The organism is Pseudomonas sp. UBT (assembly GCF_050915955.1).
Classification (GTDB): domain Bacteria; phylum Pseudomonadota; class Gammaproteobacteria; order Pseudomonadales; family Pseudomonadaceae; genus Aquipseudomonas; species Aquipseudomonas antarctica_A.
In genome coordinates, this window is record NZ_CP168079.1 from 4,628,390 (window position 1) to 4,686,060 (window position 57,671).

52 protein-coding genes (2 of these 52 running past the window's edge) are annotated in these 57,671 nt (G+C 60.9%); 35 read left to right on the forward strand and 17 right to left on the reverse strand.

Features of this window, described 5'->3' with window-relative positions; translation table 11 throughout:
- The 4 genes from ACDZ94_RS21335 to ACDZ94_RS21350 form a co-directional block, all read left to right on the forward strand.
- Positions 1-2,597, forward strand: partial view of an efflux RND transporter permease subunit gene (locus ACDZ94_RS21335; RefSeq protein ID WP_432750770.1) — the 3' portion only. It extends 625 nt beyond the left edge of the window; only the last 2,597 of its 3,222 coding nucleotides appear in the window; its start codon lies off the left edge, out of view; it ends in the stop codon at positions 2,595-2,597.
- Positions 2,587-3,753 (forward strand): efflux RND transporter periplasmic adaptor subunit, encoded by a 1,167-nt coding sequence (locus tag ACDZ94_RS21340; RefSeq protein WP_407016695.1) that lies wholly within the window; start codon positions 2,587-2,589, stop codon positions 3,751-3,753. Before ACDZ94_RS21335 ends, ACDZ94_RS21340 begins: the two co-directional genes overlap by 11 nt.
- Entirely contained in the window at positions 3,737-5,155 is a 1,419-nt protein-coding gene (locus ACDZ94_RS21345; protein WP_432750771.1) for an efflux transporter outer membrane subunit, read from the forward strand. Before ACDZ94_RS21340 ends, ACDZ94_RS21345 begins: the two co-directional genes overlap by 17 nt.
- A 194-nt stretch (positions 5,156-5,349) precedes the next feature.
- Positions 5,350-5,808, forward strand: coding sequence for an REP-associated tyrosine transposase (locus tag ACDZ94_RS21350; RefSeq protein WP_064453014.1), 459 nt, complete (start codon positions 5,350-5,352; stop codon positions 5,806-5,808).
- A 248-nt stretch (positions 5,809-6,056) separates the two neighbouring features.
- Here the strand turns inward: ACDZ94_RS21350 and ACDZ94_RS21355 are convergent, their stop codons facing one another.
- Positions 6,057-7,340, reverse strand: a complete 1,284-nt coding sequence (locus ACDZ94_RS21355; RefSeq protein ID WP_432750772.1) for a Zn-dependent hydrolase — start codon at positions 7,338-7,340, stop codon at positions 6,057-6,059.
- A 176-nt stretch (positions 7,341-7,516) separates the two neighbouring features.
- On the reverse strand, positions 7,517-9,004 hold the full coding sequence (locus tag ACDZ94_RS21360; protein ID WP_432750773.1) for an NCS1 family nucleobase:cation symporter-1: 1,488 nt from the start codon (positions 9,002-9,004) through the stop codon (positions 7,517-7,519).
- A gap of 601 nt (positions 9,005-9,605) precedes the next feature.
- On the opposite strand from ACDZ94_RS21360, the gene hydA reads away from it, so the two are divergent.
- From hydA to preA, 3 genes are all read left to right on the forward strand, one after another.
- Entirely contained in the window at positions 9,606-11,045 is a 1,440-nt protein-coding gene (hydA, locus tag ACDZ94_RS21365; protein WP_221295145.1) for a dihydropyrimidinase, read from the forward strand.
- A gap of 147 nt (positions 11,046-11,192) precedes the next feature.
- Positions 11,193-12,560 carry an NAD(P)-dependent oxidoreductase gene (locus ACDZ94_RS21370; RefSeq protein WP_432750774.1) on the forward strand — a complete coding sequence of 456 codons (1,368 nt, stop codon included), beginning with the start codon at positions 11,193-11,195 and terminating at the stop codon, positions 12,558-12,560.
- Positions 12,560-13,834, forward strand: a complete 1,275-nt coding sequence (gene preA / locus ACDZ94_RS21375; RefSeq protein WP_432750775.1) for an NAD-dependent dihydropyrimidine dehydrogenase subunit PreA — start codon at positions 12,560-12,562, stop codon at positions 13,832-13,834. The genes ACDZ94_RS21370 and preA overlap by 1 nt, the downstream gene beginning before the upstream one ends.
- Before the next feature lie 121 nt (positions 13,835-13,955).
- Here the strand turns inward: preA and ACDZ94_RS21380 are convergent, their stop codons facing one another.
- Complete coding sequence (locus tag ACDZ94_RS21380) at positions 13,956-14,576, reverse strand: TetR/AcrR family transcriptional regulator (RefSeq protein WP_432750776.1); 621 nt, start codon at positions 14,574-14,576, stop codon at positions 13,956-13,958.
- A gap of 348 nt (positions 14,577-14,924) precedes the next feature.
- Between ACDZ94_RS21380 and ACDZ94_RS21385 the strand changes: the two genes are divergently transcribed.
- The 8 genes from ACDZ94_RS21385 to ACDZ94_RS21420 all read left to right on the forward strand — a co-directional run bounded on the left by ACDZ94_RS21385 (position 14,925) and on the right by ACDZ94_RS21420 (position 21,916).
- Positions 14,925-15,788 (forward strand): sensor domain-containing diguanylate cyclase, encoded by an 864-nt coding sequence (locus ACDZ94_RS21385; protein WP_064453021.1) that lies wholly within the window; start codon positions 14,925-14,927, stop codon positions 15,786-15,788.
- A gap of 157 nt (positions 15,789-15,945) precedes the next feature.
- Positions 15,946-16,413, forward strand: coding sequence for a GNAT family N-acetyltransferase (locus ACDZ94_RS21390; protein ID WP_064453022.1), 468 nt, complete (start codon positions 15,946-15,948; stop codon positions 16,411-16,413).
- A complete protein-coding gene (gene copC / locus ACDZ94_RS21395; protein WP_407016690.1) occupies positions 16,407-16,772 on the forward strand; it encodes a copper homeostasis periplasmic binding protein CopC in 366 nt (121 codons plus the stop codon). Before ACDZ94_RS21390 ends, copC begins: the two co-directional genes overlap by 7 nt.
- A gap of 3 nt (positions 16,773-16,775) precedes the next feature.
- The gene (gene copD / locus ACDZ94_RS21400) at positions 16,776-17,633 is read left to right on the forward strand and encodes a copper homeostasis membrane protein CopD (RefSeq protein WP_221295149.1); all 858 of its coding nucleotides are present in this window, start codon (positions 16,776-16,778) and stop codon (positions 17,631-17,633) included.
- A gap of 184 nt (positions 17,634-17,817) precedes the next feature.
- Complete coding sequence (locus tag ACDZ94_RS21405) at positions 17,818-19,080, forward strand: OprD family porin (protein ID WP_221295150.1); 1,263 nt, start codon at positions 17,818-17,820, stop codon at positions 19,078-19,080.
- A 194-nt stretch (positions 19,081-19,274) separates the two neighbouring features.
- The gene (locus ACDZ94_RS21410) at positions 19,275-20,099 is read left to right on the forward strand and encodes an NAD-dependent epimerase/dehydratase family protein (protein ID WP_407016687.1); all 825 of its coding nucleotides are present in this window, start codon (positions 19,275-19,277) and stop codon (positions 20,097-20,099) included.
- 30 nt (positions 20,100-20,129) lie between these two features.
- The gene (locus ACDZ94_RS21415; protein ID WP_432750777.1) at positions 20,130-21,005 is read left to right on the forward strand and encodes an SMP-30/gluconolactonase/LRE family protein; all 876 of its coding nucleotides are present in this window, start codon (positions 20,130-20,132) and stop codon (positions 21,003-21,005) included.
- Between the two features lie 14 nt (positions 21,006-21,019).
- Positions 21,020-21,916: an aldose 1-epimerase gene (locus ACDZ94_RS21420; RefSeq protein WP_432750778.1), complete on the forward strand. Its 897-nt coding sequence runs from the start codon at positions 21,020-21,022 to the stop codon at positions 21,914-21,916.
- A gap of 54 nt (positions 21,917-21,970) precedes the next feature.
- Here ACDZ94_RS21420 and ACDZ94_RS21425 read toward each other — a convergent pair whose 3' ends face one another.
- The 5 genes from ACDZ94_RS21425 to ACDZ94_RS21445 form a co-directional block, all read right to left on the reverse strand.
- Positions 21,971-23,125: an HlyD family secretion protein gene (locus ACDZ94_RS21425; protein WP_064453028.1), complete on the reverse strand. Its 1,155-nt coding sequence runs from the start codon at positions 23,123-23,125 to the stop codon at positions 21,971-21,973.
- On the reverse strand, positions 23,122-24,768 hold the full coding sequence (locus ACDZ94_RS21430; RefSeq protein ID WP_432750779.1) for an MFS transporter: 1,647 nt from the start codon (positions 24,766-24,768) through the stop codon (positions 23,122-23,124). The genes ACDZ94_RS21425 and ACDZ94_RS21430 overlap by 4 nt, the downstream gene beginning before the upstream one ends.
- A gap of 198 nt (positions 24,769-24,966) precedes the next feature.
- Positions 24,967-25,779 carry a sulfite exporter TauE/SafE family protein gene (locus ACDZ94_RS21435; protein WP_432750780.1) on the reverse strand — a complete coding sequence of 271 codons (813 nt, stop codon included), beginning with the start codon at positions 25,777-25,779 and terminating at the stop codon, positions 24,967-24,969.
- The gene (locus ACDZ94_RS21440; protein WP_432750781.1) at positions 25,780-27,024 is read right to left on the reverse strand and encodes an FAD-dependent oxidoreductase; all 1,245 of its coding nucleotides are present in this window, start codon (positions 27,022-27,024) and stop codon (positions 25,780-25,782) included. It lies immediately after the preceding gene.
- A 51-nt stretch (positions 27,025-27,075) separates the two neighbouring features.
- Positions 27,076-27,411, reverse strand: a complete 336-nt coding sequence (locus ACDZ94_RS21445; RefSeq protein ID WP_053256978.1) for an ArsR/SmtB family transcription factor — start codon at positions 27,409-27,411, stop codon at positions 27,076-27,078.
- Positions 27,412-27,520: 109 nt separating this feature from the next.
- Between ACDZ94_RS21445 and ACDZ94_RS21450 the strand changes: the two genes are divergently transcribed.
- Positions 27,521-28,384: an MBL fold metallo-hydrolase gene (locus ACDZ94_RS21450; protein WP_432750782.1), complete on the forward strand. Its 864-nt coding sequence runs from the start codon at positions 27,521-27,523 to the stop codon at positions 28,382-28,384.
- Between the two features lie 4 nt (positions 28,385-28,388).
- On the opposite strand, the gene ACDZ94_RS21455 is transcribed toward ACDZ94_RS21450, so the two are convergent.
- The 4 genes from ACDZ94_RS21455 to ACDZ94_RS21470 form a co-directional block, all read right to left on the reverse strand.
- Positions 28,389-29,603, reverse strand: coding sequence for an HD-GYP domain-containing protein (locus ACDZ94_RS21455; RefSeq protein ID WP_432750783.1), 1,215 nt, complete (start codon positions 29,601-29,603; stop codon positions 28,389-28,391).
- 25 nt (positions 29,604-29,628) lie between these two features.
- The gene (locus tag ACDZ94_RS21460; protein WP_432750784.1) at positions 29,629-31,254 is read right to left on the reverse strand and encodes a methyl-accepting chemotaxis protein; all 1,626 of its coding nucleotides are present in this window, start codon (positions 31,252-31,254) and stop codon (positions 29,629-29,631) included.
- A 184-nt stretch (positions 31,255-31,438) separates the two neighbouring features.
- Entirely contained in the window at positions 31,439-31,666 is a 228-nt protein-coding gene (locus ACDZ94_RS21465; protein ID WP_084375795.1) for a hypothetical protein, read from the reverse strand.
- 162 nt (positions 31,667-31,828) lie between these two features.
- A complete protein-coding gene (locus ACDZ94_RS21470; RefSeq protein ID WP_017847498.1) occupies positions 31,829-32,311 on the reverse strand; it encodes an Lrp/AsnC family transcriptional regulator in 483 nt (160 codons plus the stop codon).
- A gap of 194 nt (positions 32,312-32,505) precedes the next feature.
- Here ACDZ94_RS21470 and ACDZ94_RS21475 point away from each other — a divergent pair, with 194 nt between their 5' ends.
- The 5 genes from ACDZ94_RS21475 (at position 32,506) to ACDZ94_RS21495 (ending at position 38,689) form a co-directional block, all read left to right on the forward strand.
- Positions 32,506-33,741 (forward strand): 3-methyl-2-oxobutanoate dehydrogenase (2-methylpropanoyl-transferring) subunit alpha, encoded by a 1,236-nt coding sequence (locus tag ACDZ94_RS21475; protein ID WP_221295159.1) that lies wholly within the window; start codon positions 32,506-32,508, stop codon positions 33,739-33,741.
- 1 nt (position 33,742) lies between these two features.
- On the forward strand, positions 33,743-34,801 hold the full coding sequence (locus tag ACDZ94_RS21480; RefSeq protein ID WP_432750785.1) for an alpha-ketoacid dehydrogenase subunit beta: 1,059 nt from the start codon (positions 33,743-33,745) through the stop codon (positions 34,799-34,801).
- Positions 34,802-36,061 carry a dihydrolipoamide acetyltransferase family protein gene (locus ACDZ94_RS21485; RefSeq protein ID WP_432750786.1) on the forward strand — a complete coding sequence of 420 codons (1,260 nt, stop codon included), beginning with the start codon at positions 34,802-34,804 and terminating at the stop codon, positions 36,059-36,061.
- A 3-nt stretch (positions 36,062-36,064) separates the two neighbouring features.
- On the forward strand, positions 36,065-37,444 hold the full coding sequence (gene lpdA, locus ACDZ94_RS21490) for a dihydrolipoyl dehydrogenase (protein WP_432750787.1): 1,380 nt from the start codon (positions 36,065-36,067) through the stop codon (positions 37,442-37,444).
- 225 nt (positions 37,445-37,669) lie between these two features.
- Positions 37,670-38,689 carry a branched-chain amino acid aminotransferase gene (locus tag ACDZ94_RS21495; RefSeq protein ID WP_064453040.1) on the forward strand — a complete coding sequence of 340 codons (1,020 nt, stop codon included), beginning with the start codon at positions 37,670-37,672 and terminating at the stop codon, positions 38,687-38,689.
- 127 nt (positions 38,690-38,816) lie between these two features.
- On the opposite strand, the gene ACDZ94_RS21500 is transcribed toward ACDZ94_RS21495, so the two are convergent.
- A complete protein-coding gene (locus ACDZ94_RS21500) occupies positions 38,817-39,710 on the reverse strand; it encodes a GNAT family acetyltransferase (protein ID WP_082895916.1) in 894 nt (297 codons plus the stop codon).
- Between the two features lie 287 nt (positions 39,711-39,997).
- Here ACDZ94_RS21500 and ctlX point away from each other — a divergent pair, with 287 nt between their 5' ends.
- The 8 genes from ctlX (at position 39,998) to ACDZ94_RS21540 (ending at position 46,435) form a co-directional block, all read left to right on the forward strand.
- Entirely contained in the window at positions 39,998-40,924 is a 927-nt protein-coding gene (gene ctlX, locus ACDZ94_RS21505; RefSeq protein ID WP_432750788.1) for a citrulline utilization hydrolase CtlX, read from the forward strand.
- 11 nt (positions 40,925-40,935) lie between these two features.
- A complete protein-coding gene (locus ACDZ94_RS21510) occupies positions 40,936-41,982 on the forward strand; it encodes an ornithine cyclodeaminase (RefSeq protein ID WP_432750789.1) in 1,047 nt (348 codons plus the stop codon).
- Positions 41,983-42,237: 255 nt separating this feature from the next.
- The gene (locus ACDZ94_RS21515; RefSeq protein ID WP_064453043.1) at positions 42,238-43,017 is read left to right on the forward strand and encodes an ABC transporter substrate-binding protein; all 780 of its coding nucleotides are present in this window, start codon (positions 42,238-42,240) and stop codon (positions 43,015-43,017) included.
- Between the two features lie 112 nt (positions 43,018-43,129).
- Positions 43,130-43,831: an ABC transporter permease gene (locus ACDZ94_RS21520; RefSeq protein ID WP_064453044.1), complete on the forward strand. Its 702-nt coding sequence runs from the start codon at positions 43,130-43,132 to the stop codon at positions 43,829-43,831.
- The gene (locus tag ACDZ94_RS21525; RefSeq protein ID WP_064453045.1) at positions 43,828-44,541 is read left to right on the forward strand and encodes an ABC transporter permease; all 714 of its coding nucleotides are present in this window, start codon (positions 43,828-43,830) and stop codon (positions 44,539-44,541) included. Before ACDZ94_RS21520 ends, ACDZ94_RS21525 begins: the two co-directional genes overlap by 4 nt.
- A gap of 3 nt (positions 44,542-44,544) precedes the next feature.
- Positions 44,545-45,384, forward strand: a complete 840-nt coding sequence (locus ACDZ94_RS21530; RefSeq protein ID WP_197627573.1) for an ABC transporter ATP-binding protein — start codon at positions 44,545-44,547, stop codon at positions 45,382-45,384.
- Positions 45,385-45,388: 4 nt separating this feature from the next.
- Entirely contained in the window at positions 45,389-45,886 is a 498-nt protein-coding gene (locus ACDZ94_RS21535) for an Lrp/AsnC family transcriptional regulator (protein WP_064453046.1), read from the forward strand.
- Positions 45,887-45,994: 108 nt separating this feature from the next.
- A complete protein-coding gene (locus ACDZ94_RS21540) occupies positions 45,995-46,435 on the forward strand; it encodes a hypothetical protein (RefSeq protein WP_262665393.1) in 441 nt (146 codons plus the stop codon).
- A 52-nt stretch (positions 46,436-46,487) separates the two neighbouring features.
- Here ACDZ94_RS21540 and ACDZ94_RS21545 read toward each other — a convergent pair whose 3' ends face one another.
- From ACDZ94_RS21545 to ACDZ94_RS21560, 4 genes are all read right to left on the reverse strand, one after another.
- Entirely contained in the window at positions 46,488-47,369 is an 882-nt protein-coding gene (locus tag ACDZ94_RS21545; RefSeq protein WP_432750790.1) for a TIGR03915 family putative DNA repair protein, read from the reverse strand.
- The gene (locus ACDZ94_RS21550; RefSeq protein ID WP_064453048.1) at positions 47,366-48,586 is read right to left on the reverse strand and encodes a putative DNA modification/repair radical SAM protein; all 1,221 of its coding nucleotides are present in this window, start codon (positions 48,584-48,586) and stop codon (positions 47,366-47,368) included. Before ACDZ94_RS21550 ends, ACDZ94_RS21545 begins: the two co-directional genes overlap by 4 nt.
- A gap of 66 nt (positions 48,587-48,652) precedes the next feature.
- Positions 48,653-49,990 carry a lysine N(6)-hydroxylase/L-ornithine N(5)-oxygenase family protein gene (locus ACDZ94_RS21555; RefSeq protein ID WP_432750791.1) on the reverse strand — a complete coding sequence of 446 codons (1,338 nt, stop codon included), beginning with the start codon at positions 49,988-49,990 and terminating at the stop codon, positions 48,653-48,655.
- Between the two features lie 120 nt (positions 49,991-50,110).
- A complete protein-coding gene (locus ACDZ94_RS21560; protein ID WP_432750792.1) occupies positions 50,111-50,593 on the reverse strand; it encodes a sigma-70 family RNA polymerase sigma factor in 483 nt (160 codons plus the stop codon).
- Positions 50,594-50,849: 256 nt separating this feature from the next.
- Between ACDZ94_RS21560 and ACDZ94_RS21565 the strand changes: the two genes are divergently transcribed.
- The 6 genes from ACDZ94_RS21565 to ACDZ94_RS21590 form a co-directional block, all read left to right on the forward strand.
- Entirely contained in the window at positions 50,850-52,022 is a 1,173-nt protein-coding gene (locus ACDZ94_RS21565; protein WP_064453051.1) for an efflux RND transporter periplasmic adaptor subunit, read from the forward strand.
- Between the two features lies 1 nt (position 52,023).
- Positions 52,024-53,997, forward strand: coding sequence for a MacB family efflux pump subunit (locus tag ACDZ94_RS21570; RefSeq protein WP_432751529.1), 1,974 nt, complete (start codon positions 52,024-52,026; stop codon positions 53,995-53,997).
- A complete protein-coding gene (locus ACDZ94_RS21575) occupies positions 53,990-55,405 on the forward strand; it encodes an efflux transporter outer membrane subunit (protein ID WP_221295165.1) in 1,416 nt (471 codons plus the stop codon). Before ACDZ94_RS21570 ends, ACDZ94_RS21575 begins: the two co-directional genes overlap by 8 nt.
- Before the next feature lie 103 nt (positions 55,406-55,508).
- Positions 55,509-56,264, forward strand: coding sequence for an alpha/beta fold hydrolase (locus ACDZ94_RS21580; RefSeq protein ID WP_064453053.1), 756 nt, complete (start codon positions 55,509-55,511; stop codon positions 56,262-56,264).
- 109 nt (positions 56,265-56,373) lie between these two features.
- Positions 56,374-57,144 carry a FadR/GntR family transcriptional regulator gene (locus ACDZ94_RS21585; protein ID WP_432750793.1) on the forward strand — a complete coding sequence of 257 codons (771 nt, stop codon included), beginning with the start codon at positions 56,374-56,376 and terminating at the stop codon, positions 57,142-57,144.
- Between the two features lie 242 nt (positions 57,145-57,386).
- Positions 57,387-57,671, forward strand: partial view of an ABC transporter substrate-binding protein gene (locus ACDZ94_RS21590; protein WP_221295167.1) — the 5' end (the start) only. Its footprint extends 918 nt past the window's final position; only the first 285 of its 1,203 coding nucleotides appear in the window; its start codon is at positions 57,387-57,389; the stop codon falls past the right edge of the window.

The window sequence follows — 57,671 nt, forward strand, 5'->3', positions numbered from 1 at the left end:
TGGCATTGCAGGACCAAATCATCCCGGTGGGCACCGCCAAACTCGGCCCCAACGAATACACGATCCTGCTCAACAACAGCCCCAAAGCGATTGACGAGCTGAACGACCTGCCGATCAAGACCGTCGACGGCGCCATCATCACCATTGGCCAAGTGGCCCACGTGCGTGACGGCTCGCCGCCACAGACCAACATCGTGCGCGTCGACGGTCACCGCGCAGTACTCATGCCGGCCTTGAAAAACGGCAGCATCTCGACCCTGTCGATCATCGACGGCATCCGCCAGATGCTGCCGCGTATCAACGAAACCCTGCCGCCGTCGCTGAAAACTTCGCTGTTGGGTGACGCCTCGGTGTTCGTTAAGCAGTCGGTAGGCAGCGTGGCTCAGGAAGGCATCATCGCCGCGCTGCTGACCAGTGCGATGATCCTGCTCTTTCTCGGCAGCTGGCGCTCGACGCTGATCATCGCCGCGTCGATTCCCCTCGCGGTGCTGTCGGCCATCGCGCTGCTGGCCGTCACCGGGCAAACCCTCAACGTGATGACCCTAGGCGGGCTGGCGTTGGCGGTGGGGATTCTGGTGGACGACGCCACAGTGACCATCGAAAACATCAACTGGCACCTGGAGCAAGGCAAGGCGGTGAAGACCGCGATCCTCGACGGCGCCGCGCAAATTGTCGGCCCGGCATTCGTCTCGCTGCTGTGCATCTGCATCGTGTTTGTGCCGATGTTCCTGCTGCAAGGCATCGCCGGTTACTTGTTCCGGCCGATGGCACTCGCGGTGATCTTTGCCATGGCCAGCTCGTTCATCCTTTCGCGCACCCTGGTGCCGACCCTGGCGATGTTTCTGCTCAAGCCGCATACGCCTGAGCAAGGCGCTGGGCATCACCCGGAAGATCAATTCATCAACCACCACGAGGGTGAGCAACACAAGAAACCCCGCAATCGCGCGCTGCAATCGGTGCTGAATTTCCAGCAAGGGTTCGAGCGGCACTTCTCGAATATCCGCGATACCTACCTCGGTCTATTGACGCTGGCCTTGGGCGCCCGCAAGCGCTTTATCGTCGGTTTCCTGGCCTGCGTGCTGGCGTCGTTCCTGCTGCTACCGAGCCTGGGCCAGGACTTCTTCCCGGCCACCGACGCCGGCGCCCTCGCCCTCCACGTACGCTTGCCGCTGGGCACACGTATTGAGGAAAGCGCCGCGGCCTTCGACCGGATTGAAGCGCGGATTCGCGAAGTGATCCCGGCCGAAGAACTGGACACCATCGTCGACAACATCGGCATTCCGCTCAGCGGCATCGACATGGCCTACAGCAGCAGCGGCACCATCGGCCCGCAGGATGGCGACATTCAGGTCACCCTGAAAAAGGACCACGCACCGACTGCCGACTACGTAAAAAAACTGCGTGAAGCCTTGCCGGAAAGTTTCCCCGGCAGCCACTTCGCATTCCTGCCTGCGGATATCAGCAGCCAGATCCTCAACTTCGGTGCACCCGCGCCGCTGGACGTGAAAATCTCCGGGCGCAGCGATGAAGAAAACCGCGCCTACGCCGTGGAACTTGAACGTCGCCTGCAACACGTGCCGGGCATTGCCGACCTGCGCATCCAGCAGTCCACCGGCTACCCGTCGCTGCAAGTTAACGTCGACCGCATGCGCGCCAATGGCCTGGGCATCACCGAGCGTGACGTGACCAACAGCATGGTCGCCTCCCTCGCCGGCAGCTCGCAAACCGCGCCGACCTTTTGGCTCAACCCGGCCAACGGCGTGTCGTACTCGATCGTGGCCGCCACCCCGCAATACCGTCTCGACAGCCTGCCGTCACTGGAAGCCTTGCCGGTGACCGGCGCCGATGGCAAATCACAAATCCTCGGCGGCGTGGCTACCATCTCCCGCGTGCAAAGCCCGGCGGTGGTGACCCACTACAACATCGAACCGACCCTGGACCTGTACGCCAACGTGCAAGGCCGCGACCTCGGCGGCGTGGCCCGCGACGTGCAAAAAGTGCTGGATGACACCGCTTCCATGCGCCCCAAAGGCGCGGTGATCAGCCTGCATGGGCAGATCGATGCGCTGCATGAAGCCTTCAGTGGTTTGAGCTTCGGCCTGCTCGGCGCCGTGGTGCTGATCTACCTGCTGATCGTGGTCAACTTCCAGTCGTGGGCCGACCCGTTTGTGATCATCACCGCGCTGCCCGCAGCGTTGGCGGGGATCGTGTGGATGCTGTTTCTCAGCGGTACCTCGCTGTCGGTGCCCGCCCTCACCGGCGCCATCCTGTGCATGGGCGTGGCCACCGCCAACTCGATCCTGGTGGTGAGCTTCTGCCGTGAACGCCTGGCCGAACATGGCGATGCACTGAAGGCCGCCATGGAGGCCGGTTACACGCGCTTCCGGCCGGTGTGCATGACCGCCCTGGCGATGATCATCGGCATGCTGCCGCTGGCGATTTCCGAGGAGCAGAACGCCCCGCTTGGCCGTGCCGTTATCGGTGGCTTGATCTTCGCCACCGTCGCCACTTTGTTGTTTGTTCCCGTGGTCTTCAGCCTGGTCCACGGTCGTCACCCTACTCGCGCAGCTGCTGGAGAAACCCCACATGTCGTCTGATCACAAACCCTCGCGCAAGCGTCTGATGCTCATGGGTGTCGGCGGCCTGACACTGGCCGCCCTGTTGGTCGCCAACGGCCTGCACGCCCGCACGATGCACGAACAGTCGGTCACCGCCTGGACCGAAACCGCCGCCATCCCGCAAGTGATGGTGTTCCAACCGAAACAGAACGTGGCCGGTGACACCTTGCGCCTGCCCGCACACCTCGAGGCCTGGAGCAAGGCGCCGATTCACGCGCGGGTCAGCGGCTACTTGAAAGACTGGAAAGCCGACATCGGTACCCAAGTCAAAGCCGGGCAAGTGCTCGCCGAAATCGACAGCCCGGACCTCGACCAGCAACTGGCGCAAACCCACGCCCGCCTGGTGCAGGAACAGGCCAATGCACGCCTGGCCGAAACCACCGCCACGCGCTGGCAAAACCTGTTGGCCAGCCACTCGGTGTCGCGTCAGGAGGCTGATGAAAAAACTTCCAACGCCGCCGCAGCCAAGGCCAACGCCGAGGCGGCGGCTGCCGACTATGCGCGGCTGTCCGCCCTGGAAAGCTACAAGACCATTCGCGCACCGTTCGCCGGTACCATCACCGCGCGCAACACCGATATTGGCCAGTTGATCAAGGCCGACACCGACAGTGATCCCGAGCTGTTCAACATCGCCGACACTCATCAGTTGCGCCTCTACGTGCCGGTGCCGCAGAACTACGCGGCGGTCATCCACCCCGGCCTCGAAGCCGAACTGACCGTGCCCGAGCACCCCGGCGAGCACTTCAAGGCGCACCTGATCGGCGACTCCACCGCCATCGACCGCCGCTCCGGCACCTTGCTCGCCCAGTTCGTGGCCGACAACCCCAACGGCGAATTGCTGCCCGGCGATTACGCCGAAGCCACCTTGCCGATTCCAGCGGACACCCATGGCGTGAGCATCCCGGCCAGCGCCCTGATCTTCCGCGCCCAGGGCACCCAGGTCGCGGTGCTGGATGCGCAGAATCATGTGCACTTGCAAGACATCCACATCGGCCTGGACCTCGGCGAGCGCCTGGTAATCGACCAAGGCCTGAAACCCGCCGACCGCGTCGTCGACAACCCGCCCGACGCCCTGCGCGAAGGCGACCCCGTGCAGTTGGCCGACGCCGGAGGTGCGCATGCGCCCAAGGCTTAAACCCCTCGCGGCGTTAGTGCTGCTGGCCTTGCAGGGTTGCTCGCTGGCGCCCACTTACACGGTGCCATCGGTCAACCTGCCGGCCGGCTACCGCGAACAGACCAGCGATGGCCCGTGGCACAGTGCGCAACCGTCCGACCAACTGGCGCCCGAATGGTGGAAGCTCTACAACGATTCGCGCCTCAACGACCTGCAACAACAACTGCTCAAGGCCAACCCGGACCTGGCGGCAGCGCTGGCGCACTTCGATGCGTCCCAGGCCTATGCCAGCCAGTTACATGCCGGGTTATTCCCACAGATTACCGCCAGCGCGCAGCCGTTGCGCCAGCGTCAATCGGATTCGCGGCCGCTGCGAGGTGATACGCAGCCGTCGGTCTACAACAGCAATACGGCGGGCTTTTCGTTGAGCTATGACCTGGACCTGTGGGGCAAAATCCGCAACCAGGTCGCGGACGGTGATGCCCAGGCGCAAGCCTCCGGGGATGACCTGGCGGTGGCGCGCCTGAGCCTGCAGCATCAATTGGCAACGCTGTATGTGCAGCTCAATGGGCTGGATGCACAGAGCCGGATTCTGAACAGCTCGCTGGATGATTTCAGCCAGGCGTTGCAACTGACGCGTAGTCGTTATGAGGGCCAGATTGCCTCGGAGCTGGACCTGACCCGCGCGCAAAATCAACTGGCCGAAGCCAAGGCGCAACTGGACGAGGTGCGCGGCCAGCGCAACCTGACCGAGCATGCGATTGGTGAACTGGTGGGTGTCGCAGCCAGTCAGTTCAGCGTGCCGCCCAGCCAACAACTGATTGCGTTACCGGGGATTCCTTCGCAATTGCCGAGCCACCTGCTGCAACGTCGTCCGGACATTGCCGCGGCGGAACGCCGGGTGTTCGCAGCCAACGCGAATATCGGCGTGGCGAAAGCCGCGTGGTATCCGGATTTCAGTTTGACCGGATTGATTGGCGGCCAGACACAAGGGGTTGGCAATCTGCTGTCCGCCGGTAATCGTTATTGGGCGCTGGGGCCGCTGGTTAATTTGCCGATCTTTGACGGTGGACGCTTGAGTGCCAATGAGCGTCAGGCCAAGGCCGAGTTTGAAGAGGCTTCGGCGCAGTACCGCAGCCATGTACTGAAAGCCGTGCGCGAGGTGGAAGATAACCTCGCGCAACTGCGCGACTTGCAGCAGGAAGCGCAAGATGAACAAGCGGCGGCGGATGCGGCGGAGCACACGCAGTCACTGGCGATGAACAGCTATCAGGCGGGAGCGGTGAGTTACCTGGATGTGGTGACGGCGCAGACGGCGGCGTTGCAGGCACAGAGGACGTTGCAGGCGGTGCAGACCCGGCAACTGCAAGCGAGTGTAGGGTTGGTGACGGCACTTGGCGGCGGCTGGCAACCCGGCGCCTGATAAATGTGGGAGGGACTTGCTCCCTCCCACATCAATACTGCGTTAGACACACAATGTATGAACACCGCTGCCCCCTGTGGGAGGGGGCTTGCTCCCGTTAGCGACCTCTGAGACACATCCTGCCAAAAACCTGTCGACCATCCTCGCAACACCAGATCTAGCCTCTCAACACACCCCCTGAGAGAGGCCAAGGAATGCCTGAACTACCCGCTTCACACCGTTTGCGCATCGGTCGATTCAGCGAACCAAACCGTACCTACCTGATCACCACCAACACTCACGAACGCACACCGATATTCAGCGACTTCCACCTCGGTCGCTTGGTTGTCTGGCAATTGCGGGTCGCCCAGCACCAAGGGCTGGCAAACTCCCTGGCATGGGTAATCATGCCGGACCATTTCCATTGGCTGCTGGAACTGCAAAAAGGCTCGCTGGCGGACCTGATGTGTCAGGTGAAGTCTAAAAGCACGCGAAACGTTAACGGCGTCACTGGGCGCAAAGGACGGATTTGGCAGGAAAGCTTCCATGACCGGGCGCTACGCAAGGAAGACGACTTGGTGAAAATGGCCAGGTATGTGGTGGCCAATCCATTGCGGGCGGGATTAGTGAAGAAGATTGGCGACTATCCGTTGTGGGATGCGATTTGGGTATAGGTCGAGACCGAGTCGCCCCTATCGGGAGCAAGCCCCCTCCCACATTTTCCTACGGCATTTCAGGCAGACCGTTTGCCGCTGGCGATCATTGGGCAAGCCCGCTCCCACATTTTGATTAATATTCGACAGGACAATGTGGTCAATTGTGGGAGGGGGCTTGCTCCCGATGGCGATGGTTCAGTCAGCTTATCTGTAGCTGATACTCCGCTATCGGGAGCAAGCCCCCTCCCACATTTTCCTACAGCATTTCAGGCTGCCAGTTTACCGCTGGCGATTGCCGCCGAAGCAGCCACCATTGCCCTTAACAACACCGCACACCCTGCCGCCAGGTCATCCGGTGTGGCGTTCTCGATTTCGTTGTGGCTGATGCCGCCTTCACAGGGCACAAAGATCATCCCGGCCGGGCCGAGTTCGGCGAGGAAGATCGCGTCGTGCCCTGCCCCGCTGACGATGTCCATGTTCGACAGCCCCAACCCATTCGCCGCGTCACGCACAGCGTCCACGCAGCCTTTGTCGAAATACAGCGGCGGGAAGTCGGCGGTGGGTTCCATTTCAAAACTCAAGCCGTGCTTGGCGCAGGTGTCGTCAATCACCTTGCGCACCTCGGCAATCATCGAGTCCAGCCGCGTCGGTTCCAGATGACGAAAGTCCAGGGTCATGCGCACTTCACCCGGGATCACATTGCGCGAGCCAGGATAGGCCTGCAAACAACCCACGGTGCCGCACGCATGCGGCTGATGCCCCAACGCCGCCGCATTCACGGCAGCCACCACTGCTGCCGCGCCCACCAGAGCATCCTTGCGCAGGTGCATCGGCGTCGGCCCCGCATGGGCTTCAACGCCGCGCAGTTTGAGGTCGAACCACTTCTGCCCCAAGGCCCCCAACACCACGCCGATGGTTTTCTTCTCATCCTCAAGAATCGGGCCTTGTTCGATATGGGCCTCGAAATAGGCGCCGACCTTGTGCCCGCTCTCCGGCCGCGTGCCCGCATAGCCAATCGCATTCAATGCATCGCCCACGCTGACGCCGTCCACGTCGACTTTGGCCAGTGTATCGGCCAGGGTGAATTTCTCGGCGAATACGCCCGAGCCCATCATGCACGGCGGGAAGCGCGAGCCTTCCTCGTTGGTCCACACCACCACTTCCAGCGGCGCCTCGGTTTCGACGTTGAGGTCGTTGAGGGTGCGCAGCACCTCGACACCTGCCAACACGCCGAAGCACCCATCGAATTTACCGCCCGTGGGCTGAGTATCGATATGGCTGCCGGTCATCACCGGTGGCAGGTCGGGATTGCGTCCCGGGCGGCGCGCGAAGATGTTGCCGATGCCGTCAACGGTCACGGTGCAACCGGCCTCCTCACACCACTGCACGAACAGATCGCGAGCCTTGCGATCAAGGTCGGTGAGGGCCAGGCGGCATACGCCGCCCTTGGGCGTTGCGCCGAGCTTGGCCAGGTCCATCAGGGATTGCCACAAGCGGTCGCGGTTGATGTGCTGATGGGTGGATTGCAGAACGTCCAGGGCAGCGTTCATGGGGATCTCCTCAGGCTACATTTCTTATAAATTGACTCGATTCCAGCACTGGAATGAGGTCATCCATGTGGGAGCGGGCTTGCTCGCGAATGCAGTCTGTCAGCGACTGATGTGCTGACTGACTCATTGCTTTCGCGAGCAAGCCCACTCCCACATTTGGCTTGCATTTCAACCTTTTACAGCGGTGTTTTCAGCGCCACCGCGCTGGCTCTGCGCTTGGCATTCAGCCCGTAGTACAACAAACCGCCCAACGCCGAACCGGTGAACCAGCCGTAGCTGTAGAACCAGCTGAAGGCATCGCTGCCCAACGACAACAGGGTCAGCACCACCGGCACGCCGAAGGCGACAAAGCCACTCCAGTTCCACGCCGGGTACACGTCATCGCGGTACAGGCCGGCCAGGTCCAACTGCTGTTTGCGGGTGATGAAGTAGTCCACCACCATGATCCCGGCAATCGGCCCCAAGAGGCTTGAGTAACCCAGCAACCAGTTGGAATAGACGGTCTCCAGGCTGACATTCGAAACGATCAGCCCGAGTTTTTTCAGCAGCTCATGCCCCATCAGCGCCAGACCGACCAGACCGGTAAGGATCACCGCCGTGGTGCGATTGATCAGCTTGGGCGCGATGTTCTGGAAGTCGTTGGTGGGCGAGACGATGTTGGCTGCGGTGTTGGTGGACAACGTGGCGATGATGATCAGCAGCATGGCAATGGCCACCCACACCGGGCTCTGGATATGCCCGATCAGCGTCACCGGATCAGAGACGCTGACACCCACCAGTTTCACCGACGCGGCGGTCATGATCACGCCGAGGGCGGCGAACAGGAACATGGTCAGCGGCAGGCCGAAAATCTGCCCGAGGATCTGGTCTTTCTGGCTTTTGGCGTAGCGGCTGAAGTCTGGAATATTCAGCGACAAGGTGGCCCAGAAGCCCACCATCGCAGTCAGCCCCGCCATGAAGTAGCCGGTGAGACTCGCGCCTTCGGGGCGCTTGGGTGGAATCGCCATCAACTCGCTGAGCGATACATTCGGCATCGCCCAAACCAGCAGGCCAATCCCCACCGCCACCAACAACGGCGCCGACAGGGTTTCCAGGCGCTTGATCGACTCGGCGCCGCACAGCACCACCCACAAATTCAGGGTCCAGAAAATCATGAAGCCGATCACTTCACCGGTGCCGCCGAGGGCTTTCCAACCCTCGAAAATCGAGCCCAGAAACAGGTGAATCGCCAACCCGCCAAACATCGTCTGGATGCCAAACCAGCCACACGCCACCAGCGCCCGAATCAGACACGGCACGTTGGAACCGAGAATGCCAAAGGAGGAACGCAGCAATACCGGAAACGGAATGCCGTACTTGGTGCCGGGAAACGCGTTAAGGGTCAGCGGAATCAGCACCACGATATTGGCCAGCAGGATCGCCATCAGTGCCTCGCCCACCGACAACCCGAAGTAGGCGGTGAGCACCCCACCCAACGTATAGGTGGGCACGCAAATCGACATCCCGACCCACAGCGCGGTGATGTGCCATCTGTTCCAGGTGCGTTCGTGCACCTTGGTCGGTGCCATGTCGTGGTTGTAGCGAGGGCTGTCGAGGACGTCGGGGCCGGCGTCGAGTTCGTACAGGCCGTTGCGCTCAATGACTTGCGATCTGTTCTGTTGCATGGCCGCTCCACGGTTTTTTCGAATTATTTTTGCTCACCCCACGCTAAGTGCGGGGTGGCCGGAGTACCTCGTAAACAACATGACATCACGGGTCCGGCCAGCCGCCACTGCACTCAATAACCGTGCCGACAACCGCCCCTGAACCCGCACCGCTTATATAACCTGCTGATGTTTATCAGCTTTATTCCCTTACCCGATTGCCCCCTCGGTACTGTCCGCACGACTCAGGCTAAATAACGCAGACGTTGTCCGACGCCTCAGGGCTCAATCTGGTGCAACACAATTATTTTTATTTCCCGCCCTCGTCAAGGGGCATGTCTCAAGCGTCTGATTTGCAATAAGAAATGTTGCTCAAATTGATAACCTGTCAAGTGCGTCAAAATGGTGAGAGGCCGCTACATTTTGGTGAATTATGTTTTTTATTCTTATTAATCAATAGCTTATATTCGATATAAGCTTATAAAAAATGTTCTTGCTCATTATAAAAACTCGGGCTAGTTTCTATTCCTGTCACCGATGACAGGTTTTAACCGACCATCGGCAAGCAGCACTACAACACTTAGAACTGGCACAAGCCGGTCAAGCCTGTGAGGAACTCGACATGTCGCTGTTGATCCGTGGCGCCACCGTTATTACCCATGATGAAAGTTACTGCGCCGATGTTTTATGCGCAGGCGGTCTCATTCGCGCTATTGGCACGGGGCTGGATGTTCCCGCCGGCACTGAGGTACTCGACGGCAGCGGCCAATACCTGATGCCCGGCGGCATCGACCCCCACACCCATATGCAATTGCCCTTCATGGGCACCGTGGCCAGTGAGGACTTTTTCAGCGGCACGGCGGCAGGCCTTGCAGGGGGCACCACGTCGATCATCGATTTCGTGATCCCCAACCCGCAGCAGTCCTTGATGGAAGCCTTTCACCAGTGGCGCGGCTGGGCGGAAAAATCCGCTTCCGACTACGGCTTCCACGTGGCGATCACGTGGTGGAGCGAGCAAGTGCGCGAGGAAATGGCCGAGCTGGTCAGCCACCATGGCATCAACAGCTTCAAGCATTTCATGGCCTACAAGAACGCGATCATGGCGGCTGACGACACCCTGGTCGCGAGCTTTGAACGTTGCCTGGAATTGGGCGCAGTGCCCACCGTGCATGCGGAAAACGGCGAGTTGGTATACCACCTGCAACGCAAGTTGATGGCCCAGGGCATCACCGGGCCGGAAGCGCACCCGCTGTCGCGCCCGTCCCAGGTGGAAGGTGAAGCGGCCAGCCGCGCGATCCGCATCGCCGAGACGATCGGTACGCCGCTGTACCTGGTGCATGTATCAACCAAGGAAGCACTGGACGAAATCACCTACGCCCGTGGCAAGGGCCAGCCGGTGTACGGCGAAGTGCTCGCCGGCCACTTGCTGCTGGACGACAGCGTCTACCAGCACCCCGACTGGCAAACCGCTGCGGGCTACGTGATGAGCCCGCCTTTCCGCCCGCGCGGGCACCAGGAAGCGCTGTGGCACGGCCTGCAGTCGGGCAACCTGCACACCACCGCCACCGATCACTGCTGCTTCTGCGCCGAGCAAAAAGCGGCCGGTCGCGACGATTTCAGCAAGATCCCCAACGGCACTGCCGGTATCGAAGACCGCATGGCGCTGCTGTGGGATGAAGGCGTGAACACCGGGCGCTTGTCGATGCAGGAGTTTGTCGCGCTGACGTCGACCAATACCGCAAAAATCTTCAACCTCTACCCGCGTAAAGGTGCGATCCGCGTGGGAGCCGATGCGGATCTGGTGCTGTGGGACCCCCAGGGCACGCGCACGATTTCCGCCAAGACCCACCACCAGAACGTCGACTTCAACATCTTCGAAGGCAAGACCGTGCGCGGCGTGCCGAGCCACACCATCAGCCAGGGCAAGCTGGTCTGGGCCGATGGCGATTTGCGCGCCGAACGCGGTGCCGGCCGCTATGTGGAACGACCCGCGTACCCGTCGGTGTTTGAGCAGTTGAGCAAGCGGGCGGAGCATTCCAGGCCCACTGCCGTGAAACGCTGAGACCGCCAATCGCGGGCAAGCCCGCTCCCACATTTGATCGGGTTCACACATTCCAAATGTGGGAGCTGGCTTGCCTGCGATGGCGCCAGCACAGGCAACAAAGATGCCCGCTAGAGGCAATCCAAAAAAAACCGTGAGGCCAAAACCGTGATCCAGACCCTGACCCACCTCCCCCATCCCCACGAAGATAGGGCGACTCTCGCCAGCCATTTCACCGACCTGGCGCCGCCGCTCAACGCCCGCCAGGCCCAATTGGAAGCCTCGCGCTGCCTGTATTGCTACGACGCGCCCTGCGTGAATGCGTGCCCCAGCGAGATCGATATACCGTCGTTCATCCGCAATATCCACACCGAAAACGTACAGGGCGCGGCGCAGAAAATCCTCTCGGCGAATATCCTCGGCGGCAGTTGCGCGCGGGTGTGTCCCACCGAGATCCTGTGCCAGCAAGCCTGCGTGCGTAACAACACCGAAGAATGCGCGCCGGTGCTGATCGGCCTGCTGCAACGCTACGCCATCGACAACGCGCACTTTAGCGAACACCCGTTCCAACGCGCGGCACCGACCGGCAAACGCATCGCCGTGGTCGGCGCCGGGCCGGCGGGTTTGGCGTGTGCCCATCGCGCCGCCTTGCACGGCCACGACGTGGTGATTTTCGAAGCCAGGGAAAAAGCCGGTGGCCTGAATGAATACGGGATCGCCAAATACAAACTGGTCGATGACTTCGCCCAGAAGGAACTGGATTTCCTCCTGCAGATCGGCGGCATCGAGATCCGCCACGGCCAACGCCTGGGCGACAACCTGACCTTGAGCGAACTGCACCAGCAATTCGATTCGGTGTTCCTCGGCCTGGGCCTCGCCGCCAGCAAACAGCTCGGCTTACCCCACGAGGACGCCCCCGGCCTGCTCGCCGCCACCGACTATATTCGCGAACTGCGCCAGGCCGATGACCTCTCGCAACTGCCTCTGGCCGACCGCTGTATCGTGCTCGGTGCGGGCAATACCGCCATCGACATGGCCGTGCAAATGGCCCGTCTCGGGGCCCGCGACGTGAACCTGGTGTACCGGCGTGGCCTTGCCGACATGGGCGCCACCCAGCATGAACAGGACATTGCCAAAGCCAATCAGGTGCGGCTGCTGACCTGGGCCCAGCCCGATGAGGTCTTGCTCGATGATCAGGGCCACGTACGCGGCATGCGCTTTGCCCGTACACGCATGGAAAACGGGCGACTGCAGCGCACTGGCGAGACCTTCGAGCTGGCCGCCGACGCGATCTTCAAAGCCATCGGGCAAGGTTTCGATAACGAGGCGCTGCACGACCCACTGGCCCAGCAACTGCACCGCGTGGGCGAAAGAATTTTCGTCGACGAACACCTGCGCACCAGCATTCCCGGGGTATACGCCGGCGGCGATTGCGTCAGCCTCGGCCAGGACCTCACGGTACAAGCGGTGCAACACGGCAAACTGGCCGCCGAAGCCATGCACGCCCAACTCATGCTGAATGTGGAGGCTGCGTAATGGCCGATCTCTCGATTGTGTTCGCCGGTATCAAAGCCCCCAACCCGTTCTGGCTGGCCTCCGCGCCGCCCACCGACAAGGCCTACAACGTGGTCCGCGCTTTCGAAGCGGGCTGGGGCGGCGTGGTGTGGAAAACCCTCGGTGAAGACCCGGCGGCGGTCAACGTGTCGTCACGCTACTCGGCGCATTACGGCGCCAACCGTGAAGTGCTGGGCATCAATAATATCGAGCTGATCACAGACCGTTCCCTGGAGATCAACCTGCGGGAAATCACCCAGGTCAAAAAGGACTGGCCCGACCGCGCGCTGATCGTGTCGTTGATGGTGCCCTGCGTTGAAGAATCCTGGAAAAACATCCTGCCGTTGGTGGAGGCCACCGGCTGCGACGGCATCGAGCTGAACTTCGGCTGCCCCCACGGTATGCCCGAACGTGGCATGGGCGCGGCGGTGGGCCAAGTGCCGGAGTATGTGGAACAGGTGACGCGCTGGTGCAAGACGTATTGCTCGCTGCCGGTGATCGTCAAGCTCACGCCGAATATCACCGACATTCGCGTGGCCGCGCGCGCTGCATATCGCGGGGGTGCGGATGCGGTGTCGTTGATCAACACCATAAACTCCATCACCAGCGTGGACCTTGAACGCATGGTCGCCCTGCCGATAGTCGGCACCCAAAGTACCCATGGCGGTTATTGCGGCTCGGCGGTGAAGCCGATCGCCTTGAACATGGTCGCGGAAATCGCTCGCGACCCACAGACCCAGGGCCTGCCCATCTGCGGGATTGGCGGCATCGGCAACTGGCGCGACGCGGCGGAATTCGTCGCCCTGGGTTGCGGCGCAGTGCAGGTGTGCACGGCGGCAATGCTGCATGGGTTTCGAATTGTCGAGGAGATGAAGGATGGGCTGTCGCGGTGGATGGACAGCCAAGGCTACAAAAGCTTGCAGGAATTTTCCGGGCGGGCGGTGGGCAATACCACGGACTGGAAGTACCTGGACATCAACTATCAGGTGATCGCCAAGATTGATCAGGCCGCGTGTATTGGCTGCGGACGTTGCCATATTGCCTGTGAGGACACGTCGCACCAGGCCATCGCCAGCTTGAAACAGGCGGATGGCACGCACAAATACGAAGTGATTGACGATGAGTGCGTGGGCTGCAATTTGTGCCAGATCACCTGCCCGGTGGCCGATTGCATTGAGATGGTGCCGATAGAGACGGGTAAACCGTTTTTGAATTGGACGCAAGACCCGCGTAATCCTTACCGGGAGGCGGTGTAGCTTCTTGGACCGCCTTCGCGAGCAAGCCCGCTCCCACATTCGACTGCACTGCTTCAAACAAAACGCGGTCAACTGTGGGAGCGGGCTTGCTCGCGAAGGGCCCTAAGCCTCACCACACCTCTTAAGGCTCCAACCCAATCCCCCGCAGAATCACCCCCGTCACCGTCTGGATCGCTTTCTCAAACTGCATATCCGACAACGGCTGGTGATCATTCAGAATTTTCACCTGGTGATCAAAGTCCGCATAGTGTTGGGTCGACGCCCAAATCATATACAGCAAGCTCGACGGCTCCACTGGCAGGATGCGTTTGTCCTCGACCCACTGGCGAATTTTCGCTTCCTTCATCTTGGCCCAGTCATACAGGCTTTCGTCCAGCGCCTCACCCAGTGTCGGCGCGCCGTGGATGATTTCATTGGCCCAGACTTTCGAGCCATACGGCCGCGTACGCGAGCGCTGCATCTTGGCGCGGATGTAGCTGCTGAGCACCACCCGTGGGTCATCGAAGGTTTCAAAGCTCAGGGCATCCTGCTTCCACAGCTCCAGCAGGTCGAACAGCACCGCGCTGTACAGCTCGCTTTTGGTGGTGAAGTAGTAATGCAGGTTGGAGCGCGGCAGTTGCACTTCTTCGGCGATGTCAGCCATGGCGGCGCTGCCATAGCCTTTCTCAGCGAAGATTTTCTCCGCCGCCAGCAGGATTTTTTCGACGTTGACCCGACGAATGCTGATCTTGTGATTGCCCATAGATACTGGAAGCCCACTCACTGTTATATGCAATTTACCTTCGACACATCAAACCCCTACCGCTCTTGCTCTGCGCGTTCCCACGAACGTGTGCGCCGCGAGCGTTATAAGCGTGCTGTAAAGGCATCGCGTGATGAATGCCCTCCATCACATCACGAACCGCCTCATTAGGCTACACGCCATCATGAGGTGCCGAGCAGATTGCTCGACTGCGCAACGGTGGTGCTGGCCTTTGAACGCCGTTGATCGACAGATCGGGCTTGGCGCCTGAAAGTCTGCAGGATTCCTCGGCAACGTCCTTCGCGATCGGGCTATGATCGGCGAATCTGAACCGGACGCCCCTGACCTATGGCCGTTGACCTGCAAGCCCTCTATCCAAAGTTGATACACCTGATGCTGGACACGGTGTTCGTGGTCGACAGCGATAACCTGATCGTCTTTGTGAGTGATGCCTGTGAAGCGCTGCTCGGTTACCGTGCCGACGAACTGACCGGCACACTCATTACCGACTACATGCACCCAGAGGAACTGCCGCGCACCCGGGCCTCGATCGTGCGGGTCATGAACGGCCAGCCTCACGTCGACTTCCGCAACCGCTATATCCGCAAGAACGGCAGTGTCGTGCATATCCTGTGGGCGGCATTCTGGTCCGAAGAAGTCGGTGCGCGGATCGGTGTTGCGAGGGACGTAACGGCCCTCACACAGGCTGAGGAAGAGTTACGGTTCCTTGCCCATCATGATCCGCTGACGGCCCTCACCAACCGCTCGCTGTTCAATGATGGGCTGGCGTCGGCCCTGCAAGCAGCACAGCGCCACACCACCACGTTTGCGTTGCTGTTTCTGGACGTCAATGACTTTAAGGGCATCAACGACGTGCATGGCCATGCCGTGGGCGATCGGGTGCTCTGTGTGATCGCACGACGGCTGGAACGCTGCGTACGCGAGAGCGACCTGGTGGCCCGGATGGGCGGGGATGAATTCACGGTGCTGCTGACGGATATCCAATCGCAAGAAGCTGTTTGCGCGAAAGTGGCGCAGATACTCGCGGTCATGGCCGAACCGCTGGGCGCCGAGTTTGATGGGGTAAAAATGCCGTCTTGCAGTGTGGGTGTGGCGTTTTATCCGGCAAACGGTGAGGACGCCGATACGCTGCTCAGCCACGCAGACAGCGATATGTACCGGATAAAAAGGCAGCGATTTGCCGTGAAGTGACGAACTTCGCGCGGGGCGATCCTCCGACAGCACCATGGCCTCAAGACTGACGTCGGCTCAGGATCAAGGCGACCGGGCATAATGAAACTTCTTACGCGAACCTTTCCCCCCAAAAACGGATTGGTTAGGATCGCGATCCCCATGAAGGATCATTGCAATGACTACTCGACCTCGCGTGGCCGCCGACGACACCGTGCTGGGAGCGTTGTGGGAGCGCTCGGTACGGGCCACCCATGACTTCCTCACTGAGGACGACATTCAACGTTTACTGCCCCTGGTACGCGACACCTACCTGCCGATGCCTGCCATCGACGTGTGGGTGTTCGAGGATAACGCAGGCATCGCCGGTTTTATCGGCACCGGCGGGCACACTGTGGAAATGCTGTTTATCGACCCCGACCGCCGTGGCCAGGGCATCGGCCGGCAATTGCTCGACCATGCCCGCGCACGCCTCGGCACGCTGATCGTGGACGTAAACGAACAAAACCCGCAGGCCGTGGGGTTCTACCTGCACTATGGTTTTATCCAGGTCGCGCGCTCGCCGCTGGATGGCGAGGGCAAACCCTTTCCTGTGCTGCACATGGCATTACCGACTCCCTCCACTGAAGGTACTGAACAATGTTGATCAAGAAAGCCCTGACCACCGTCACTCTGCTCGCTTCTCTGCTGGGCGCCTCGGCGGCATTTGCCCATGCCCACCTGAAAAGCGAAACGCCCGCCGCCGACAGCACTGTCGCAGCGCCCGCGGACTTGCGCCTGACCTTCAGCGAAGGCGTCGAAGCAACCTTCACCAAGGTGTCCCTGAGCAAGGACGGCACCGAAGTCGCGATCAAAGGCCTGGAAACGCCCGACGCCGACAAGAAAACCCTGGTGGTGACGCCTGCCGCCCCACTGGCCGCCGGCACCTACAAAGTGGTGTGGAACGCGGTGTCGGTCGACACCCACAAGAGCAACGGTGAATACAGCTTCAAGGTCGGCCAATAACCCATGGCGACCCTGCTGGTGCTGTGCCGTTTCCTGCATTTCATCGTCGTGCTGTTGATGTTCGGGGCCTGTGTGTTCAGGCCCTGGCTCTTGGGCGCTGAACCGCAGCCGACACTGGACCGGCAACTGCTGCGCATCACCCGTGCCTTGGCGTGGCTGGGGCTGGGCTCCGGCGTGGCCTGGTTGCTGTTAATCACGGCGAGCATGGCCGGCAGTTGGGATGCGGCCCTGCAACCGGCAACCGTGCAATTGGTGCTGGGCAAAACCTTTTTCGGCCAGGTGTGGGTCTGGCATTTATTGCTGAACCTGCTGCTGGTAATCGTGTTGATCAAACCCTGGCCGGTAGTGCGCCTGCCGGTGAGCGCACTGCTGCTGGCGACGCTGGCCCCCGTTGGCCACGGCGCCATGCTCAATGGGCTGAGCGGGCAATTGCTGATTCTGAACCAGGTGGTGCATTTAGTCTGCGTCGGTGCCTGGCTCGGCGGGCTGTTGTTGCTGGTGTTGATCCTCAGGCAGTCACAAGCGCGCGCGCTGCAACCTATCCTCCAACGCTTCAGCGGAGTGGGTTACGCCCTGGTCGCCGGCCTGCTGGTGACGGGTTTGATCAACGTGCGCGTGCTGACCGGGCAGCTGTGGCCCACGCCGCTGTTCAACGGGTTTGCCCTGATTCTGTTGATCAAAGTGCTGCTGGTGCTGGGCATGTTGGCGCTGGCGCTGCTGAACCGGCTACGCATCGAGCATTGCGAGCAACGGCTGGGGAGCTTGAAGGCCAGCGTGATGCTGGAAGGGCTGTTAGGCGTTTGTGCAGTCGCCGCTGTTTCCCTGCTTGGCACCCTTCCTCCGATGGTGATGGCCGGCTGAATTCACGGCACGCTCAAGCCCACGTCGATTACCCACACTGACGCGCCCACTTCAGACCGATCAACACGAAGTCATCGTATAACTTCTGCTTGACACCCCGCGAAAACCCCGCAAATATCTCGTCAAATGTTGTACGACGACGTACGACAAATAATAAAAACAACAAACGAAACGGAGCCTCACTGTGAGTCAATTCGCCCGCAATTCCTCCTCGCGTATCGGCCTGATCGGTCTAAGCAGCCTGGCGTTCACTCTTCCCCTCAACGCCCAGGCCGATGGTTTTATCGATGACGCCACGGCCACGCTCAACCTGCGCAACGCCTACTTCAACCGTAACTTCACCAACCCGACCTATCCCCAGGCCAAGGCCGAAGAGTGGACGCAGAACTTCATCCTCGATGCCAAATCGGGCTTCACCCAGGGCACCGTGGGTTTCGGGCTTGATGTGTTGGGGCTGTATTCGCAGAAGCTCGATGGCGGTAAAGGCACCGGGGGCACCCAATTGCTACCGATCGGCAGTGACGGCCGCCCCGCTGACAATTTCGGGCGCCTGGGCGTGGCGCTGAAAACCAAACTGTCGAAGACCGAATTGAAAGTCGGCGAATGGATGCCGGTGCTGCCGATCCTGCGCTCGGACGATGGTCGCTCCCTGCCCCAGACCTTTCGCGGTGGCCAGGTCACCTCCAATGAAATCGCCGGGCTGACCCTTTATGGCGGGCAGTTTCGCGGTAACAGCCCGCGTAACGATGGGAGCATGGAAGACATGTTCATGAACGGCAAAGCCGCGTTCACCTCTAACCGTTTCAATTTCGGCGGCGGCGAATACAGCTTCAACGACAAGCACACTCAAGTCGGCGTGTGGTACGCCGAGCTGAGCGATATCTACCAGCAACAGTTTTTCAACCTGACGCACAGCCAGCCCGTGGGCGATTGGACCCTGGGCGCCAACCTCGGTTACTTCAACGGCAAGGAAGACGGCAGTGCCCTGGCCGGAGACTTGAACAACAAGACCCTCTCCGCACTGCTCTCGGCCCGATACAACGGCAACACCTTCTATGTGGGCTTGCAGAAACTGACCGGCGATAGCTTGTGGATGAGGGTTAATGGCACCAGCGGCGGCACCCTGGCCAACGACAGCTACAACTCCAGTTATGACAACGCCAGGGAAAAGTCCTGGCAAGTGCGCCATGACTTCAACTTCGTGGTGCTCGGCATTCCCGGGCTGACCATGATGAACCGCTATATCAGCGGCAGTAACGTACACACCGGTGCGATCACGGATGGCAAGGAATGGGGCCGCGAATCGGAACTGGCCTACACCGTGCAGAGTGGCGCGCTGAAGGATTTGAACGTGCGCTGGAGGAATTCGACCCTGCGTCGGGATTTCAGCAACAATGAATTCGATGAAAATCGGATCTTTATCAGTTACCCGATTTCCTTGTTGTAACTGGGTCAATGTGGGAGCTGGCTTGCCTGCGATAGCGGTGTATCAGTAACCGCAATATCAACTGACCGACCACCATCGCCAGCCAGTTCCCACAATGAGTCACTTGTCATCAGGAAGAACGTTGACAACGTAGGGAATGCAAAACGATACTTTCATCAAGTCATACGACAACCTACAACAACAATGGAACCCTCATGACCACCACCACAACCGCACCTGTTCCATTCAACCGCCTGCTGCTCACCGGTGCAGCCGGCGGGCTGGGTAAAGTCTTGCGCGAACGCCTGCGCCCTTACGCCAAGGTGCTGCGCCTGTCGGACATCGCCAACATGGCCCCGGCCGTCGATGTCGGCGAAGAAGTGCAGCCGTGCGACCTCGCCGACAAACAAGCCGTGCACCATTTGGTAGAAGGTGTCGACGCCATCCTGCATTTCGGCGGCGTTTCGGTAGAGCGTTCGTTCGAAGAAGTGCTCGGCGCGAATATCTGCGGCATTTTCCACATCTATGAAGCCGCCCGCCGCCAGGGTGTAAAGCGCGTGATCTTCGCCAGCTCCAACCACGTGATCGGTTTCTACAAGCAAGGCGAAACCATCGACGCACATTCGCCGCGCCGCCCGGACAGCTACTACGGGTTGTCCAAGTCCTACGGTGAAGACATGGCGAGTTTCTACTTTGATCGCTATGGCATCGAGACCGTGAGCATCCGCATCGGCTCCTCGTTCCCAGAGCCGCAAAACCGCCGGATGATGCACACCTGGCTGAGTTTCGATGACCTGACTCAATTGCTCGAACGCGCGCTGTACACGCCGAACGTCGGCCACACCGTGGTCTATGGCATGTCGGATAACCTCGACACCTGGTGGGACAACCGCTATGCCGCGCACCTGGGTTTTGCGCCCAAGGACACTTCCGAAGTGTTCAGGGCGCAGGTCGAAACGCTGCCACCCGTCGCTGCCGATGACCCGGCGAAGCGCTATCAAGGCGGCGCATTCTGCGCGGCGGGACCGTTCGGTGACTGAGTGCACAGCAACCCAAGGGAATGAGTGACCATGAGTGCCGAATTGATTGTCGACGCCCGCAATGCCGTGGGCGAGTGCCCGGTGTGGGTGCCGCAGGAAAACGCGCTGTACTGGGTGGATATCCCCAACGGCGGCCTGCAACGCTGGAGCGCCACCACCGGCCATGTCGCCGCCTGGAAAGCGGCGCAAATGCTTGCGTGCATTGCCCGCACCACAACAGGCAATTGGCTCGCCGGCATGGAAACCGGTTTTTTCCAACTGACCCCGCACAACGATGGCAGCCTCGACACTACGCTTCTGGCGAGTGTCGAGCACCCGCGCCCGGACATGCGCCTCAACGATGGCCGCTGTGATCGCCAGGGCCGTTTCTGGGCCGGCAGCATGGTGCTGAACATGGGGTTGAACGCGGCCGAGGGCACCCTTTACCGCTACGCCTCAGGTGTGGCGCCGCAGGCTCAGTTAAGCGGTTTTATCACCCTGAATGGCCTGGCCTTCAGCCCTGACGGCCGCACAATGTACGCGTCGGACTCCCATCCGCTGGTGCAGCAGGTCTGGGCCTTCGATTACGACATCGAAACCGGCACGCCGTCCAATCGCCGGGTGTTTGTCGATATGCATCAGTACCCCGGGCGCCCCGACGGCGCAGCGGTAGATGCCGACGGCTGCTATTGGATCTGCGCCAATGACGCCGGGCTGATTCACCGCTTCACCCCCGAGGGTCGCCTCGACCGTTCCCTGAGCGTGCCGGTGAAAAAACCCAGCATGTGCGCCTTTGGCGGCAGCCGCCTGGACACGTTGTTCGTCACCTCGATCCGTGACGACCAGAGTGAACAGTCACTGGCCGGCGGCGTATTCGCCCTGGACCCTGGCGTCCAGGGCCTGCCCGAACCGACCTTTGCCCTCTAATGGGTTGGACTGCGATGCTGATTGAACTCGAAGATAACCTGACCCACCTCACCCTGGCTCCGGCCGTGGGCGGGAGCATCGTCAACTGGCGCGTGCGCGCCACCGGGCAAGCGCTGTTGCGACACACGGATGAGCACGCGCTGAACAGCGGTTTGCCGGGCAAGCTGGGGTGTTATCCCTTGGCGCCCTGGTCCAACCGCATCGCCCTGGGCGGTTTTGACAACCCCGATGGCTGGCTGGACCTGACGCCCAACAGCCTCACCGATCCGTTGCCGATCCATGGCTCAGCCTGGCAACAGGCGTGGCGGGTGGTCAGCCAGACGGCGGATGAAGTGGTGCTCGAGGTGGTGTGCGGCACACCGTTCGCCTACCGCGCCGAGCAGCGGTTTCGCTTGAATAACGGTGAGCTGAGCATCGCGTTGCGCGTGACGCATCTGGCTGAGCACGCGGCGTGGCACGGTTTGGGCTTGCACCCCTACTTGCCGCGTCAGCCAGGCACACGGTTGCAGGCCAGGGCTAAGCAGGTGTGGTTGAGTGATGCGTCGAAGCTGCCTACCGGGCTGGCGCCAGTGCCGGAAAATTGGGACTTCAAGGTCTCAAAAGCCCTGCCCGCAGGCCTGGTGGACAATGGGTTTTGCCAATGGGACGGGCATTGCCGGATTGAGCAGCCGGAGCTGGGGTATGTGCTGGAGTGCCGGGCGACCGGCGCCGATTACTTCCTGTTGTACTGCCCGCCGGGGTTGGGGTTCTTTTGCATTGAGCCGGTGAGCCATCCGGTGAATGCCCATCATCTGCCAGGGCGGCCCGGCCTCAAACTGTTAGAACAAGGCCAATCAATCCAACTCGATTTCAACCTCAACTACCATCCAACTGCGGGAGCGGGCTTGCTCGCGAATGCGCTGGATCAGTAACACACCCACCGACTGACACACCGCATTCGCAATGCCTACTCCCACATGTCTGTGTCAGGGCGGTGTGTTTTTGAGGCGCCCTGCCGTGTCGATACTCACCACCACCGACAACCCCGGCCGCAGGCGCTCGATCTCGGCCTGGTCGGGGTCAACCGTAATCCTCACCGGCACCCGCTGGGCAATCTTCACAAAGTTGCCGGTGGCATTGTCCGCCTGCAACAGGCTGAACTCCGACCCGGTCGCCGGGGAAATATGCTGCACCGTGCCGTGAAACTTGCGGTGGTTCAGCGCATCCACGGTGAAGGTCACCGGCTGGCCAACCTGCACATTGTCCATCTGGGTTTCTTTCATATTGGCAATCACCCACAACTGGGGCGGTACCAGGGCCATCAACTGCGCGCCGGAGTTGACGTAGGCACCGAGGCGTACGCCAATCTGCCCCAGTTGGCCGTCACGCGGCGCGATGATGCGGGTGTTGGACAGGTCGATACGCGCCAGTTCCACGGCCGCATCGGCACTCGCCACAGCGGCTTCCAACGAACCGCGATTGACGATCACCGTTTGCAGGTCCTGCCGGGCAATTTCCAGGCTGGCCTGGGCCTGGGCCACAGCGGCGATGGTCTGCGCATTCGCGGCGCGGGCCACATCCAACTCACGCTTGGACACCGAACCGTCGCTGATCAACTCTTCGTTTCGGCGCAGGTCGGCAGTGCTTTTGCGCGCCTGGGCCTGGCTGTCCACCAGTGCGGCCTGGCGCAGCTTGATCGTCGCTTCGGCGCTGTTGCGTTGCTGCACCACGTTGGCCAACGAGGCTTTCTGCACGGCCAGTTGCGCCAGTGCCTGGTCGAGGCGTTGCTTGTAGATGCGGTCATCCAGGCGCACCAACAGGTCGCCGGCCTTGACGAACTGGAAGTCCTGCACCGGCACTTCATACACATAGCCGCTCAGTTGCGGGCCGATAATCGTCACCTGCCCGCGCACCAGGGCGTTCTCGGTGGTTTCCACCGCGCTGCTGAACGGTGGCAATTGCCAGGCATACAGCACGATCAGCACACCGACGATGGCGATCGCGGCAAAGCCCAGGGACGAGATGATGCGCACCCGCAGCGAGCGCGGCTCGGTGACCGATGCACCCGGCGGCGTGGTGCCTTCCGGGGTGGACGCGATGGCGTTAGTGGTGGTCGTGGTGCTGGTGGTCGGTTCGGTCATGAATTAACGCCGCTGGGTTGAACGAGAGGGGCTGCTGTCTTGGTGGTACTCATCAGCCACAGACTGCGGATAAATATCCAGAGCATGGTGAGGATCGCGATGATCGCAATCAACATGAACACATCGTTGTAGGCCATCACGTTCGCCTCACGCGTGGCCGCAGTGGCCAGGCTGCGGATGCCCATCAGGTTGCGCAATTGCGGGTCGGCGATGACGCCGCCATAGGCCGAACCGCCGCTCTGCACCCGCGCGGCCACAAGCGGGTCAAGCAGGGTCAGGTGCTCGACGATCATGCTGGAGTGGTACTTCTCGCGCACGATCTGGAAGGTGCCCAGCAAGGCCGCGCCAATCAGGCCCCCAAGGTTCTGGCAAATGCCGAACATCACCGAGAAACTCACCAGGTTGCGCGGGTTGGTCAACACGTTTTTCGTGCCCAGCACCATCGTCGGCCCGAGAAAGAATGTGCCGCCAAAGCCTAGCAGGAACTGGCTGATGTACAGGTTCTGCGGGCGGGTCAGGTTGCTCGAGAAGCTATCCATTACCGAGCCCGTGGCCATCAGCGCCAGGGAGATGATCAACGGCATCAGCAAGTGGGCCGGGTTGATCGTCAGCGCACTGACCACCAGCCCGGCAATCGCCCCGGCCAGCATCACCACGTACAACGTGTGCATCTGCTGGTAGCTCATGTTCAACATCTGCATGAACCCCACGGCGCCGGTGGACTGCTCCGACAGCACCATGCGAATCAGCACCACCGCCAGCGCCAGGCGGATCATCACGCCACTGCCCAACCAACGGGTCATCAGCAACGGGTTTTTGCGGTTATGCTCGATGGCCAGGCCAGCCATGATCAGCACCAGGGAACAGGCCGAGGCGACGCCGATCCACGGCGCTTCCAGCCACCAGTCGATACGCCCCAGGGACAGCACCGCGCAGAGCAGTGCCACGCCGGTGGCGAGGATGCCGAAGGTGAGGAAGTCGAGTTTTTCAAAAGTCTTGAAGCGATCGCCGGGCGGCAACTTGAGCAGAAATACGCAGCCAAGGCAGATCAGTGCCAGGCCCAGTTCAAACAGGTACAACCCGCGCCATTCGGCGATTTGCAGCAAATCTTCGGAGAACAATCGCGCCAGCGGCAACGCCAACTGCGCGGTGCCCAGCCCCAGCACCAGGGCTTTCATGCGCCACTTCGCCGGGAACGCCTGGATCATGTAGTACAAGCCCAACGAACTCAGTGCCGCACCCACCATACCGTGGGCCGCCCGCACCGCAATCGCCGAACTGAGGTCGTTGACGAACAAATGGCCGAAGGTCACCAGTGCATACAGTACCAGGAACACCTCGGTAAACGCACGCAAGCCGAACTGCTGGCGAAACTTCACCAGCAACAGGTTCATGCACACGTTGGTCATGACATAAGCAGCGGGCAGCCAGGCCATCTCGGCGGTGGTCGCGCCGAGAGCACCCTGCAGGTATTGCAGGTTGGCGATCACCAGGGCGTTGCCCAGCCCGCCGGTAATCGCGACCAATACGCCGACCAGCGCAAACAGCCAGCGCTTGTGCGTGGGGTGCAGCGGCGTCGACGGCGAGCCGGGCAGGCTCGGTCGCTCGTGGGGCTGCCAGGTGTGGGGGGTGTATTTGTCCATTGCATGACCTTGATGATCCGACGTGCAAGGCCGGTGAATCCGTGACTCAGGGCCTAGTAAACCTGAGAGGCGTTCATCTTGCCATGTCAAATATGTACACGGTCAACACGGTGAGAGATGGCTTGCCTGCGATCGCGGTGGGTCAGCCACACCGCTATCGCAGGCAAGCCAGTTCTCACAGTTGGACTGTATTCCAGGTCAGGGTGAGAGTGTTGCCTTGATGAGCATTCCGACAGCCACCAGCACACACAGGCTCGCGAAGCCTACCTGCAAGGTTCGTGCGCTGATCAACGAACACAAACGCCGCCCCGCCAGCATGCCGACAATGCTGGCGCCGATGAACACCCAGCCCACGGGCCCGATAGTCACACCGGCGTGCATCGCACCCGCCACGCCGATCAGTGAAATCAGGCTGATCACCATCAACGATGTAGCCACAATGCCGCGCATCTGCACATCGGTCAGTTGCTTGAACGCCGGCACGATCAGAAACCCGCCGCCCACGCCGAGCAAGCCCGACACCGCGCCGGTCACTGCGCCCAGCGCTGCCAGGGTGGCCGTGCATTTGGCGGTCCAGGCCAGGCGCCCGGTTTGCTGGTTGAGCATGCAGTTTTTTTGGCCCCAGGACGCGGCACCATGGTCGCTGGGCCCGGCCTCGACCTTTTCACGTTGCAACATGCGCCAGGCCACCAGCACCATCAACGCGCTGAACAAGCCCATCAGCAGGTGCTCCGACAACTGGTGTGCGACAAACACACCCAGCGGTGAAAACAGCGCCCCGAGCAAGGCAATCAACAACGCGGCACGGTAGCGCACCAGGCCGTGACGCAACCCATGAACCGCCCCGACCGCCGCCGCCGCACCTACGGCGAGCAACGACACCGGTGCCGCCTGGGTCATGGTCAAGCCCAGCCCCAGTACCAACGCCGGCACCGCGAGGATGCCGCCGCCCGCGCCGGTCAGGCCCATGACCAGGCCCATCAATAACCCCAACACACTCGCCAGCAGCATTTAATCCACCTTGCTCAGGCGGGTCAGCCATTCGCGGCCCTTGAGCATGCCGTTCCAGTAGAACCACGGCAGCAGCGTGGCCTTGAGAAACCACATCGAGCGGCGCGCCCGGGTCGGGTCCAATGGAAAGGTCGGCAGCAGTTTGCCGCCGTAACCGAACTCGGCCAGCACCACCTTGCCCTTCTCCACCGTCAGCGGGCACGAACCATAGCCGTCGTACTTGAGCGGCAGCGGCGCCTGCTTGCGCAGGGCCAGCAGGTTTTCCGCGACGACCACGATCTGTTTGCGCACGGCGGCGGCGGTCTTGGCGTTGGTGGTGCCGCATACATCGCCGAGGCCGAAGATGTGCGGGTAGCGCAAGTGCTGCAAGCTGTGGGGGTGCACTTCGCACCAGCCGGCGGCATCGGCCAGGAGGCTTTGGCGGATGAAGTCCGGGGAGACTTGCGGCGGAACCACGTGCAGCAGGTCAAAGGTTTTCTCTTCAACCGTGACAGTGCCCTCGGCGTTTTTTACTTCGAACCAGGCCTTGCGTGCCGGGCCATCAACCCTGATCAGGTTTGAGTTGAACGCCAGGTGCGCGTTGTATTTCTCGATGTATTTCATCAGCGGCGGCACAAAGGTCGCCACCCCGAACAGGGCCGCTCCCGCCAGGTTGAATTCCACGTCAATGTTCTTCAGGTGGCCTTGCTTGAGCCAGTGATCGCAGGACAGGTACATGGCCTTTTGCGGCGCGCCCGCGCATTTTATCGGCATGGCCGGCTGGGTAAAAATCGCCTTGCCGCCCTTGAGTTGCTGCACCAATTGCCAGGTGTAGGCAGCGTGCTGGTAACTGTAGTTGGAGGTGACGCCGTTCTGGCCGAGGGTGTCTTGCAGGCCTTCGACTTTCTCCCAGGCCAGGCGCAGGCCGGGACAGACGATGAGGTTGTTCCAGGTGACGCGCTGGCCACTGTCGAGCACCAGCGTGTGTTCTTCGGGCTGCAACTCGGTGACGGTGGCCTGCACCCAGGTGACGCCGTTGGGTAGCACGTCGGCCAGTGGGCGCCGGGTCTTTTTCAGGTCGTAGGCACCGCCGCCGACAAGGGTCCAGGCCGGCTGGTAGCAGTGGAATTCGCTCGGTTCGATCAGGGTGATGTTCAGGTGCGGGTCGCGCTTGAGCAAGCTGGCCAGCAGGCCGATACCTGCCGAGCCGCCGCCGATGACTACGATGTCGCCACTGATGGTTGGTCCACAGTGTTGCTCGGTCATGGTCTTTTGCCTTTTATAGTCAATGCACACAAGGGTCGCTGCCGGATGGCGTCACGCCCAGCTTTTCATGACCGCGCCGCAGTACAGCCCGGACAAGGTTTTCATCACTTGAATCACTTCGTGGCTGGCCAGCCCGTAGAAAATGTATTTGCCTTCCCGACGGGTGGCGACCAACCCTTCGTCACGCAAGATGCCCAACTGTTGAGACAGCGTGGGCTGGCGCACGCCGGTCATGGTTTCCAGCTCGCCGACGTTGCGCTCGCCCTGGGTCAACTGGCACAAGATCAACAAGCGGTCCTCATTGGCCAGCGCCTTGAGCAAGGAGCAAGCCTTGGACGCCGACGCGCGCAACTGGGCGACTTCGCCCTCACTCAGAGTAGATTCCATTTGCCTCGGGTCCTTTACGTCACTTAAGCTCAAAACATTATGTGTAATCATAAACTGATTGTAACCACATTTTTCTTCTTCATTTTTTTCCTCAACAGGGACAGCCGCCATGCCAGCGTTGATTCAAGCCTTTCTGGACGAGGCATCGTCGACCTTCACCTATGTCCTCTATGAAAACGACGGTGGCCCGTGCGCCATCGTCGACTCGGTGCTCAACTACGACCCGGCTTCCGGGCGCACGGATACGGCCCAAGCCGACAAAGTCATCGCCTTTGTGCGCGAGCATCGCTTGCAGGTGCAATGGCTGCTGGAAACCCACGCCCATGCCGATCACCTGTCCGCCGCGCCCTACCTGCGGCGTACGCTGGGTGGCAAGATCGCCATCGGCCAATCGATCAGCAAGGTGCAGGGCGTATTCAAGCATTTGTTCAACCTGGAGCCGGAATTTCGCGTCGATGGCTCGCAGTTCGACCACCTGTTTGCGCCGGATGAGATCTTTCATATCGGCAATTTAAAGGCCCAGGCACTGCATGTGCCCGGGCATACGCCGGCGGACATGGCGTATTTGGTCGACGGCCGCTTGATCCTGGTGGGCGACACCCTGTTCATGCCCGACGTCGGCACCGCCCGCTGCGATTTCCCCGGCGGCGATGCGCGCCAATTGTATGCGTCGATGCGCAAGTTGCTGGCCTTCCCACTGGAGACCGAGCTGTACGTGTGCCATGACTATCCACCTGAGGGCCGTGCAGCCAAGTGCTTGACCACCGTGGCAGAACAACGCGCGGGGAATATCCATGTGCATGACGGGGTGGAGGAAGCAGCGTTTGTGGCGATGCGCACGACACGCGATGCCGGGTTGGGAATGCCGACGCTGCTACTGCCGGCGATCCAGGTGAATGTGCGGGCGGGGAATATGCCGCCAGCGGAGGAGAATGGCGTGGTCTATCTGAAGATTCCGCTGAATCAGCTGTGAGCGGCTAATCGAAATAGGACCCTTTGGTGCGCGCGAGCCCCGACCACAATTCGTCGACGTGCTTGAAGCCCCACTCCTCAGCGTTCTCGCGCGCCACAATCTTGTCGGGTTGCTTGGCCAGATTGACCACCACTTGGCTAATCGGCAAACGGGAACGTGCGGAAAAGAACACCTTTACCAGCGGCGTGAGCAGTGAAGTGGGCGTTTGTTCGATAACGACGCCGACACGCCCACTCTCCAGGCGCACCAGGGTTCCTACCGGGTATATGCCCACGCACCGGACAAACGCCTGAAACACCCTTTCGTCAAAATGGCCTTTCCATTCGGCCATTTTCTGAATCGCTTCGGCGGGGCCCCATCCGCGCTTGTAGGGGCGTTCGGACGTGATGGCATCGTACACGTCACATACCGCCCCCATTTGTGCGAACAGGCTGATCTGGTTCTGGACCAGCCCATGCGGGTAGCCGCTGCCATCGCACTTTTCATGGTGATGCCAGCACACATCCAGCACCAGTGCGCTGATCTGTGGGCATTGTCGCAGCATGGCTGCGCCCTGCGCCGGGTGCTGGCGCACCGAGGCGAACTCAAGCTCGGTCAACGTGCCGGGTTTACTCAGGATCGCGTCGGCAACGGCCATTTTGCCAACATCGTGAAACAACCCGGCCAAGCCCGCTTCCTGGATCATGTCGGGTGACATCTCCAGCTGGCGTGCCAGTGCGATCATTAACCCACACACAGCCACCGAGTGCATGTAGGTGTATTCATTGGTGGTCTTCAGGCGGGCCAGGCTGAGCAAGGCATGGGGGTGTCGCAGCAACGACTGGGAGATATCGTCCACCAGTTGGGTCACCTGCGTGGGCGCGACCGCCCCGCCCATGCGCAACTCCCCGAACATGGTAATAACCGCACGCTTGGCAACCCCACACAACTTTACCGCGCGAGCCACTTCCGCCTTCATCTCGTGACGGATCAGCACCTCTCGGGGCTTGGCCGGCGCCGGTGCCGAGTGCAACGTGGCCGCGACAACGGGTGTCACGTCGCAACCCTTGAGTGTATCAATCCATACATTCTGAATCTGCGACGCCTGCAGGCGCTGCAGATCCTCGGCGCGCTCCAGTAAGAATTGGTTTTTCCAAAAACCATGCTCGATCCAGGCACCCTCGAGTTTATGGATATACATGCCCAAAATCGCTTGCGACGCAGGAATGCGTTTCAACATAGGCCATCCCTCACTGCGTGCACCGTCAGGCGATGGAAAAACGGGCCACGATGTGCTTGAGGTCCATCGCCAACTTCGACAGTTCGTGGCTGGCAATCGACGTTTGCCCGGCGGCTGACGAACTCTGGATCGACAGGTCGCGGATACTGATCAGGTTCTGATCTACCGAACGGGCCACATGGGCCTGCTCCTCGGAAGCAGTTGCGATCAGCAGGTTTCTGTCATTGATATCGGCAATGGCGTCGGTAATCTGAAGGATGGCCTGGCCGGCTTCATGAGCAATTTTCAATGAGTCCACCGCTTCGCTGCGGTTCATGCTCATGGAGGCGACGGCGTCGCTGGAACAGGTCTGGATCTTCGCGATCATCTGCTCGATTTCCTGCGTCGAAGTCTGAGTGCGGTGGGCCAATGCCCGCACTTCGTCGGCCACTACCGCAAAGCCGCGCCCCTGCTCACCGGCCCGCGCTGCTTCAATGGCGGCGTTCAGTGCCAGCAGGTTAGTCTGTTCGGCAATCGAGCGGATCACTTCCACCACCCGGGCAATGTCCTGCGCCTGCCTGGCCAGGCCTTCGACTTCCACACCGGTCTGCTGCACCGTGGCGCTGAGTTTTTCAATCGCGGCAATGGTCTGGGTGACGCGCTCCTGGCCGATTTTCGCCGAGCGCTGGGAGTCCTGGGTCGATTGGGAGGCCGAGACCGCGTTGCGGGCCACTTCCTCCACGGCAGCCGTCATCTGATTGACCGCCGTGGCGGCCTGATCGGTTTCCTGGCTCTGGCGCTCAATACCTGCGCTGGACTCACGGGTAATCGAACTCATCTCTTCGGCAGCCGAAGCCAATTGCCCTGAGGCTTCGGAGATGTTCTGCAAGGTGGTCTTGAGGTTCATCTGCATGGCCGCCGTGGACTGCTGAAGCGCCGTCAGCTCATCCTTGCCATCCACGGTAATCGCCACGCGTAGGTCGCCTTCAGCGATCTTCGCGGTCGATACGAGCAATTCACGTACCGGTTTAATGATACTGCGGGTAAACAGGCCGGCGACTGCCACGGCCAACAGCAGTGAAACCGCCATCAGCCCCCAGGTAAACAGACGCGTCGCAGTGTGCTCGCTGGCGGCGACCTGCACGGCCTGCTGCGAGCCGCGCTCGTTCAACTGGATCAATTCGCTGATCGAACCCTGTACCTTTACGGCGATGGGGCTCAGCACGTCATGCATGTAGACCGCGAGCCGTGCAGCGTCCCCTGTGGCAGCGATCGCAAGAAAGCCGTCGACCTGCTGGTTGTAACTTCGAATACCACTGAGGACCTCGTCATATTTAGCCTGCTCCTCGGCACTCGACACCATGGCCGCATAACTCTCGGCGACCTTGGTCAGGTCCGCCCGGATGCTCTGGATTGTCTCCGGTGAGCCCTGAGTTTTCATGACCACGTCCATCGCAAAGCCGCGCAACTCCAGGCGCAGCTTATACAGGGCGGAGTCGATTTTCCCGGCCAGACGAACACTCGGCAGCCAGTTGGTTTCAATTTCAACGGTCGAGGCATAAATGGTATCGACTTTTACCAGCGTCATGCCCCCCTGAATTAATAGCAGAAGGCAAACTACGCCAAAACAAAGGGCGGCACGGAGGTTTAACTTCACGGATCTCATGGACATAGCTACTCACCTCTTGCCTGGTCTTATTAGTTAAGTGGCTTATAGCTACCATCGTGTGTAGTCATGTGTGAAAAATATGTGAGCACTCACGTAAAAATTTATTATTTCGGCAAACAACGTTCAGACTTTTCTGTTACTTAGCTAACAAACAAAGTCGCCCCACCCTTGCGTACAACCCGCCAGGTCATTCGACTTCAGCCTCTTCACTAAGTAGCGAATACATCGCATTACAGGAGCGATCACAGTTTCGGCCGACCGTTTCCAGGTGGCGTTTCAATGACGCACTGATCGGCGGCGGCAGGCAACTTAGCGTTTCGATCAGCGCGGCCATATCTTCCAGTGCTGCGGCAATAGAAAGCTGAGTTAGATTAAAGTCGTAGAGCGCACGGCATATTAATTGCTGATTATCCATGACGTATCCCGCCATTTAAAAATTCAGCTTAGCAGGTGCATTGGAACGCTCAGATGAAAGTCCTGATTATATTGATGAGCATCAATAAAAAGATGGAAACGTCTCTGGACACGGTCAGCATTTGACTCGGCAGCGCAACGTAGCGCCGCCGTCTACCTTTAATCAGACCATCAAGCCATCCGGCGGCAAGGGCAACGCCGTCTTATAACGCACTTGTTTGAGCGCAAAGCTTGAGCGGATGTTGGCTACGCCCGGTACCTTGGTCAGAAAGTCCATCATGAAGCGTTCCAACGACTGGATTGTCGGCACCAGCACGCGGATCAGGTAATCGGGGTCGCCAGCCATCAGGTAGCACTCCATCACTTCCGGGCGGTCCGAGATCGCGCCTTCAAACTGCTGCAAGGCCAGTTCATTCTGCTTTTCCAGGCTGACGTGGATGAACACGTTGACGTGCAGCCCGAGCAAATCCGCGTCGAGCAGCGTGACCTGGTCGCGGATCAGGCCCAATTCCTCCATCGCCTTGACCCGGTTGAAACACGGTGTGGGTGACAGATTGACCGAGCGAGCCAGGTCGGCGTTGGTGATGCGGGCGTTCTCCTGCAAGGCGTTGAGAATGCCGATATCGGTACGGTCCAGTTTGCGCATGAGACAAAATCACCTGTTTTTTATGGTTATGCAGTTTTTTTATCCGCAAATGATCGCGAGCGCAACGAAACACAGATAAATATTCTTCTACGCCACGCCTATGATGTTTGTAGGACAAGATTTCTCCTACCCGGAGACTGACTGTCAGCTAGCGCGCCCACTACAAGAATTCACAAGATCGAGCGTAGAAAGCCATGAATCAGCCATATGCACCATTGCGCCTGCACGTTCCCGAACCCTCGGGCCGCCCAGGCTGCAAGACCGACTTTACCTACCTGCGTCTGACCGACGCCGGCCTGGTGCGCAAACCCGCCATCGATGTAGAACCCGCCGACACCGCCGACCTGGCAAAAGGCCTGATTCGCGTGCTCGACGACCAGGGCCAGGCCCTTGGCCCGTGGGGCGAAGGCGTACCGGTCGAGATCCTGCGCAAGGGCATGCGCGCCATGCTCAAGACGCGGATTTTCGACAACCGCATGGTGGTCGCCCAGCGTCAGAAAAAAATGTCGTTCTACATGCAAAGCCTGGGCGAAGAAGCCATCGGCAGCGCCCAGGCCCTGGCCTTGAACATCGACGACATGTGCTTCCCCACCTACCGTCAGCAAAGCATCCTGATGGCCCGGGAAGTGCCGCTGGTGGACCTGATCTGCCAACTGTTGTCCAACGAGCGCGACCCGCTCAAGGGCCGTCAGTTGCCGATCATGTATTCGGTCAAAGACGCCGGTTTCTTCACGATTTCCGGCAACCTTGCCACCCAATTCGTACAGGGCGTGGGCTGGGGCATGGCCTCAGCGATCAAGGGAGATACCAAAATCGCCTCGGCCTGGATTGGCGACGGCGCCACCGCCGAATCCGACTTTCACACCGCCCTCACCTTCGCCCACGTCTACCGTGCGCCGGTGATTCTCAACGTGGTCAACAACCAGTGGGCCATCTCCACCTTCCAGGCCATCGCCGGCGGTGAAGCCACCACCTTCGCCGGACGCGGCGTCGGCTGCGGTATCGCCTCCCTGCGTGTGGACGGCAACGATTTTATCGCGGTGTACGCCGCCTCAGCCTGGGCTGCCGAGCGCGCGCGCCGCAACCTCGGGCCAACCCTGATCGAGTGGGTCACCTACCGCGCCGGTCCACACTCCACCTCCGATGACCCTTCCAAATATCGCCCCGCCGATGACTGGAGCCACTTCCCGTTGGGCGACCCGATTGTCCGTCTCAAGCAGCACCTGATCAAGATTGGCCAGTGGTCCGAAGAGGAACACGCGGCGGTCAGTGCCGAACTTGAAGCCGAAGTCATCGCGGCACAAAAAGAAGCCGAACAGTACGGCACCCTGGCCGGTGGCCAGATTCCAAGCGCCGCGACCATGTTCGAAGACGTCTATAAAGAGATGCCGGAGCACTTGAAGCGCCAGCGTCAAGAGTTGGGGATCTGACATGAACGATCACAACAACAGCATTGAACTGGAAACCGCCATGACCACCACCACCATGACCATGATCCAGGCCCTGCGCTCGGCCATGGATGTGATGCTTGAGCGTGACGACAATGTGGTGGTGTTCGGCCAGGACGTTGGATACTTCGGCGGAGTGTTCCGTTGCACCGAAGGGTTGCAGAACAAGTACGGCAGCTCGCGGGTTTTCGACGCGCCGATCTCGGAAAGCGGCATCGTCGGCGTGGCCGTGGGCATGGGTGCCTACGGCCTGCGCCCGGTCGCGGAAATCCAGTTCGCCGACTATGTGTACCCTGCCACTGACCAGATCATCTCGGAAGCGGCGCGCCTGCGTTATCGCTCGGCCGGCCAGTTCACTGCGCCGCTGACCATGCGCATGCCCTGCGGCGGCGGCATTTACGGCGGCCAGACCCACAGCCAGAGTATCGAAGCGGTGTTCACCCAGGTCTGCGGCCTGCGCACGGTAATGCCGTCCAACCCGTATGACGCCAAAGGCCTGCTGATCGCCTCCATCGAAAACGATGACCCGGTGATCTTCCTCGAGCCCAAGCGCCTGTACAACGGCCCGTTCGATGGCCACCACGATCGCCCGGTCACGTCGTGGTCGAAACACCCGCAAGCACAAGTGCCGGACGGTTACTACACCGTGCCGCTGGACATCGCCGCTATCGTGCGCCCCGGCTCGGCCGTCACCGTGCTGACCTACGGCACCACGGTGTATGTGTCGCAAGTGGCCGCCGAAGAAACCGGCATCGACGCCGAAGTCATCGACCTGCGTAGCCTGTGGCCGCTCGACCTGGAAACCATCGTCAAGTCGGTGAAGAAGACCGGTCGTTGCGTGGTGGTGCATGAAGCCACCCGCACCTGCGGCTTTGGTGCCGAGCTGGTAGCGCTGGTGCAAGAGCATTGCTTCCACCACCTGGAAGCGCCGATCGAACGCGTCACTGGTTGGGACACGCCCTACCCGCACGCGCAAGAGTGGGCGTATTTCCCAGGGCCGTCCCGAGTGGGCGCGGCGTTGAAACGGGTTATGGAGGTCTGAATGGGCACGCACGTTATCAAGATGCCGGACATTGGCGAAGGCATCGCAGAAGTTGAACTGTCGGTATGGCACGTGAAGGTTGGCGACCTGGTGGTTGAAGACCAGGTGCTCGCGGATGTGATGACCGACAAGGCGATGGTGGACATTCCCTCGCCGGTGCACGGCAAAGTGATTTCCCTCGGCGGCGCGCCGGGTGAAGTCATGGCCGTGGGCAGTATTTTGATCAGCATCGAAGTGGAAGGCGCGGGCAATGCAAAAGAGGCGCCGGCAGTGGCTGAACCGGTAAAAGCGGTGCCGGCGCCGGTGGTGGAAGCCAAGCCTGCGCCAGCCGCCAGCAAACCCGCGCCGCTCGTGGCGACTCAAGCACCTGTGGCCCGCGAAGCCGACGAACGCCCACTGGCCTCCCCTGCCGTGCGCAAGCATGCGCTGGATGCCGGGATTCAGCTGCGTCTGGTCCAGGGCACTGGCCCGGCGGGCCGCATTTTGCACGAAGACCTGGAGGCTTACTTGCTTCAGGGTCCGGCAAAAACTTCTGCGGCGAGCAACCCTTACGCCGAACGCAACAGCGAAGAACAGATCCCGGTGATCGGCATGCGCCGCAAGATCGCCCAGCGTATGCAGGACGCCACCCGCCGCGCCGCGCATTTCAGCTACGTGGAAGAAATCGACGTCACCGCCCTCGACGAGCTGCGCGTGCACCTCAATGAGAAACATGGCGCTACACGCGGCAAGCTGACCCTGCTGCCATTCATCGTGCGCGCCATGGTCGTGGCGCTGCGCGATTTCCCACAGATCAACGCGCGTTACGACGACGAAAACCAGGTCATCACCCGCCTCGGCGCGGTGCATGTAGGCGTCGCCACCCAGAGCGACGTGGGCTTGATGGTGCCGGTGGTGCGCCACGCCGAAGCACGCAGCCTGTGGGGCAATGCCGAGGAAATCGCACGTTTGGCCACCGCTGCACGCAATGGCAAGGCCAGCCGTGATGAGCTGTCCGGCTCCACCATTACCTTGACCAGCCTCGGCGCGCTGGGCGGCATCGTCAGTACACCCGTGCTGAACCTGCCGGAAGTGGCGATTGTCGGCGTCAACCGCATTGTCGAGCGGCCAATGGTCATCAAAGGCCAGATCGTGGTGCGCAAGATGATGAACCTCTCCAGTTCCTTCGATCACCGCGTGGTCGACGGCATGGACGCGGCGCAATTCATCCAGGCCATTCGCGGCCTGCTCGAACAACCCGCCAGCCTGTTTTTGGAGTAAGGCATGTCTCAGACATTGAACACGACGCTGCTGATTATCGGCGGCGGCCCTGGTGGTTATGTGGCCGCGATTCGGGCGGGTCAGCTGGGTATCCCGACCATTTTGGTAGAAGGCCAGGCGCTGGGCGGCACGTGCCTGAATATCGGCTGCATTCCGTCCAAGGCGTTGATCCATGTGGCCGAGCAGTTCCAGCAAACCGTGCACCATAGCCAGGGCTCACAGTTGGGCATCGAAGTGGATGTGCCGACCCTCGACATCCGCAAGAGCGTGGAATGGAAAGATGGCATCGTCGACCGGTTGACCACCGGCGTTGCCGCGCTGCTGAAGAAGCACAAAGTGCAGGTGATCCACGGCTGGGCCAAAGTAGTGGACGGTAAAACCGTCGACGTCGGCGACCAGCGCATCCAATGCGAACACCTGGTGCTGGCCACCGGTTCGAAAAGCGTCAACTTGCCGATACTGCCAATTGGCGGGCCGATCATCTCCTCAACCGAAGCGCTGGCGCCCACCCGCGTCCCCAAGCGATTGGTTGTGGTGGGTGGCGGCTATATTGGCCTGGAGCTGGGCATTGCCTACCGCAAGCTCGGTGCCGAGGTCAGTGTGGTCGAGGCGCAGGAACGTATCCTGCCCGCTTACGACGGCGAGCTGACACTGCCCGTGGCAGAATCCCTCAAGCAGTTGGGCGTCAAGCTGTACCTCAAGCACAGCGTGACCGGTTTTGAGAACAACAGCCTGCAAGTGCGTGACCCGAATGGCGACACCCTGTCGCTGGAGACGGATCAGGTGCTGGTGGCCGTGGGTCGCAAACCCAACACCCAGGGCTGGAACCTCGAAGCGCTGAACCTGGAGATGAACGGTTCGGCGATCAAGATCGACAGCCGTTGCCAGACCAGCATGCGCAACGTGTATGCCATCGGCGACGTAAGCGGCGAGCCGATGTTGGCGCACCGGGCTATGGCCCAGGGTGAAATGGTTGCCGAACTGATCAGCGGTAAATCCCGCGAATTCAACCCGGCGGCCATCCCGGCGGTGTGCTTTACCGACCCGGAACTGGTGGTGGTCGGCAAGACCCCGGACGAAGCCAAGGCGGCGGGCCTTGACTGTATCGTGTCGAGCTTCCCGTTTGCGGCCAATGGCCGGGCAATGACGCTGGAGTCTAAAACCGGCTTCGTGCGTGTAGTCGCGCGGCGTGACAACCACCTGATTGTCGGCTGGCAGGCCGTAGGCGTGGGTGTGTCGGAACTGTCCACGGCCTTCGGCCTGAGCCTGGAAATGGGCGCGCGCCTGGAAGACGTAGCGGGCACCATCCACGCCCACCCGACCCTCGGCGAAGCTGTGCAGGAAGCTGCTTTAAGGGCCTTGGGTCACGCGCTGCACCTTTAAAACCGCGGTGAGGCCATCGCGGGCAAGCCCGACTCCCACAGAGGAATACATTCCAAAGGTGGGAGCTGGCTTGCCTGCGATAGCGGTGGATCAGCCAACACACCTGCTGAATGGCCCGCCCACCCGCTCCCACACCGGCCAAGAATGAAGTATTGTTGCGCCCATCCAGAAAAAAACCGACAAGCCTGTCTTCGACCAGGCGGTTGACCAGAGATAGAGGGTGTCATGGGTAACGAAAGCATCAATTGGGACAAGCTGGGTTTTGACTACATCAAGACCGACAAGCGGTTTCTCCAGGTCTGGAAAAACGGCGAATGGCAAGCCGGCACCCTGACCGACGACAACGTGCTGCACATCAGCGAGGGCTCCACTGCCCTGCACTATGGCCAGCAGTGCTTTGAAGGCCTCAAGGCCTACCGCTGCAAGGACGGTTCGATCAACCTGTTCCGTCCTGACCAGAACGCCGCGCGCATGCAGCGCAGCTGTGCCCGCCTGCTGATGCCGCACGTGCCGACCGACGCGTTCATCGACGCTTGCAAGCAAGTGGTCAAGGCCAACGAGCGGTTCATCCCGCCGTACGGCAGCGGCGGCGCGCTGTACCTGCGCCCGTTCGTCATCGGCACCGGTGACAATATCGGCGTGCGTACCGCGCCGGAGTTCATCTTCTCGGTCTTCGCAATCCCGGTCGGCGCCTACTTCAAGGGCGGCCTGGTGCCACACAACTTCCAGATTTCCACCTTCGACCGCGCCGCGCCACAGGGCACCGGTGCCGCCAAGGTGGGTGGCAACTACGCTGCCAGCCTGATGCCGGGTGCCGAAGCGAAGAAATCCGGTTTCGCCGATGCAATCTACCTGGACCCGATGACCCATTCGAAAATCGAAGAAGTCGGTTCGGCCAACTTCTTCGGGATCACCCACGACAACCAGTTCATCACGCCGAAGTCGCCTTCGGTGCTGCCAGGCATCACCCGCCTGTCGCTGATCGAACTGGCCCAGTCGCGCCTGGGCCTGACAGTGGTCGAGGGTGAAGTCTTCATCGACAAACTGGACCAGTTCAAGGAAGCCGGTGCCTGCGGCACTGCTGCGGTGATCTCGCCGATCGGCGGTATCCAGTACAACGGCAAACTGCACGTATTCCACAGCGAAACCGAAGTTGGCCCGATCACCCAGAAGCTCTACAAAGAGCTGACCGGTGTGCAGACCGGCGACGTTGAAGCGCCGGAAGGCTGGATCGTCAAGGTCTAACAGCCCACACGCATAACCCAATGTAGGAGCGGGCTTGCTCGCGAATACGGTCTGTCAGCACTGAATCAGGTGACTGACACTGCGCATTCGCGAGCAAGCCCGCTCCCACATTTGATCTACAGTGTTTTCAAGATTGAGTCGGGATATTCACGCCAATCTTCTTCCCCATACTAATCCTCGGCTCCACCCCATACCCCAACGCCTCGTAAAACCCCACCACCGCGTCATTCCCGCCCGTAATCTGCAAATTGATCTTCATACACCCCAGCGCCGTCAACGCCTGCTCGGCATGCCGCACCAACGACGCGCCCAAACCCTGCCGCCGATAATCGCTGTGCACCGCCACCGAATACAGCCAGCCACGATGCCCGTCGTAGCCGGCGAGAATGCTGCCGATCACGGCTTTTTTATCCGTCGCCACAAAGAACAACCCATCGTTGACCGCCAGTTTCTTATCAATCGCCAACGTCGGCAGGTTGTGCGCGGTGTCATACCCAAACGCCTCCTGCCACAAGGCCACCACCTGCGCACGGTGCTGACGGTCGCGATACGGCCCAATGGGATGGCGGGATAACAACGCCTTCTCCATCACCAGCGTGCGCTCGTTGCCGTGATAGACATCGCGCACCGTGTGGAACCCCAGCTTGGTATAGAACGGCTCGGCCGTCAGCGAAGACGGCACGTTCAAGACCGTCACCCCGGCTTCGCGGGCACGCAGTTCGATTTCGATCATCAGCAGCCGCCCGATGCCCTGCCCTTGCAGCGCCGGGTTGACGAACACCGAGCGCACCACATTGCCGTCAAGGGCAGCAGTGGCGACGATCACCTGATCCTGAATCGCCACCAGCACCACCCGCCGCTGGAGCAAAGCCAGCACAGCGTCAGGCGTAAAATTACTCGCGACCCGAGCAATCACATCCGCCGGGTAATCCCGCGCATTACTGCTGTGCAAGGCTGCCAGGATGACCTGGCTGATCCCTTCGGCATCGGCTGCCTGGGCGAGACGAACGGCGGTAGACATGATTCCTCCTGGCTGACGGCGTTACAACAGACGCAACAATACCAATGTGGGAGCGGGCTTGCTCGCGAATGCAGTCTTCCTGTCAATGCATCTGAACCTGACCCACCGCCTTCGCGAGCAAGCCCGCTCCCACAGTTTGACCTCATTCCAACCTCTCCAGCCGATTCGGCTGCCCTACCCCACTTTTCAGCTTTCCCGGCTGAGCCGCCCCTCTGTTTCAGCCGGGATTCCCCCACCACAACGCACAAAATACCCCCACAGCTCAGCCCCCATGGACCCGTGCACCTATGCAAACAACAAACACTGTCCTGATGATTCGCCCGGCGCGCTTTGCCTTCAACCCGGACACCGCGATCAACAACCGCTTCCAACGCCCACCCCTCGACCCACTCAGCACGCAGCAGAAAGCGCTGGAGGAGTTCGACGGCTACGTCGACACCCTGCGCCAACACGGCGTCGAAGTGCTGGTGGTGCAGGACACTCCCGCGCCTCACACGCCCGACTCGATCTTCCCCAACAACTGGTGGAGCAGCCACGCCGACGGCAGCCTGGTGCTGTACCCGATGGAAGGCCAGAACCGACGCTTGGAGCGCAGCAAAGGCGTGCTGCAAGTGCTGGAGCAGCGCTTTGCGATCCACCACACCATCGACCTCAGCCACCTCGAACAACAGAACATCTTCCTCGAAGGCACCGGCAGCATGGTGCTCGACCGCCAGCACCGCATCAGCTACGCCTGCCACTCCGGGCGCACGCACCAGGACGCCCTGCGCCAGTTCGCCGAACGCCTCGACTATCAACTCTGTGTGTTCCACGCCGTCGACCGCCATCACGCGCCGATCTACCACAGCAATGTGATGATGAGCGTCGGCCGCGACCTCTCGGTGGTGTGCCTGCAAGCCCTGCCCGACGCGAGCGAACGCCTGGGCCTGGAACGCTCACTGCGCGACACCGGCAAAGACATCCTCGCCCTCGACTTCAACCAGCTCGAAGCCTTCGCCGGCAACATGCTCGAAGTCCACAACCGCGACGGCCAGCCGCTGCTGGTGATGTCCGCCAGCGCCTGGGGCGCCCTGCAACCGAATCAGCGCCAACAGGTGGAACGCCACACGCGGCCGGTGGTGGTGAACATCGACAACATCGAACGCATCGGCGGCGGCAGTGCCCGCTGCATGTTGGCGGAAGTGCACCTGCCCGCCCGCCCCTCATTTCAATAAGGAGTCTTGCCATGACCCGTTACATCGACGTCAACGACCTCTGCTACCTGGTCTCGCAAAAAGGCCTGCAAACCTGCATCACCGAAATGGCCGAATACATCCGCGCCGACTACCTGCGCTGGCAGGACTTCGAAAAATGTGCGCGCCTGGCCAACCATTCGCCGGATGGCGTGATCGAGCTGATGCCGGTGTCCGACGCCGCGCTGTACGCCTTCAAATATGTCAACGGCCACCCCAAGAACACCCTGGCCGGCATGCTCACGGTGATGGCCTTCGGCGCGCTGGGCGACGTGGACACCGGCAAACCAGTACTGCTGGCGGAAATGACCCTGACCACCGCCATCCGCACCGCTGCCACTTCAGCGTTGGTCGCCCGCTACCTGGCGCGCGACAACAGCCGCAGCATGGCGCTGATCGGCAACGGCTCGCAAAGCGAGTTCCAGGCCCTGGCCTTCCACGCCATGCTCGGCATCAACGAAATTCGCCTGTTCGACATCGACGCCAAGGCCACCGCCAAGCTGGCTGCCAACCTCGAGGCCTTCCCGGCAATCACAGTGATCCTGGCCGGCAGCGTTGCCGAAGCGGTGAAAGGCGCGGACATCGTCACCACCGTCACCGCCGACAAGGCCTACGCGACCATCCTCACCGACGACATGATCGAACCCGGCATGCACCTGAATGCCGTGGGCGGCGACTGCCCCGGCAAGACCGAGCTGGACCGACGTATCGTCGAACGCGCCCGCGTGATCGTCGAGTACGAACCGCAAAGCCGCATCGAAGGTGAAATCCAGCACATGCCGGAAGATTCGCCGGTCACCGAGTTGTGGCAGGTCCTCAACGGCCAGAAGCCGGGTCGCGAAAACGCACGCCAGGTCACGCTGTTCGACTCGGTGGGTTTTGCCATCGAAGATTATTCGGCACTGCGCTATGTGTTCGATGTGGCCAACGCGTTGGATGTGGGCAGCACACTCGAACTGGTGCCGGACCTGGCCGACCCGAAAGACTTGTTTGCACGCTTGGCCCAACAGCCGCGCGCACAGCAGAAAAAGCGCGCCTGAGACCGCTCTGGTCTGCCGCTTTGCGCCGATGGCAGGCCAGAACCTCACCCGCAAAAAGCCGATTTTGCGCGTGCAGCAGCCGATTCCGCTGCATTGCGCTTTTTAACAGCGCAATTCGCGCTTTATGCACCGGATAAACGACACAAAAAACGCACCACCATGAAGCATTCTGAGCCCGACCAAAGAGTCAGCAAATGAATGCACGCTGCACCCTTTCACTGCCCTGACATCAATTACAAAATATAGGGACGCCCCATGACTCCACTGCGATCACTCTTCGCTGCATTGCTGTTGCCTCTGTGCGCCAGCGCCGCCCACGCCCAGGACTGGAAAGAAATTCGCTTCGGCGTATTCCCCGAATACCCGCCCTTCGAATCCGTGGCCGCCGACGGCAGCCTGCAAGGCTTTGATATCGAGTTGGGCAACGCCATCTGCGCCAAGCTCGAAGTGAAATGCACCTGGGTGCACAACGAATTCGACGGCATGATCCCGGCCCTGCGCGCACGCAAGTTCGACGCGATCATGTCGTCCATGGCTGTGACGCCGGCGCGCGAAAAAGTCATCGACTTCACAGACCGGCTGTTCCTCAGCCCGACCTCGGTGATCACCCGCAAAAGCGCCGACTTCGGCGACACCCCCGAATCCCTGAAAGGCAAACAGGTCGGCGTGCTGCAAGGCTCGCTGCAAGAAGCCTATGCCCGCGCGCACCTGGCCAAGCTCGGCGCGCAGATCAAGGCGTACCAGTCCCAGGAACAGAACTACGCCGACCTGCAAAATGGCCGCCTCGACGCCACCCTGACCGACAAGCTCGAAGCCCAGCTCAACTTCTTGTCCAAGCCTGAAGGCGCCGACTTCAAGACCGGCCCGGCCTTCAAGGACCCGACCCTACCCCTGGATATCGCCATGGGCCTGCGCAAAAACGACGCAGACTTGCGCGCGCTGATCAACAAAGGCATCGCCGCCGTGCAGGCCGATGGCACCTACGCACAGATCCAGAAGAAGTACTTCGGCGATCAGGATATCTACAACGAGTAAGTCAACGCCAGCCCTGTGGGAATTGGCTTTTTGTGGCGAGGGAGCAAGCTCCCTCGCCACAAAAAAACAGCTCCCACAGTAAATCTCTGTGCTCCATCGAGATCTCCCCCCCATGAACGAATTCCTCAACCTGCAAGGCTACGGCCCCATGCTCGCCCAGGGTGCCTGGATGACGGTCAAGCTGGCATTTCTGGCCCTGGCCCTGAGCCTCGCCTTGGGCCTGATTGCGGCCGGCGCCAAGCTCTCCAGCGTCAAAGGGCTGCGCGTGCCCGCCACGCTATACACCACGCTGATCCGCAGCGTGCCGGACCTGGTGCTGATCCTGCTGATTTTCTACAGCCTGCAACTGTGGCTGAACGACCTCAGCGAAGTGTTCGGCTGGGATTATTTTGAAATCGACCCGTTTACCGCCGGGGTGATCACCCTGGGGTTTATCTACGGTGCGTATTTCACCGAAAATTTTCGCGGCGCGATCCTCAGCGTGCCGGCCGGGCAGCTTGAGGCCGCCACCGCCTACGGCTTGAGCCGCTGGCAGCGCTTCCACCTGGTGCTGTTCCCGCAGTTGATGCGCTTTGCTCTGCCGGGCCTGGGCAATAACTGGCTGGTGCTGCTCAAGTCCACCGCGCTGGTGTCGATCATTGGCCTGTCGGACCTGGTCAAGGCCGCGCAAAACGCAGGCAAGAGCACCAACGAGCCGTTGTATTTCCTGATCCTCGCCGGCGTGGTGTACCTGGTGATCACCACCCTTTCCAACCGCATCTTCAAGCGTCTAGAACGGCGCTACAACCTCGGCATCAAGGGGATGGCGCGATGATCGAACTGTTCCAGCAATACGGCCTGGCCTACCTGTTCAGCGACGGCGCCGGCTTGTCCGGAGTCGCCATGACGCTGTGGCTGTTTGTCATCTCGGTGATCCTGGGTTTTGTGCTGTCGATCCCACTGGCGCTGGCCCGCGTATCGGAGCACTTCTGGCTGCGCTGGCCGGTTGAGGTCTACACCTACCTGTTTCGCGGTACGCCGCTGTATATCCAGTTGCTGATTTGCTACACCGGGCTGTACAGCCTGGAGGTGGTGCAGGACAACGCCCTGCTCAACCAGTTTTTCCGCAATGCGCTGAACTGCACCCTGCTGGCGTTTGTGCTCAACACCTGCGCCTACACCGTGGAAATCTTCGCCGGGGCGATCCGCAATATTCCCCATGGTGAAATCGAAGCAGCACGCGCCTACGGCTTGCATGGCTGGCGGCTGAACCTGTTTGTGGTGGTGCCCGCCGCGCTGCGCCGTGCATTGCCGGCCTACAGCAATGAAATGATCCTGATGCTGCACGCCACCTCGCTGGCGTTTACCGCCACCGTCGCCGACATCCTCAAGGTGGCCCGCGATGCCAACGCCGAAACGTTCCTGACGTTCCAGGCCTTCGGTATCGCCGCCCTGCTCTACATGCTGCTGTCCTTTGCACTGGTGGGCCTGTTTCGACTGGCCGAACGTCGCTGGATGCGTTTTCTTGTTCCTACCCGAGGCTAACCCATGAATCAGTCCGCGCAGGCCCTGGCCACTTATCCCGCAGATGTACACACCGCGCCGTCCGCCAAGGCGGTAACGGCAGCCGTCAAACTCCAGGTCGAAGGCATTCATAAACGCTACGGCGACCACGAAGTGCTCAAGGGCGTTTCCCTCAATGCGCGCCAGGGCGATGTGATCAGCCTGATCGGCGCCAGCGGTTCGGGCAAAAGCACGATGCTGCGTTGCATCAACTTTCTCGAACAACCGGACGCTGGGGTAATCACCCTCGACGGCATCAGCATCGAGATGCAGCAAGGCCGCGCCGGCACCCGCGCGCCGCACCAGGCGCAACTGCAGAACCTGCGCACGCGCTTGGCCATGGTGTTCCAGCATTTCAACCTGTGGAGCCACATGACCGTGCTCGAAAACATCACCATGGCCCCCCGCCGGGTGCTGAATGTCAGCGCAGCGGAGGCTGAAAAACGTGCACGAATGTACTTGGACAAAGTCGGCTTGCCGGGCCGTGTGGCGGATCAATACCCAGCGTTTCTGTCCGGTGGCCAGCAACAGCGCGTGGCCATCGCACGGGCGCTGGCGATGGAGCCGGAAATCATTTTGTTCGACGAACCGACCTCCGCGCTGGACCCTGAACTTGTAGGAGAAGTCCTCAAAGTCATACAGACGTTGGCCGAGGAAGGTCGTACCATGTTGATGGTCACCCACGAAATGGGCTTTGCCCGCCAGGTGTCCAGCCAAGTGCTGTTTTTGCATCAGGGCCGAGTCGAAGAACAAGGCGGCGCCGAGATCCTCGACCACCCCAGCAGCGAACGTTTGCAGCAATTTCTTTCCAATCGTTTGAAGTGAACTCATGGATACCAAGGCCAACGGACCCCATTCTTCCTCTGCGCTGGATCGCATCGATGAGGCCATCATCGACGTGTTGCGGCACCAGGGGCGTATCACCTACGAAAAGCTCTCGTCACTGGTGCACCTCACGCCCAGGCCCTGCCTGGAGCGCGTGCGCAAGCTGGAGCGGCGCGGCGTGATTCGCGGGTATGGGGCGATCATCGATGTGCAGATGGTCTCGCCGGGGCTGTCACTGCTGGTGCTGGTGGCCTTGTCCAATCAAAGCGGGCGCTCGGCGCAGAAGGCCTTTGAAGCGTGCGTCAAAGCCTGCCCGCAGGTGTTCGAATGCCAGTTGATCAGTGGGCCGTTTGATTACAGCCTGCGCATGCGCTGCCGGGACATGGAGCACTACCGCGTGCTGACGGAGACCTGGTTGAACAACGACGAGTTGCACATTGATAAATTGGTGGCGCATCCGGAGTTGGCGGTGGTTAAAAACACCGCGACTGAGCTGGCTTAAACACCGTCCATCGCTGCAGATCGTACAGAGCGTGGGAATGATCATCATGTTGCAGCTTGAAACACCACGGTGTTATACAAACCACTCTTCTGATTGGCGGCCTCAAGGATGAACACCATCAAAACATCATTATTGATCTGCGCATTACTCACCTGCCTCGTCTCTACTGCCACCCAGGCAGCCCCACCCGGCAGCGACGCTACAGCCACCTGGTTCAAGGTGGCCATGGGGATATTGTCGGGAGCTTCGTGTCAGAATCGCCTGGTGCCTGCTGATCGCGAACAGTGTATTCGCAAAAACCGCGAACAGGCTTGTCGTGATTTCCCGGACGGGATCGAGAAAGAAAACTGCCTGAAAGAGCTACCTGGCGTTGCAAGCAAACCCACTGCTTCAGGCACTCAACCTTCCGGCGCAGATTACGCACTGAAGAATGTGATGCCCGCCAGTACTCAAAACTATCGCCCGCCGATTAAAACTGATGACTTCGATTCGCCGTTGAAGCAGTTCGTCAGCCCTCCCGCTGAAAGCCCGACCCCGCACACGAACTAAACAACACAAACCCCATGTGGGAGCTGGCTTGCCTGCGATGGCGGTTTATCAGTCAACTTTGATTTGACTGGCCCACCGCCCTCGCAGGCAAGCCAGCTCCCACATTGATAGGGTTCGCAATGCGCTTACCGGGCTTTGCGCCTACAAGCTTCGCCTGCCCGTCCTTCTGCTTCCCCGTACGCGCCTCGCTGATCAACCCCGGAATCAATTTTCCCTCCGGCAGATTCTTCCAGAACCGGCTGGGCAGGTGCCCTTCCATCACCTTGGGGTTCAACCGCGCAGGGTTGAAGATGTGGCTGTAGTAGGTCAGCCACATGGCGCTGTGCGGGTCTTCGACATTTTGCGCCAGTTGCCGCCACGCATCGGGGCACTCGCGCTGATGAGTCAACTGCTCCCCGTCGTAATAAACCCCGTCCAGCGGAGTGGCAATCATCCAACGATGACGGCCCATGCGCCCGACAAAGTGTTGGCTGGCTGACTTCAGAATGTCATGGGCCGGCTCGTGCCACGCCACATATTCCGGCAACTCGCTGCCCGCCTCTGCCGGCAACGCGATAAACCGCACAAAGGCATGCAGGTGATGGGCTTCACGACTGACCTGCTTGATTCGCCGCTGCAACTCGCTGCCCAGTTTGTCGCCCGCGAGCATTGCGGTGCGGTCGCCATGGCTGACCCGCCACAGCACCTCGTACAGCAAGCTCCAGCGCTGATCGCCGTGGTAACAAGCGGCCGATTCCAACAGCTCCAACAGCGCCTTGGGAATTCGCGCCTGAAATGGGCCAAGCTGCTCAGGGATCGGCTCGTCGGTCGCAAACAGGTCCGCCACCTCGGCCTCGCCCCAACTCACCTGGCTGGGGTCGACCTGATGGCTGAGCAGCCAGCGTGCCTGTTCGCGCCAGGTGCTGAAGAGGTTGTCGCATTCCAGGCTGATCATCCCCACAACCCCATTTGCTGTGGCTGCGGGCGGTCACGCAGTTGTTCGCGCAGCAGCACGCTGGTGCTTTCAGCCTGTTGCGGGTGGTAATCGCTGGTGATGAAAAACGGCTTGGCCTTGGCCAGCACGCAGCGCATGCGCGCCAGGTCTTCGAAGCGGATCTTGCGTTCGCGGCGCAGGTCCACCAAACGCTGGGTGGTGCGCAGGCCGATGCCGGGGATACGCGCGATCAGGGTCGGTTCGGCACGGTTCAAGTCCAGCGGGAATACCTCGCGGTGTTCCAGGGCCCAGGCCAGCTTCGGATCGATATCCAGCGCCAGGTGGCCTGGGCCTTCAAACAGTTCGTTGGCGCTGAAACCGTAGCTGCGCAACAGAAAGTCCGCCTGATACAAACGGTGCTCGCGCATCAGTGGCGGTGCCGCCAGGGGCACGCTTTTCGGGCTGTTGGGAATAGGACTGAACGCCGAGTAATACACGCGGCGCAACTTGAAGTTGCCATACAACGCCTCAGCGCCATGCAAGATGGTGCTGTCGTCGGTGTCATCGGCGCCGACGATCATCTGCGTGCTCTGCCCAGCCGGAGCGAAACGCGGAGCGCGCGGTTCGTTGAGGACGGTCTGTTCGCCGGTGTAGATGGTCTGCATCGCTTGCTTGATCGACACGATCTGCTTCTCCGGCGCCAGGGTTTGCAGGCTGGCATCGGTGGGCAGTTCGATATTCACGCTGAGCCGGTCGGCATAGCGCCCGGCCTCGGCGATCAGCGCCGGGTCGGCTTCGGGAATGGTCTTGAGGTGGATATAGCCGCGAAAGTCATGCTCTTCGCGCAGGAGTTTGGCGACCCGCACCAGTTGCTCCATGGTGTAGTCGGCCGAACGGATGATGCCGGAACTGAGAAACAGCCCGCTGACGCAATTGCGCCGGTAGAAATCCAGGGTCAGGGTGACCACCTCCTCCGGGCTGAAACGCGCGCGGGGCACGTCACTGGAGCGGCGGTTGACGCAGTATTGGCAATCGTAGAGACAGAAGTTGGTCAGCAACACCTTGAGCAACGACACACAGCGCCCATCCGGGGTGTAACTGTGGCAGATCCCCATGCCATCGGTGGAGCCCAGGCCCGCCTTGCCCTCGGAGCTGCGCTTGGGCGCGCCACTGCTGGCGCAGGAAGCGTCGTACTTGGCGGCGTCGGCAAGGATGCTGAGTTTTTCGATCAACTGCATGGAGGGCTACCGATACTGGTTTTTTGTACAGTATCAGGCAGCCCTGCCTGTCACAAGTGCAGCCTGTCAGCTGGCGGTGGCCAGCAGCAAATCCTGCACCGAACGCCCCTTGCCCCAGCTGCGATCGTTTTCATACAGCGACGCGGCAATCTCGTCGGCACGAATCGGCAATACCGAGAGCAACGTGTCACTCAAGCCATGGCTGGCCTGGCTGAAACCCTGTATGTAGATCCCCGCCTTGCAGCGCTCGTCCGTGACGATGCGATAGTCGCGGGCCACCTCGAAGTCGCCCATATAGGCTTCCAGCGGCGCCAGCAGTTCGCGGTGCATCTGGCGCTCGTAGCCGGTGGCCAGGATGACTGCGTCGTAATGGCTGAGGCTGGTTTCGCCGCTGGCGTTGTTGCGCAGCGTCAACTCGATGCCCAGCGGCCCGGCGGTGGCTTTTTCGACCACGGTCATGGTGCGGAAGGCCTGGCGGGCAACGCCGGAGACTTTCTGGCGGTAAAAAATACCGTAGATCCGTTCAATCAGGTCCAGGTCCACCACCGAGTAGTTGGTGTTTTGGTATTCGGCGACCAGCCGCTCACGCTCGGCGCCGACTTGCTGGAACACCAGATCGGTAAACGCCGGTGAAAACACTTCATTGACGAACGGGCTGTCATCGGCTGGCTTCAGTGCCGAACCGCGCAGGATCATATCGACCTGCACCGACGCAAAACTGTCGTTGAGGTCGATGAAGGCTTCAGCCGCGCTCTGGCCACCACCGATGATCGCAATCCGCATCGCTTTGCCTTCAACGCATGGCTGCTGGGCCATGCGCGCCAGGTACTGGGAATGGTGGAACACCCGGCCGTCCTCCTTGAGCGCCTTGAACGCCGGCGGCACACGAGGCGTGCCACCGGCGCTGACCACCACCGAACGCGTGGTGCGCACATGCTGCTCGCCCAGTGCATCGCGGGAGATCACGCGCAACGCTTCGACGTGTTGCTGATGCAGGATCGGCTCGATGGCCAACACTTCCTCGCCATAGCGTGCCTGGGGCTGGAACTGCCCGGCAACCCAGCGCAGGTAGTCGTTGTACTCCATGCGGCACGGGTAAAAGGTGCCCAGGTTGATGAAGTCCACCAGGCGGTCGTGGGCCTTGAGGTAGTTGACAAAGGAGTAAGGGCTGGTGGGGTTGCGCAAGGTCACCAGGTCCTTGAGGAACGAAATCTGCAGTTCACTCTGGGTCACCAGGGTATTGCCGTGCCAGCGGTAGTCGGCCTGCTTATCGAGAAACAGTGCATCCAGTTTGCCCTGGGCTTTTTCGCGCTCCTGCAGGGCGATGGCCAGCGCAAGGTTCGATGGGCCGAAACCGATACCGATCAGGTCGTGAACCGCGGGCGAAGCAATTGCCTGTGTCATTCCAGTGTCCTCTGGATAAGCCCCTTGGCGGTGGGGCGGGAATACCTTGCAAGACCTCAACAACAGGTCATGTGTTGATAGGAAACGAGGACAGTGAAATAAAATTTAACTAATCATTGATCAGTGCGCGTCCCACTCGCGCATACGCACCCGGCAGTGCTTCATGGCGTTGACGATATGTTTTTCCACCAGGCTGCGGGAAATGCTCAGGTGCTCGGCGATTTGCGGGTGGGACAGGCCATCGAGCTTGCGCAGCAGGAAGCTCTCGCGACAGGTCGCCGGCAGCTCGGCCAGGGCGCGCTCGAGCATATCGAGGCGGCGGGCCTGATCGTGGCTGGCGTGGGGTGAACTGGTGGCGAAGCGTTCTTCGCTGTCCAGCACTTCCAGGGGTTCGGACTGGCGCAAGGCGTTGCGCCGATGCCCGTCGATCACCAGGTTCAACGCGGTGCGGTACAAAAAGGCCCGCGGTTGTTCGATCGGCGTGTCACTGGCGCGCTCCAGAACCCGGACGTAAGCGTCATGCACCACATCCTCGGCCACCTGACGGTTGCCCAGCTTGGCGTTGAGGAAACACACCAGCTCGCGATAGTAGTTTTCCAACATGACTCCCGACCGCCTGGGAAGACGGCATCAGATCCTTGAATGCTAAAGACGACAGCCAGCGGATAGTGGCAGTTTGAGTGCGTGCAATTTATAGTAATTCTCATCTACTTTTAAAGAAGTCTCGCATCAACGCACGATTTTTTTATTCGACGGAGCTGTTACGGCATATGTAAGCACCTAAATCTTCGAGCGATTTTCTCGTATAACAGTCAGCCCTCCGCAACTGCGGTCCAAACTTCCTGGCTGGAACCAACGCATGAAACGCCCTCGCCCCGCCCGACGCGCCCTGCTTGCTGTCGCGTGCCTGATTCCCCTCATTGCGCTGGCCGCCTGGCAGGTACTGCCGCCAGGCCGCGACACCTTGGCCACGGTCACCGTAACGCGCGGTAACATTGAAAACAGCGTCACGGCACTGGGCACCCTGCAACCGCGCCGGTACGTCGATGTGGGCGCCCAGGCGTCCGGGCAGATTCGCAAGATCCATGTCGAAGCCGGGGATCAGGTCTCGGAAGGCCAATTGCTGGTGGAAATCGACCCCGCCACGCAACAGGCCAAACTCGACGCCAGCCGCTACGCCATCGAAAACCTCAAGGCTCAGTTGCAGGAGCAGAAGGCTCAGCACGAACTGGCGCGCCAGAAATACCAACGCCAGCAACGCCTCGCGGCCGGGAACGCCACGCGCGAAGAAGACGTGCAAACTGCCAGGGCCGAGCTGGACGCCACCCAGGCGCGCGTCGGGATGTTCCAGGCGCAGATCCGCCAGGCCCAGGCCAGCCTGCGCAGCGACGAAGCCGAGTTGGGCTACACGCGCATCTTCGCACCGATGGCCGGCACAGTCGTCGCGGTGGACGCGCGGGTTGGCCAGACGCTCAACGCTCAACAACAGACGCCACTGATCCTGCGCATCGCCAGGCTATCGCCGATGACCGTGTGGGCCGAGGTCTCCGAAGCCGATATTGGCCACGTCAAACCCGGCATGACCGCCTATTTCACCACCCTCAGCGGCGGCAGCCGGCGCTGGACCAGCACCGTACGCCAGATTCTGCCGATACCGCCCAAGCCGCTGAATGAAACCAGCCAGGGCAATGGCAGCCCAAACAGTACGAGCAAAACCGGCAGTGGCCGCGTGGTGCTCTACACCGTGCTGCTGGATGTGGACAACGCCGATAACGCGCTGATGGCCGAAATGACCACTCAAGTATTTTTCGTCGCCAGCCAGGTCAAGGACGTCCTCACCCTACCGGTAGCAGCCCTGCTCGGCAGCCCCGGCACCGACAAGCCGATTGCCCGGGTCGTGGCCAAAAACGGCGCCATCGAAAAACGCGAAGTACGCCTGGGTATCAGCGACCGTTTGCGGGTTGAAGTGCTGGAAGGCCTGAACGAAGACGATCATGTGTTGATCGGTCCGGCCAACGGCAGTGGGGGCTGATTTGACCACGCCGCTGATCGAACTCAAGAACATCCGCAAATCCTACGGCGGCGGCGACAGCCCGCAGGTCGATGTATTGCGCGGGATCGACCTGTCGATCCATGCCGGGGAATTCGTCGCCATCGTCGGCGCTTCCGGCTCAGGCAAATCCACCTTGATGAATATCCTCGGCTGCCTCGACCGCCCCACTGAAGGCGAATACCGGTTCGCGGGGGAAAACGTCGCGCATCTGGGCAGCGACGAACTGGCCTGGCTTCGCCGAGAAGCCTTTGGGTTTGTGTTCCAGGGTTACCACTTGATCCCTTCGGGCTCGGCCCAGGAAAACGTCGAGATGCCGGCGATCTATGCCGGTATCAGTGCAACCGAACGCCACGCCCGCGCCAAGGCCCTGCTCACCCGCCTGGGTTTGGCCGATCACACCGGCAACCGCCCGCATCAACTCTCCGGCGGCCAGCAACAACGTGTGTCGATTGCCCGCGCACTGATGAACGGCGGGCATATCATCCTCGCCGATGAACCCACCGGCGCGCTCGACAGCCACAGTGGCGCCGAAGTAATGGCCCTGCTGGACGAACTGGCGAGCCAGGGCCATGTGGTCATCCTGATTACCCACGACCGCGAAGTCGCGGCGCGGGCCAACCGCATCATCGAGATTCGCGACGGCCTGATCATCCGCGATTCGGCATTGAGCGAAACCCATGTGCCCGTCACGGCCAACAGCGACGCGCTACAAGCCGTCGACCTGCGCCAGCGCCTCGCCGACGGCGCCGAACATAACGGCGCCTGGAAAGCCGAACTGATGGACGCTGTACTGGCAGCCTGGCGGGTCATGTGGATCAACCGGTTCCGTACCGCGCTGACGCTGCTGGGGATCATCATCGGCGTGGCGTCGGTGGTGGTGATGCTGGCGGTGGGTGAAGGCAGCAAACGCCAGGTAATGGCACAGATGGGGGCGTTCGGCTCCAACATCATCTACCTCAGCGGGTCTTCGCCCAACCCGCGTACACCGATGGGTATCGTGACCCTCAACGATGTCGCGGCCCTGGCGACGCTGCCGCAGGTCAAGCGCATCATGCCCGTCAATGGCAACTATGCCGGTGTGCGCTTCGGTAATGTCGACTACATGGCTTATGTCGGCGGCAATGACACCAACTTCCCGGACATCTTCAACTGGCCTGTGGTCGAGGGCAGTTACTTCACCGAGGCCGACGAGCGCTCCGGGGCGACGGTGGCAGTGATCGGTCATCGCGTACGCGAAAAGCTGTTCAAGGGCGTTATCGACCCCATCGGCCAATACGTTCTGATAGAAAACGTGCCGTTCCAAGTGATTGGCGTGCTGGCGGAAAAAGGCTCCAGCTCCGGTTTGCAAGACAGCGACGACCGCGTTGCCATCCCCTACACCGCCGCCAGCGTGCGCCTGTTAGGCACCTATAACCCCGAATACGTGGTGATTGCCGCCGCCGATGCGCGCAAGGTGCATGAGGCTGAACAAGCCATCGATCAACTGATGCAAACGCTGCACAACAACAAGCGCGACTACCACCTGACCAATGACGCGGCGATGATCCAGGCCGAGGCACGCACGCAAAATACGCTGTCGCTGATGCTCGGTTCGATCGCTGCGATTTCCTTGCTGGTGGGCGGGATTGGGGTGATGAATATCATGCTGATGACCGTGCGCGAGCGTACCCGCGAAATAGGTATCCGCATGGCTACCGGGGCGCGCCAGCGTGACATTCTGCGCCAGTTTCTCACCGAGGCAGTGATGCTCTCGGTCGTCGGCGGCCTGTTCGGCATTGCCCTCGCATTGCTGGTAGGCGGCGTGCTGGTGCTGGCAGAAGTCGCCGTGCAGTTTTCCCTGGTGGCGGTACTCGGCGCATTTGGCTGTGCACTGGTCACCGGTGTCGCATTCGGCTTTATGCCGGCCCGTAAAGCTGCCCGGCTCGATCCGGTTAAGGCGTTGACCAGTGAATAAACGATCCATCACACCGCACCTGTCGCTGCTTAGCCTGTGCCTGTTGCTCAACGCCTGCGCAGGCACTCCGTACGACGTCGACAGCGGCATTGCGCCGCCTGCGGCGTGGCAATATGCCGAGCGGGAGGCAGCGCAGGCGACCAACCAGCGCTGGTGGACGCAATTCGGCAGCCCGCAACTCAACCGCTTGATCGACCAGGCTCGCCGCGACAGTCATGACGTGGCCGCCGCCATGGCACGGGTGCGCCAGGCCCAGGCCAGTGCGGTCATTGCCGGGGCACCATTGTTACCCGAAGTGAACTTCAACCTCACCGCCAGCCGCGAAAAACTGCTGCGCGGCAGCGGTAACGCCTCGCTGGACGCCACAGAAAGCAACAAAACCGTCGACAGCTTTGGCACCAACCTTACCGCCAGTTATGAAGTGGACTTCTGGGGCGGGCGAGCCGCCGCCCGCGACAGCGCCCTGCAAAGCCTGCGAGCGAGTGAGTTTGACCAGGCCACCGTGGAGCTGACATTGCTCAGCAACGTGGCCGACCGCTATGCGCAAACGCTTGCTGCTCGCCAACGCCAACAGATCGCCGAGCTCAACCTGGCGAATGCACGCCATGTGCTCGACCTCGTGCAAACCCGCTACGACGCGGGCTCCGCCACCGCACTGGAACTGGCGCAACAAAAGAGTCTGGTGGCCAGCCAGCAACGCCAGTTGCCGCTGATTCAGCAAGTGGCCGAAGAATCGTTGATCACCCTCGCGGCCCTTCTCGGGCAGCCGGTGCAGGCCCTGGACCTGGGCAGCGAGCCGTTCCAGGCGCTGACCTGGCCGGTCATTGGCCCGGGAGTGCCCAGCCAACTGCTCAGCCGCCGCCCCGACCTGGCTCAGGCCGAAGCACAACTGGCGGCGGCAAGTGCCGATGTGAGCGTGGCCCGCTCGGCCATGCTGCCCACTGTGACCTTGGGCGCCACGCTGGGTTCGGGGTCCTACAAGGCCGCAGATCTGCTGCGCAGTCCGTTCTACAACCTGACCTCGGGCCTGGTGGCGCCGATCTTCAATAATGGACGTTTAAGCGCCGAACGCGACAAGGCGCGCGCGCGTCAGGACGAACTGCTGCAAACCTATCGTGGCGCGATCATCAACGGCTTTGCCGATGTGGAGAAATCCCTCAGCAGCATCACCCACCTGGACCAGCAGCGTCAGTGGCAAACCGAGGAACTGCAACAGGCCCAGACCGCCTTCAAGATCGCCGAAAGCCGCTACCAGGCCGGTGCCGAAGACCTGCTGACCGTGCTGGAAACCCAACGCACGCTGTATGCGGCCCAGGACGCGAATGTGCAACTGCGATTGTCACGGCTGCAAGCCAGCATTGCGCTGTACAAAGCCCTGGGTGGCGGCTGGGATGCCAAAATCCGATAACAAAACTCCACATTCCTACACAAAACGTTTATCAACCCTACATTCTTTGACCCAAGGTCCTTGGTAAAAAAGCCGCCTTAAAACGGCTGCCCGGAACCTCTTGATGAAACCCAGCGTTCTAGTAAGAAGCCTGGTGTGCATCTGCCTCTGGCTGATAGCAACCCGGGCGCTTGCCGCGCCCTTGATTGTGCCCAGCGCAATTGACTGGCTGCTGGACTGCCCCTTCCCCGCCTTCGAACGGCCGGACCCAGAGGTGCTGGACCGAACCCAGTGCGGCAGGGTAAACGTGCCTCGCGACTATGCCGACCCCAAGCGTGGCAATGTGCGCCTATCGCTGACCCGTGTCGGCGCCCGGCAACCGCTCAGCCGTGAGGGCATGGTGTTCATCCAGTCGGGGGCACCGCAAAAGGGTCAGGGCACGACCTTCGCCGTCCATTTGGTCAGCCGCTGGGAGTCCTACGCCACCCAGGCCTATCGCACATTGGTCAACCGTTATGACGTTATCGAATTGAGCCCCCGCGACCTCAGCCAACAGAACGGTGTCGAGCAGGCCGCACGTGATATGGAGTTCGTGCGCGCGCAATTGGGCGACACCCAGCTCAACTACCTGGGCAACGCTGAAGGCACCCGGGTCGGTGGCCGGTATGCCGCGCTGTTTCCGGAACGCGTTGCACGCATGGTCCTGGTCAACACCGAGCACGGTGAACCGGTCGCTGCCGGCGTCGAGCAGCTGTTGCTCAAGGAGTCGGCTAAACCCGTTGCCGCCGGGTGCGTCAACCGGTGGGTGGGTGATTTTCTGGTGTCCGGCAAACAGCCGCCGTCCTCGACGCGCTGCCTCGACCTTGGTAACTGGGAATAATCACCGCGTTTACGACCTGTTCGCCTCGAAAACGACACCCTGCGTTGACGCTCCTGCCCAATCGTTATTAAGTGCTATTTATCCGCATTAATAGGATCAATAGACCACCATGCTCAGCCGTCCGCTACGACGCAAACGACAGAAGCTCTCCGACGTGATTGTCGAGTCGGTCAAGCGCTCCATCGTCACCGATGCCCTGAAGCCCGGCGACCGCCTGCCCACCGAGCGTGAGCTGATGGAAAGCTTCCAGTGCTCCAAAGGGTCGGCGCGTGAAGCGCTCAAGGCGCTGGAAGTGGAAGGCCTGGTGAGCACGCGCACCGGCCCCAGCGGTGGCGCTTACTTGAATCAGGCCGGCACTGAACCGGCCAGCCGCGCCTTGCGCAACTACCTGCACTTCCAGCACCTGGACGGCGAGCAGGTGTACCAACTGCGCAAGGTCATCGAGGTGGAACTGGCGGTGTCGGTGCTCGGGCGCTTGAGTGAAGACGACTACCAGGCCCTGCAAGACAACGTGGATTTTTGCAACGCGCCGGAAGACAGCGAAGCCGGCCAGCGCGAACAGCGGCTGGCGGAGCTGGAGTTCCATAATCTGCTGGCCAACGCGTGCCCTAACCCGCTGCTGAGCTTTATGGCGCAGTTTCTCAACGATCTGCTGCGCGACCTGGTGGTGCTGAAAAAAGCCTACAAGCCCAAGCGCAAGCAGTTCGACGCGGCCAACCTCGACTACCACAAGCAGTTGCTAATCGCCTTTCGCGCCGAGGATGAAAGCGCGGTGCGCAGCTTGATGCATGAACACATGTGCGACGCCGAACACCATATGAGCGCCCTTGAAGGCGAGGTCAGCCCGCACTTTTTGCTGGAGTTTGATCACAACCACTGAGAACACCATCAATCCCCCTGTGCAAACCCAATCCATGTGGGAGCTGGCTTGCCTGCGATGCAGGCGCCCCGGTTCATCAGTCGAACTGAGTTGATGCCATCGCAGGCAAGTCAGCTCCCACATTTGACCAAGCTTCAACCGTCAGACCGTTTCACCCAATTCAATAACAGGCCTGCCCACAGGCCAGCTCCACCGTATCGCCATTGCCGCTCCTGCCAATAACTAATCCAGGGAGTCACCCCATGCAGCGTCGTACGTTGTTGAAAGCCAGTCTTACCGCCGCCGCCGCGCTCAGCCTTCCGCTGAGCGTGCGCTCTGCATTCGCCGCCGAGCCCTTTACCTTTTACGGCCTCAAATCCATGTCCGGCGCCTTTGCCAGCTATGGCAAGTTTGCCGACATGGGTTCGCGGCTGGCGGTGGAGCAGCATCCCGAGATTCTCGGCCGCACACTGAACTACAAAGTCATCGACACCGAAGGCAACGCCGGCAAGGCGGTGCGCAAGGTGCAGGAGGCGATCCAGCAGGAT

Coding starts and splice junctions, on each gene's coding strand:
- ctlX (WP_432750788.1), top strand. CDS start 39,998: ATGCAAACAACAAACACTGTCCTGATGATTCGCCCGGCGCGCTTTGCC.
- ACDZ94_RS21345 (WP_432750771.1), top strand. CDS start 3,737: ATGCGCCCAAGGCTTAAACCCCTCGCGGCGTTAGTGCTGCTGGCCTTG.
- ACDZ94_RS21565 (WP_064453051.1), top strand. CDS start 50,850: ATGAAACGCCCTCGCCCCGCCCGACGCGCCCTGCTTGCTGTCGCGTGC.
- ACDZ94_RS21415 (WP_432750777.1), top strand. CDS start 20,130: ATGAGTGCCGAATTGATTGTCGACGCCCGCAATGCCGTGGGCGAGTGC.
- ACDZ94_RS21445 (WP_053256978.1), bottom strand. CDS start 27,411: ATGGAATCTACTCTGAGTGAGGGCGAAGTCGCCCAGTTGCGCGCGTCG.
- ACDZ94_RS21435 (WP_432750780.1), bottom strand. CDS start 25,779: ATGCTGCTGGCGAGTGTGTTGGGGTTATTGATGGGCCTGGTCATGGGC.
- ACDZ94_RS21460 (WP_432750784.1), bottom strand. CDS start 31,254: ATGTCCATGAGATCCGTGAAGTTAAACCTCCGTGCCGCCCTTTGTTTT.
- ACDZ94_RS21525 (WP_064453045.1), top strand. CDS start 43,828: ATGATCGAACTGTTCCAGCAATACGGCCTGGCCTACCTGTTCAGCGAC.
- ACDZ94_RS21480 (WP_432750785.1), top strand. CDS start 33,743: ATGAACGATCACAACAACAGCATTGAACTGGAAACCGCCATGACCACC.
- copD (WP_221295149.1), top strand. CDS start 16,776: ATGGCGACCCTGCTGGTGCTGTGCCGTTTCCTGCATTTCATCGTCGTG.
- ACDZ94_RS21500 (WP_082895916.1), bottom strand. CDS start 39,710: ATGTCTACCGCCGTTCGTCTCGCCCAGGCAGCCGATGCCGAAGGGATC.
- preA (WP_432750775.1), top strand. CDS start 12,560: ATGGCCGATCTCTCGATTGTGTTCGCCGGTATCAAAGCCCCCAACCCG.
- ACDZ94_RS21470 (WP_017847498.1), bottom strand. CDS start 32,311: ATGCGCAAACTGGACCGTACCGATATCGGCATTCTCAACGCCTTGCAG.
- ACDZ94_RS21550 (WP_064453048.1), bottom strand. CDS start 48,586: ATGCAGTTGATCGAAAAACTCAGCATCCTTGCCGACGCCGCCAAGTAC.
- ACDZ94_RS21455 (WP_432750783.1), bottom strand. CDS start 29,603: ATGTTGAAACGCATTCCTGCGTCGCAAGCGATTTTGGGCATGTATATC.
- ACDZ94_RS21520 (WP_064453044.1), top strand. CDS start 43,130: ATGAACGAATTCCTCAACCTGCAAGGCTACGGCCCCATGCTCGCCCAG.
- ACDZ94_RS21540 (WP_262665393.1), top strand. CDS start 45,995: ATGAACACCATCAAAACATCATTATTGATCTGCGCATTACTCACCTGC.
- ACDZ94_RS21485 (WP_432750786.1), top strand. CDS start 34,802: ATGGGCACGCACGTTATCAAGATGCCGGACATTGGCGAAGGCATCGCA.
- ACDZ94_RS21430 (WP_432750779.1), bottom strand. CDS start 24,768: ATGGACAAATACACCCCCCACACCTGGCAGCCCCACGAGCGACCGAGC.
- ACDZ94_RS21380 (WP_432750776.1), bottom strand. CDS start 14,576: ATGGGCAATCACAAGATCAGCATTCGTCGGGTCAACGTCGAAAAAATC.
- ACDZ94_RS21390 (WP_064453022.1), top strand. CDS start 15,946: ATGACTACTCGACCTCGCGTGGCCGCCGACGACACCGTGCTGGGAGCG.
- ACDZ94_RS21495 (WP_064453040.1), top strand. CDS start 37,670: ATGGGTAACGAAAGCATCAATTGGGACAAGCTGGGTTTTGACTACATC.
- ACDZ94_RS21545 (WP_432750790.1), bottom strand. CDS start 47,369: ATGATCAGCCTGGAATGCGACAACCTCTTCAGCACCTGGCGCGAACAG.
- ACDZ94_RS21420 (WP_432750778.1), top strand. CDS start 21,020: ATGCTGATTGAACTCGAAGATAACCTGACCCACCTCACCCTGGCTCCG.
- ACDZ94_RS21350 (WP_064453014.1), top strand. CDS start 5,350: ATGCCTGAACTACCCGCTTCACACCGTTTGCGCATCGGTCGATTCAGC.
- ACDZ94_RS21385 (WP_064453021.1), top strand. CDS start 14,925: ATGGCCGTTGACCTGCAAGCCCTCTATCCAAAGTTGATACACCTGATG.
- ACDZ94_RS21465 (WP_084375795.1), bottom strand. CDS start 31,666: ATGGATAATCAGCAATTAATATGCCGTGCGCTCTACGACTTTAATCTA.
- ACDZ94_RS21560 (WP_432750792.1), bottom strand. CDS start 50,593: ATGTTGGAAAACTACTATCGCGAGCTGGTGTGTTTCCTCAACGCCAAG.
- copC (WP_407016690.1), top strand. CDS start 16,407: ATGTTGATCAAGAAAGCCCTGACCACCGTCACTCTGCTCGCTTCTCTG.
- ACDZ94_RS21475 (WP_221295159.1), top strand. CDS start 32,506: ATGAATCAGCCATATGCACCATTGCGCCTGCACGTTCCCGAACCCTCG.
- ACDZ94_RS21510 (WP_432750789.1), top strand. CDS start 40,936: ATGACCCGTTACATCGACGTCAACGACCTCTGCTACCTGGTCTCGCAA.
- ACDZ94_RS21535 (WP_064453046.1), top strand. CDS start 45,389: ATGGATACCAAGGCCAACGGACCCCATTCTTCCTCTGCGCTGGATCGC.
- ACDZ94_RS21355 (WP_432750772.1), bottom strand. CDS start 7,340: ATGAACGCTGCCCTGGACGTTCTGCAATCCACCCATCAGCACATCAAC.
- ACDZ94_RS21340 (WP_407016695.1), top strand. CDS start 2,587: ATGTCGTCTGATCACAAACCCTCGCGCAAGCGTCTGATGCTCATGGGT.
- ACDZ94_RS21450 (WP_432750782.1), top strand. CDS start 27,521: ATGCCAGCGTTGATTCAAGCCTTTCTGGACGAGGCATCGTCGACCTTC.
- ACDZ94_RS21410 (WP_407016687.1), top strand. CDS start 19,275: ATGACCACCACCACAACCGCACCTGTTCCATTCAACCGCCTGCTGCTC.
- ACDZ94_RS21555 (WP_432750791.1), bottom strand. CDS start 49,990: ATGACACAGGCAATTGCTTCGCCCGCGGTTCACGACCTGATCGGTATC.
- ACDZ94_RS21440 (WP_432750781.1), bottom strand. CDS start 27,024: ATGACCGAGCAACACTGTGGACCAACCATCAGTGGCGACATCGTAGTC.
- hydA (WP_221295145.1), top strand. CDS start 9,606: ATGTCGCTGTTGATCCGTGGCGCCACCGTTATTACCCATGATGAAAGT.
- ACDZ94_RS21425 (WP_064453028.1), bottom strand. CDS start 23,125: ATGACCGAACCGACCACCAGCACCACGACCACCACTAACGCCATCGCG.
- ACDZ94_RS21360 (WP_432750773.1), bottom strand. CDS start 9,004: ATGCAACAGAACAGATCGCAAGTCATTGAGCGCAACGGCCTGTACGAA.
- ACDZ94_RS21580 (WP_064453053.1), top strand. CDS start 55,509: ATGAAACCCAGCGTTCTAGTAAGAAGCCTGGTGTGCATCTGCCTCTGG.
- ACDZ94_RS21530 (WP_197627573.1), top strand. CDS start 44,545: ATGAATCAGTCCGCGCAGGCCCTGGCCACTTATCCCGCAGATGTACAC.
- ACDZ94_RS21515 (WP_064453043.1), top strand. CDS start 42,238: ATGACTCCACTGCGATCACTCTTCGCTGCATTGCTGTTGCCTCTGTGC.
- ACDZ94_RS21585 (WP_432750793.1), top strand. CDS start 56,374: ATGCTCAGCCGTCCGCTACGACGCAAACGACAGAAGCTCTCCGACGTG.
- lpdA (WP_432750787.1), top strand. CDS start 36,065: ATGTCTCAGACATTGAACACGACGCTGCTGATTATCGGCGGCGGCCCT.